We start from the raw sequence: 57,671 nt of genomic DNA on the forward strand, positions 1-57,671 counted from the left end.
GGCACGGCTACATCAGCCAGGGAGCCATCTACACCACCAAGAATGAATTTTTCGGCAACAGCGAAGACGTCAGCTGGGATTTTAACAGCGTCATCGGTGGCGTTAGCTGGGACGCAACGAAAAGACTCCGTTTTTCCGCTCAGGCCATTTACCGTCAGGCGGGTGAAACCTCACCCGACAAAGTCTACACCGATTACGCCATGATCGATTTCAACCTGATTGACAACCTTCAGGGGCAAATGGGCATCAGAGCCGGCCGCATCAAAAACCCTTACGGTTTCTTCACCGACACCCGTGATATTGCTGCCAACAGATCCTCCGTTCTGTTGCCGGAATCGGTTTACTACGATTCCCTGAGAGATGTTTTTCATACCTCGGATTCCATATCACTTTACGGCAGCTGGTACTGGGGACAACACCTGATTCAGGTTGATGCTCTGAGCGGCAAGCCCTTATTCACCGAAGCTTCCGCCAATGAGTTTACAATCCCCTTGGGTATCAAGGGGGATTTTGAAGGGAAAGATGCCAGAATTTTCCGGATAATGACGGAATCTTACGGCGGCAAGCTCAGGCTGGCCTACACCCGCGCCGAAACACTTGTAAAATTCACACCGGATCCTGGCACTCGAGAAATCACGGTGTCTCCTGGCGTCACAATGACTGCACCACTGAATGGATACCCGGGCAAAACCAGGACAAAAATCAACATTTGGTCTATAGAGTTTAACTACGGCCAGTGGCAGTTTACCAGCGAAATTCTGGACTGGAATCTGCGTCGTAAAGACAGCTCACCCAGAGGAGGTACAGAGTACGACAGCCTGGGCATGTACGGATCGATTCACTACCGAATCAACCCGCAACTGCAGGTCTACATTCGACGGGACATTCTCTATCGCAACACTGACGATAAGGATGGTGAAAAATATGCAGCAGCCACTGGCAATCCAGCTCACAACCAGTATGCCTTTGATACGACAGTCGGCGTGAAATTTGAACCGGATGATCACTGGCACCTGGCTTTGGAAGCTCATCATGTCCGGGGCACAGCCTGGTTATCGTATAATGACAACGACCTTTCACAAGCCAGTAAAAAGTGGACCATGATTGCAGCGGAAGTCAGTTACCGTTTTTAGACGACCACACATGGATGGATCTCATTATGTTCTTCAGCCTGAAATGGAAAGCTGTCATTCTCGTTCTCACCATCCTGATTATTTTGTGTGGATTTCTGGCCACCCTGAACAGCAACCAGCTGCATACGCTTTCCAGACAACAGCAACAACAGCAGTTCGAAAAATTGCACCGCGTCATGCAGGGGTTACTGGATCAATCCTACCGTCAAAATTTGCAACTGATCGACCTGATCCCCCTCCTCAGTAATAACCCTCAACAAGGCAGCCAGAAAAGCAGCCTGATACAAACACTGAATCAACAGTGGTCCAGTTTGCAGCTCAATTGGGGCATTGAATCTGCCACACTGTTTGATGAACAGGGCACAGTATTGTGGCAAACACCACAGGCATCCACCCACTCAACGGTCAACCTGTCCTCTCACACATCACCTCACTGGGAAGTGCTTTGTGAAAGCATGTGTTACCAGATCGTAACCGCTCCTGTACTGAATCCTGGGGGCAGCCCCCTTTACCTGTTGTTCGATATCAACATGGCTGACCTGCTGATCGGCTTCAGTGAAATTACCGGTGCCGATATTGGCATTTTGATTCCGCCCAATAACGATCACCAGCCCCTGTCTCAACTGAACAACTGGAACAAGGACCTGCTACAACTGACTCATTTTCGCAAGACATTGCCGATTTTGACTCAGCTGGAACAGTCAAAGACTTTTGATTCGCTACGACACAAAAGCAGCTCGGTTCAAATAGACGAAGAAAGCTATGAAGTCAGCATGATTCCCATTGATCAGGGCTCACCAGAGAACTTTTTTGCCATCATCGTCAACACCAGCGCCAGCGTGCAACTCATGCAATCATCCCGCCGCGCTTTAATCATGGTGGCCATCGCCGGCATTACCATATCCTGTTTTTTGTTACTGGCTTTTCTGTGGAAGCCAATCACACGCCTGCATCGTCAGGCAAAGTTGTTGCCGCTTTTGTCCAGCGGCGAATTTCAAGTGACACTGGATCAGTTGAGAAAAAATCGTTCCAGCCACTGGCTTAAAGATGAAATCGACGTACTCAATGAAACCGAAGAGATGGTCTGTCAACAGCTCACTGAAATGCGACTGGAGATTCATCAGCAAACCAGACATCTTCATAACATCGCCATGTATGACAGCCTCACCAGCCTAGCCAACCGGCGGGCGCTGATGGACCAACTGAAAACAGCGATAAAAGAAACTCAAGCTAACGGCACAAACTGCTCCCTACTGTTTATCGACCTGGATAATTTCAAGCGCATTAATGATTCCATGGGCCACAATGCCGGTGATGAACTGCTAAAAATTGTAGCCCAGCGCCTGCGAACCTGTGTACGCAGTTCAGACTTTATTGCCCGATTGGGAGGTGATGAATTCTGTGTACTGATCACTGAATTAAGCAAACCTCAAGATGACGAAATAGTTGCCAAACATATTTTGAACCAGCTTCAAAATCCGATCAAACTTCGTGCTGCTGAAGTGATTGTCTCTGCCAGCATTGGCGTTGTGTCTGCACCCAAAGATGGAAAAACCAGTGAAGATCTACTGCAAAATGCAGACTTGGCCATGTACACAGCCAAAGCACTCGGCCGTAACAAATACCAGCGTTTTACTCATAACATGACCGATCTCGCTGTCGCCAAAATGGAATTGGAAAATGAATTACGCAAGGCGCTGCAAGAAAACGAGTTTGTGCTTCACTACCAACCGCAATTCGATCTTAACAGCGACAAACTGATTGGTTTTGAGACCCTGATCCGATGGCAGCATCCTGTCCGTGGTCTGCTACTTCCAGATACATTTATCAGCCTGCTGGAAGAAACAGGACAGATCCTGAAACTGGGCCAATGGATTCTGGAAGAGACCTGCCGCCAGGCCAGGGAGTGGGTCATTGCTGGCTTTGATAACATCCGCATCGCCGTAAATATTTCACCCCGACAACTACAGGATCCCGACCTTCCTGAACAGATTCAGAAAGCCCTGCATCACCATCAATTATCTCCACAGTCCCTGGAACTGGAATTGACTGAAACCATGTTGATGGAAGACATTGAACTGACTCAGGAACAACTCTCACAATTGCAGGCACTGGGCATCAGTATCGCCATCGACGACTTTGGAACGGGTTATTCTTCACTGAGTTATCTGAAATCCCTGCCACTGGATATCCTCAAGATTGATCGCACCTTCATCAAGGACTTGCCCGGGGACAGCGACGATCTGGAAATCGTCAGTGCAATCATTGCTATGGCCCACAAACTGAATCTAAAACTAGTGGCCGAGGGCGTTGAGACTGAAGCTCAGAGGGATATTCTGCAGCAGAATAATTGCGACTACGCTCAGGGTTACCTCTATTCCAAACCATTGCCGGCGGAAGACGCCAGAGCCCTGTTGCAGACTCTGTCTTCCGCGAATTAAAGCTGCTCTCCCGAATTACTGCCCCCGCAAAAACAACTTGTCCAGCTCATCCAGTGTTTGCAATGCCCAGGTGGGACGTCCGTGGTTACACTGCCCACTGCGCTCTGTCGCCTCCATATCACGCAACAAAGCGTTCATTTCCGGAATCGTCAGCTTGCGGTTGGCCCGCACAGAACCGTGACAGGCCATGGTACTGAGAATTTCATTGATGTGATGATCGATGCGTTTGCTGGAACCGTACTCCAGCAGATCCGACAGTACATCACGCACCAGTTGCTCAACATTGGCACGGTTTAAAATCACAGGCACTTGGCGGATCAGCAAACTCTCCGGTCCTGCGCGCTGTAATTCAAACCCCAGCGAGCGAAAGACATCATCGTGTTCTTCCGCGCAATCGGCTTCTTTTTGGCTGACGGCAATGGTTTCGGGCACCAGCAACGGCTGCGTCTGAATTCCCTGTTCTGCCACAGCCAGCTTCATACGCTCGTAGGTAATTCGCTCGTGGGCTGCGTGCATATCCACCACAATCAATCCCTGGGCATTTTCAGCCAGAATATAAATGCCTTTCAACTGGGCAATGGCATAGCCCAGCGGTGGGATTTCACTGTCAGTGCGTTCCAGCTCGTCAAAACTGGCCCCTGAAGCCCGCGGCGTGAAAGCTGCCGACGGCATCTCCCGAGAAGAGCCATACAGCTGCTGATACGCAGGCATTTGTTCACTGACACTCTGCGCCGAAACATCACCGTTGCCGCTGTAACCACCAAACATGGACGGCGCCGAGGAACTGCCCGATGCAGGTGAAGGACGAAACGTCATACTTTCCTGCTGCTTGAACTCACCCGCTTCAACACCAGAGACCTGAGTGGTCGGCTGCAACGACAGATCAGTGGACGCCTGCATCTGGTCCCTGGGCCGCACTTCCGCCAGCGCATGATGTAGACTGCGAAACAGGAAGTCGTGCACCATGCGACTGTCGCGGAAGCGCACTTCGTGTTTGGTGGGATGCACGTTTACATCCACAGTTGCCGGATTCAACTCCAGATACAACACAAACGCCGGGTGACGGCCGTGAAACAACACATCCTGATAAGCCTGACGCACCGCATGGGTAACCAGGCGATCTTTAATGGCCCGTCCGTTGACATAAAAATGCTGCAAGTCCGCCTGGCTACGGGAGAAGGTCGGCAAGGCTACCCAGCCCCACAGTTTTAAATCGCCGCGCTCAATATCAATATGCACCGCGTTTTCCATAAACACCGGACCGCACACCTGGGCTACACGCCGCTCCTGCTCGACTTGTGACTGCGCGGCGCGCCAGCTGTGAATCACTCGTCCGTTGTGACGCAGATTAAAGCCCACATCAAAACGGGACAGTGCCAGCTTTTTGATGTTGTCTTCGATGCGATTGAATTCTGTTTTTTCGGTGCGCAAGAATTTGCGTCGGGCGGGGGTGTTAAAAAACAAATCCCGCACTTCTACCGTGGTGCCCTGAGGATGAGCAGCAGGCGCCACATCCGCCTCCATATCGCGCCCTTCAGCCTTGGCACACCAGCCATTGCTCTCTTCACCGGTATTGCTGGTGACCGTAAGACGGGACACCGAACTGATACTCGCCAGCGCCTCACCCCGAAAGCCAAGTGTTGCTACCGCTTCCAGATCATCGAGCTGATAGATTTTACTGGTGGCGTGACGACTGAGTGCCAACGGCAAGTCGTCCTTGTCAATACCGCTGCCGTTATCGCGCACACGCATCAATTTGATACCGCCATTCTCGATATCCACATCGAGACGGGTGGCGCCAGCATCCAGACTGTTTTCCAACACCTCCTTGATGACAGATGCGGGACGTTCAACCACCTCACCGGCAGCAATCTGGTTAGCCAGTCGCGGGCTCAGTAATTTAATCTTTGACATGAAATAAATTGATTTTAGACATAAATAAAGAAACCTTTCGCAGTCTCTCCCGCAAAGGAGAAGCTGCACTTAAGAGGCGGGAATTTTAAGCTTTTGCCCGATCCGGATGGTGCTATTGGTCATCCGGTTGGCCTTTTGTATCTGGCCCACCGTCACATCGTATTGACGGGCAATACCACTGAGGGTGTCGCCGCGAGAAATTACATGTTCGGTTGCCATTCCCTTCGATGAAGCAACAGGCTTACCGCCGTATTTGAGGTAGGCCACATAACTTCCAGCCGGCGGAACCGCATAAAAGTGCTGTTTGATCCCTTTGAAGATGGCTGTCGACAATCTCTGCCGATAGGCGTAACTGTTCAGTTTGTTGGCTTCACCCGGGTTTGAGATAAAACCGGTTTCCACCAGAATGCTCGGCACATCCGGTGATTTCAGCACCGCAAACCCCGCCTGCTCGACCTGATGCTTGTGCAGATGGGCAAAGGTACCCATGGACTTCAGAACCTTGTCACCCACTTGCAGGCTGGAGCCCAGCGTTGCAGTCATGGACAAATCCACCAGCACACCGCGCAACACTTCGTCTTTGTCATCCAGGCTGACACCACCAACACCGCCAATCAAATCCGCCTCGTTTTCCTGTTGAGCCAGAAAACGGGCGGTTTCCGAAGTCGCGCCGCTGCGAGACAGGGCAAACACCGAGGCGCCACTGGCACGAGGATTTTTGAACGCATCGGCGTGAATCGAGACAAACAGGTCAGCTCGCTTCTCACGGGCAATATCCCGACGTTTGCGCAGAGGAATGTAATAGTCTCCGGTGCGCACCAGCTCTGCCCGATAACCGGGTTCCGCATTGATCATGGCCGCCAACTGCTTGCTGATTGCCAGAACCACGTCTTTTTCCCGCAGATGACGACCTTTGATTTTAGGACCGGAGGCTCCGGGGTCCTCGCCGCCATGACCGGCATCAATAGCAATGATAATGTCGCGCTTGCCTTTGTGCGTGCTGACCAGTTTCTCCACGGTTTTTTCGACAGGTTTGTCACGATCAAACAAATCAATCACCAACCGATCGTTTTTGTCGCCGTGTTTGGGCAACACAAAACTCTTCGGCTTGATCGAGGCAGACAGATCCAGAACCACGCGCAGATCTTTACCGTTGCGCTCGGCACTGCGAATGCCACGGATGGGCGTATCTGTTAATGGCAGGTCGGCAAAACTGGTACCCAAACGGGTATTTTCAATATCGATCACCAAGCGGGATGGATTGGAAAGGCTGAACAGTTTGTGCTGCACGGTTGCACTGAGATCGAACACCAGTCGAGTGCTATCCGGTGCACGCCAGAGACGGACACTTTCCACCTGCACAGCGGCACTAATGACCTGCCCGAATGAGGAGCACACCAAAAAGACCAGCAGCATCAACAACCGGTGACTGGAAGTCTGTTGCCCTGCCCCCCTAATGGCACAGCTGTCTTTGTAGACACCTTTATTCACTCTGCCAACCGCCATCATCTCCCGGCCACTGTGTATTGAACGTTGTTATGGATTTCTCACTATCAAAGCCAGCTTAACAGGCTCGCAAACCGTTGTATTAAAAATCACCAGCTCTTAAGGTACCGCCAAACCCGACAGGTTTAAAGGGTCGAAGGCAACTTCACCACAAAGTCATCGGCGCAGTGACGGTTACTTCGCCCATACAACATTCTGCACCAGAGTCTTGCCGCGTTCGGTATGTGGCTCAATGGTGATCCTGCGACCCGGCGCCTCCACCTGCAAGGTCACCACCACATCGGCTGCAGGGAGAAAACCTTCACCCCGACTTGGCCATTCCACCAGACACAGCGACTGGTCGGTGAAATAATCCCGAATCCCCATGTATTCCAGCTCTTCCGGATCACCGAGCCGATACAGGTCAAAGTGATAAACCTGCTGCTCTCCAAACTCGTAGGGCTCAACCAGCGTATAAGTGGGCGACTTAACCGCACCTGAATGCCCAAAGCTGCGCAACACTCCCCGACTGAACGTTGTCTTGCCCGCGCCCAGGTCACCCTGCAGGAAGATCACCGCACCACTCCTGGCCGCCTGTCCGACAGCCAGCCCTGCCGCCACAGTTGCCGCTTCATCCACTAAAAAATGTTCCAAGGTCACGACTCGCTTCCCATAGACGTTTTCACAACAACTCAGGCCAGCTGACTGTTCAGCAATTGACGCAGGAATGGCAATAAATCCGTTGCCAGCAAACCGCGCTGGCCGTTTTCATCCGCGGCCAGATCCGCGGCTGTACCGTGCAGGCACACTGCCAGTTTGGTGGCAGCGCAAGGTTCCAGCCCCTGAGCCAGTAAACCGCCAATCACACCGCTGAGCACATCGCCCATCCCCCCGGAGGCCATACCCGGATTACCCACATTGGCGACACTGAGGCTGCCATCTGCGGCCGCAATCACGGTGCCAGCCCCCTTCAGCAGCACGGTTCCACCAAAGCGTTTTTGCAACTGCTGGGCGGAGGCAAACCGATCCTTTTGAATCTCCGCGGTGGTGCAACCCAGCAGGCGTGCAGCCTCGCCGGGATGCGGCGTCAAAATCCAGTTATCCCGCTGACTGGTATTGGGAATAACCCGGCCCTCAGCCAGCAGATTCAGACCGTCAGCATCCAGCACCATGGGCAAGCCGCTGGTTACCGCCTGCTTCAGCATCTGCTCAGACCAGGGCGTGTGCCCGAGACCTGGCCCCAGCACTAACACGGAAGGACGATCCAGAAACGCCTCCAGCTCCTGCCCCGAAGACACCCCCAGCACCATCAACTCCGGACGACGGGCAATGATGGGCGACACATGTTCTGGTCGCGTGGCGACACTGGTGAGACCTGCCCCCATTCGCGCCGAAGCCTCACCCGCCATTGCCGCCGCGCCGGCAAAGCCGCTGTCACCGCCAATGACCATCACATGGCCAAAATTTCCCTTGTGGGCATCGCCGTCACGATCGGGCAGCTGTTTCAGCAAGCGACTGAGCTGCAAGCGCTCCACATTGGCGATCTGGCTGCGAAACACTTCCGCAGGAACGTTCAGATCGGCAAACAATAACTCTCCTGTCAGCGCCGGACCGCGGCCGGTCAAGAGCCCCTGCTTGAGACCAATAAAACTGACAGTCACATCGGCTTTTACGGCCACCCCCAAAGCCCGACCGGTATCCGCACACAAACCGGAGGGGATATCGACCGCCAGAACCGGCTGGCCTGACTTGTTCAGCCAGTCAATCGCCTGCTGGAAGGGCTCGCGGACTTCTCCCTGCAGGCCCGTCCCCAGCATGGCGTCCACCACCACGCCACTGAAGCCCTGGCTTTCCTGCAGCGGTTGCATGATGACCCCTTCGCGACGGGCAAATTCGTAAGCCGTGCGGGCATCTCCCTGCAGCTTGTCCGGATCGGCCACGTAGATCACCGTGACGGGAATACGACGCTGGGCAGCCAGAGCGGCAATCACATAACCATCACCACCATTGTTGCCGGCACCACAGAGAACCGTGATCTGTTCCGGCTCAGGCCAGCGTTCCAGCAACGCGGTAAACGCTGCGCGCCCTGCACGCTTCATCAAATGAATGCCGGATATGCCGTGCTCTTCAATGGCACAGCGGTCCAGCTCCCGCACCTGCTCAGCACGGTAGAGGTCTTCCGGTAAAACCCGGGTAAAAGGAGCGGTAGCAGTAGTGGATGATCCGTCTGACATTTAGGGCTCTCGAAGTTGCTGTAAATTGCTAAAAACGTTGCTTTGAACAGGCGCATTAAATACTTGCGCTAAATATGGGAGAATTATACACACTTACCGCCCTCCAAGGCTTCAGGCTGAAGGCATTTACACAGGCTTGCGATTCAATGGATTCATCCACCTCAGGGTTTCCCCCTCAGTTTCTCGACACTCTGGCCGACGACATCAAGCGCTGGGGACGAGAAATGGGATTCCAGCAAATCGGCATTGCCGATGCTGACCTCCGCGACGAGGAACCGCGTCTGAAGGCCTGGCTGGAAAAAGGCTATCAGGGCGACATGGCCTGGCTGGCCGAGCACGACAATAAACGATCGAGACCGGAAGAATTACTCCCCGGTACCCAGAGAGTGATCTGCGCACGACTGGATTACCTTCCGGCCGATACCGATCAGATACGCATTCTGAAAGACGGAGAGAAGGCCTACGTCTCCCGATACGCCCTTGGCCGCGATTACCACAAGCTGATTCGCAAACGCCTGAGCCAACTGGCCAAACGGATTGAAGAGGCAGTGGCCGCCGCCACAACAGCTCCAGAAGAAAACAACAGTGGCCTTCAGCAGCGCGCCTTTGTGGACAGCGCCCCGGTTATGGAGCGCCCGCTGGCCGCCAAGGCCGGTTTGGGCTGGGTGGGCAAACACACACTCCTGTTAAACAGTCAGGCCGGCAGCTGGTTCTTTCTCGGCGAGGTGTACACCAGCCTGCCGCTACCGATCGACCAGAACGACGAACAGGATCGCTGCGGTGATTGTCAGGCCTGCCTGAAAGTCTGCCCCACCGATGCATTTCCACGCCCCTATGAACTGGATGCCAGACGCTGTATTTCTTACCTGACCATTGAAAACAAAGGGGCGATTCCCTTAGAGTTCCGGGAACCGATTGGCAACCGGGTCTTTGGTTGCGACGACTGCCAGGCCATTTGTCCGTGGAACAAGTACGCATCCTTCTCCAGCGAAGACAGTTTTACGCCAAGGCACCAACTGGATCGCAGCGATTTGTCCACCTTGTTTCAATGGACCGAGGAAGAGTTTTTAAAAAATACCGAAGGATCAGCCATTCGCCGTATTGGCTACGAACGCTGGCTCCGCAATCTCGCGGTCGGTCTGGGTAATGCCCCTACCAGCGAGGCCATTGTCACAGCCCTGCAACAGAAACTCGATTACCCTTCGGCGTTGGTACAGGAACATGTACAGTGGGCTCTGCAGCAACACGAAATACCCGGTCGCCGTCGGCGCCGTAAAATCAAGGCGCGTCGCGACTGACGCCGCGCCAGCAACACCAATCTGAAGGACACAGCCGTTTATGACACCGCCAGAGCAAACGCCTCAACCCTCGGACACCCAAGCTGCTGAACCCCTGCCCCCGACTCACGTCCGTGAAGCTTTCGGACTGCAGATACTCAAGAACAGCCATCCGGACATCCGTCGCCTGAAACGCGAAGGCGGGGACGCCTCTCTGCACGGCAACAAGTTCTGGAAATCCACATTTTTGCTGATGGATTACCTGTCGGAATGCCCGCCTGACAAAGGCTGTCGTATTCTCGAGCTGGGTTGTGGATGGGGTTTGGGTGGTATCTTCTGCGCCCGGGAGTTTGACGCCCACGTCATAGCCCTCGATGCCGATGACAGTGTTTTCCCCTACCTGGAACACCACGCCGCACTTAACGGAGTCGAGGTGGACACCATCCAAATGCGCTTTGAAGACATTACCGTCGAACATCTCACGCAGTTCGACATGATCATTGGAGCGGACATCTGCTTCTGGGACAGTCTGGTTGCCCCCGTCCAGGATCTGATAGAACGAGCGATGGAAGCCGGCGTTGAAAGGGTACTGCTGACCGATCCCGGCCGCCCCACGTTTCGCAAGGTGGCCGAGCATTACTACAAGACTCTGGACGCAGTTTACAGCGACTGGGATGTGCCGGAACCCCACAACGCCTGGGGGCTGGTGCTGGATGTATACAACACCTGACCTTTAGTTCTGAATAAAGGTCTTGCGGTAGTGCCGCAACTCTTCAATCGAGTCCTTGATATCATCCAGCGCCAGGTGTGCACCGGATTTCTTTACGCCCGCCAGCGCCTCTGGCTTCCAGCGGCGCGCCAGCTCTTTCAGCGTACTCACATCCAGATTGCGATAGTGGAAATAGTCTTCCAGCTTAGGCATATAACGCGCCAGAAAACGGCGGTCCTGACAGATGGAGTTGCCACAAATTGGTGATTTGCCCTTTGGCACCCACTGCTCCAGAAACTCAATAGTGGCCTGCTCCGCCTGCTCGGTGCTGACATCGCTGGCCAGTACCCGAGCGGTCAGGCCCGACTTGCCATGCTGGCGGGTGTTCCACTCATCCATGCCGTTCATGATTTCTTCGGACTGGTGAATCGCGTACACCGGCCCCTCAGCAAGTACATTGAGCTCGGCGTCGGTGACGATGGTGGCGATCTCGATGATCACATCGGAATCCGGCAGCAGCCCGGTCATTTCCAGGTCAATCCAGATCAGCCGGTCATCTTTGTTTTGTTCATTGCTCATAATTGTTAAATCCGCTACTAAAAAACTCTAAATACGCTACTTAAGCCTGTAAATCCTCTACAATGCCAGAAGTTTTTACACGATCGAAATTCTTACTCCACTATAACAGCTAACGACATAGCAGCTAACTACCGGCAATGACTTCATGAGCAAACGTAAACTGACCCGTCGCCAGGCCTGGCGCATCCAGAAAGTTCAGGATGAGCGCGCTGCTCGCGCCGCCAAACGGGCAGAAAAAGCTCAGGAAAAAATCGAGGAGGGGGATCTGGGCCCCGAACAGCATGGTCTGGTCATTGCCCACTACGGCACTCAGGTACTGGTGGAAGCCACCGACGGCGACAATCAGGGGCAGGTGCAACGCTGCCATATGCGAGCGAATCTGGGCTCACTGGTCACCGGTGACAAGGTGGTCTGGCGCAGCGGCGCCCCGCTGGGGGTTATTGTCGCGGTGCTGGAGCGGCACTCCCAACTGAGCCGCCCCGACCCCTACGGCGACATGAAAACCGTGGCCGCCAATATCGACCGCATCCTGATTGTGATCGCCCCCTACCCGGAACCGGTCGGCAATCTTATTGACCGCTATCTGGTGGCCGCAGAAACGCTGGATATCCAACCCATCATCCTGCTCAACAAGATTGACCGCATTGATGACAGCAATCGCGATAACCTGCAGACACTGCAGGAACGCTATCAGGGGCTGGGCTATGAATGGCTCAACGTCTCCACCAAAACCCAGGAAGGGCTGGCCGAGCTGATCGATTATCTCGCCAACTACACCAGTGTCTTTGTCGGGCAATCCGGAGTGGGCAAGTCATCACTGATCAACATGCTGCTGCCAGACGAGAACCTGAAAGTGGGCGAACTGTCCGAGATCAATCAACAGGGCACGCACACCACCACCACCGCTCACCTGTTTCACTTTCCCGCCGGGGGGCATTTGATCGACTCACCGGGCATCCGGGAATTTGGCCTCTGGCATATGGACGAGCAGAGCCTGCTGGAAGGATTTGTGGAATTCCGTCCGTTTCTCGGACACTGCAAGTTTCGCGACTGCGCCCATCAAAGCGAACCCGGCTGCGCGATTCAGGCAGCTCTGGAAAACGGTGACATCAGTCCCATTCGCATGGCCAGTTTCCGTTATATCCTGTCGACACTGGATCAGAATCGTTAAATGACAGAAACCCGAGCCATTTCCAGTACAATAGCCGCTCTGCGGTCAGTACCACTTCCCATTATCTGATAAGACATTCCATGAAAGACAGACTATTTATTGCATTCCAATACCTCGTTCCCCAGCACGCCCTGTCACGCATGGCCGGCTGGCTGGCAAACACGTCGATCAGCTGGATCAAGGATCCGTTTACCCGCTGGTTTGTAAAACGCTACGACATCAATATGAGCGAGGCGGTTGTAACGGACCCCTGCGCATACAGCTCGTTCAACAACTTCTTTACCCGCGCACTGAAGCCGGAAGCCCGCCCCATCTGCGATGAAGACGCCGCCATTGTCTGTCCAGCCGATGGCGCCATCAGTCAGATTGGCGATATTAAGCACGGCCGGATCTTTCAGGCCAAGGGACAGGATTACAGCCTGCTGGAACTGATCGGTGGCGATGCAGAGACCGCCAAGTCTTTCGAGGACGGCAAGTTTGCCGTGGTGTACCTGTCACCCCGCGATTATCACCGGGTGCATATGCCACTGGCTGGCACCTTGAAAAGCATGACTCATGTACCGGGCGACCTGTTCTCGGTCAACGACACCACCGCCGAGAACGTGCCACGCCTGTTTGCCCGCAACGAGCGTGCGGTCTGCCTGTTTGATACAGAAGCCGGCCCGATGGCCGTGATTCTGGTAGGCGCCATGATTGTGGCCAGTATCGAAACCGTGTGGGCTGGACAGGTCACCCCGGAGCCTCGCACCATTCGTACCACCCACTACGACGGCAGCCAGACCTTTAGCTATGCCACGGGCGATGAGATGGGCCGCTTCAAGTTGGGATCGACAGCTATTGTGCTGTTTGGCAAAGACGCCATGGAGTGGAGCGAAGACTTTACTGCCGGCTCTGCCACGCTGATGGGCGAGAAGATGGGCATTGTTCGGTAAACCACGCACAACCCAGGCACCTACAAAAAAAGACGCTCATTGAGCGTCTTTTTTTGTAGGTGGGTCTAAAATAGGAAAGCTTAAACGTCAGTTGGGATCAGACATTAACGTCGCTTTAAAAATGAAAACAGGCTTTTTTTCTCGTCAGTAAACAGATAGTCATCACGGATTTTCAGAATGTCGACATCGAAACTTCCCGGCTCCAGATCCTGGGCAATTTCGATTTTTTCCACTTCATCGAAACGTTTTTTACCACTGTCCACCAGGGCCTGTTTGCGACGGTCATCCTCGGCCAGATCGAGAGTAATGTGCTTGGCCAGCGGCTCTTTAAAGGCGTCCAGCACAATAACCACTTTGGGCTTCAGACGGCGTTCAAAGTTTTGTTCGACCACCACCGCCACTTCGCCGGTGTTCAGCTCTACCAGCGTGCCGGTAGGGTAAAGACCGATGGCACGGATAAATTCTACCACCAGTTCTTCCTGGAATTCTTTGTCCCGTCGCTCGTACAACTTGGCTACAGCGCGGGAAGGTGCCAGTGGGTACATCTCCCCACGTGGATTGGTAACATCATCGTAATAGGTAACGATGCCGGCCACCTTGCCAAGCAGGGGAATCTTGTCTCCGCGCAATTGCTGGGGAAAGCCACTGCCATTGACCCGCTCACAGTGGGTCTTAACCACAGAAATCACTTTCGGTTCGACCTGGGGGGTCTTCCTCAGAATCTCCACACCAATTTCGACAAAGCGCTCGTATTCTTTCTCTTCTTCCGGGGTGCGTTGGGACTTGTTCAGCAGCGACCGTTCGAGTTCGGCCTTTCCCACATCTTTCAGCAAGACGCCCATTGCCAGGACATCCAGATCCTTTTTCGCCATGCCCACATGACGACCAAAGATAATCGCCCACACCGCAGAACGAACCGAGTGGCCGTAGGTATGCTCATCCGCCTCTTTTACCCGGGACAGCTAGGTAAAAGCGTCGGGGTTGCGCAGCACACTGTCCACCATCTGGCTGGCAACCCGCTTGGTCTCCTGCACTGGCACAGCCTCGCCGCTGCCCAGTTGCTGCATAACCTCGCCGATGGACTTGAACACCGCCTGGTGCAGTTCACGGGCGTGCTTGACCTCTTTCTTGAGGGGGGTTTCATTCTTGTAAACGTCACGACGGATCTTGAGAGGGGAAACGTCAATTTTGACTTTACTGGAGCGGGACGGGCGCGCCCCTTTGCGCTGAGGCTCGCTGGTGATGGTTTTCAGGCGGGCGCCGACCGGGCCCGCGCCCTTGGCCACATCGATATAGACATGGCGGCAGTGAGCTTTCAGCTGGCGAATCTCTTCAGCTTCACGGATGTAAAAACCCTGCAGAGGAAACGGCGTCTGAGTCCACGGACGATCGAGTCCAGACACGAACATACCGATCGTGACCTCATTCACGTCCACTTTGACTTGCTTTATGCCCATTGCAACCGCCCCGTCGCCCATCCGGCACGCCCCCTGTTTCACTCAAACCCTAAATAGGCTCGAGTATACAGACCCTGCGCCGGCCGCCATTGTATCCGTTCACACTTTAAATAATGAAATACGCGAAAGACAAGCAAAAAACCGTCAGCGGGCAGCCAGAGTAATCACCCGCCAAACTCACTGACCAACGCGTATTTACCAGAAAACATCCTTATTATAGTAACAAGTTGGGCTAAGCAACATTTTCTTAATAACCGCTCAACCTCTGGGCCTAGCCTTCTGTCTGGTGATATTGAGCCGAAAGCTCGTGCACAGCTTCAAAGAAGGCCCCGGCGTGAGCCGGATTAACCTCCGGAGTGACACCGTGGCCGAGGTTAAAGATATGTCCCGATCCCTGGCCATAGGATTGCAAAATTGTGGCCACTTCTGACCGAATGCGCTCAGGCTGAGCGTAAAGCACGGCAGGATCCATATTCCCCTGCAGAGCGACACGATCCCCAACCCTTGCACGGGCAGCGCCAATATCCGTCGTCCAGTCCAGCCCCAGCGCGGTGGCACCGGTATCCGCCATGGATTCCAGCCACTGGCCTCCGCCCTTGGTGAACAGAATCACCGGCACCTGGCGACCCTCATGCTCCTTGATCAGGCCATCGATAATGCGCTGCATGGGGTTGAGCGAGAACTCAAGATAGGCATTGTGACTGAGGGCACCGCCCCAGGAATCAAAAATCTGCACCGCCTGGGCACCGGCCAGAATCTGTTGATTCAGGTAGTCAGTGATGGACAGCACCAGCTTGTCGAGCAATACATGCAACACTTCCGGCTGATCGTAAAGCATCGCTTTGGTGCGGCGGTAATCTTTGGATGAGCCACCTTCGACCATATAGGTCGCCAGCGTCCAGGGGCTGCCGGTAAAACCGATCAGAGGTACACGGCCATTCAACTCGCGGCGAATGGTGGATACGGCATCCACCACGTATGTCAGGTCCTTTTTCGTATCCAGTACCGGCAAGGCCTCGATTTCGGCAGCGGTTCTGGCCGTTTTTTTGAAGCGTGGCCCTTCACCGGTCTCGAAATACAGCCCCAGTCCCATGGCGTCAGGTATTGTCAGGATATCGGAAAACAGAATCGCCGCATCCAGTTGCGGATAGCGATCCAGTGGCTGGAGGGTCACTTCGCAGGCTTTTTCAGGATTCATGCACAGACTCATGAAATCACCGGCTTCGGCGCGGGTTGCGCGGTATTCAGGCAAGTAACGACCCGCCTGGCGCATCATCCACACGGGAGTCTTATCCACAGGTTGCTTTAACAGTGCACGGAGAAAACGATCATTTTTTAATTCGGTCATGGAGCCTCTGGTAGCCATCGCTACAAATCAGAACTGTGTGTCATTGAAAGTGCGGGCATTGTACGCGAAATGTACGGTCAAGTCCCTCGGCGAAACCTATGAATGCCATGGGTTTACTTCGTTGCGACTTCCAGCCTTGTGATTCAACCGGATACAAAAAACCCCGCATCGGTGCGGGGTTTTTGTGGATCAGCATTGAAAAGCCACCGATCAGACGTCCAGGTAATCCAGGATACCTTCCGCAGCCTCACGGCCTTCCCAAATCGCGGTAACCACCAGATCAGAACCGCGTACCATGTCGCCTCCGGCAAACACTTTCGGGTTGGAGGTCTGGAATTTGAACTCTTGCTTCTCCGGCGCTTCCACACCACCCCAATCGTTCACGTTGATCTGATGATCAGCAAACCAGGGCTCCGGACTTGGACGGAAACCAAAGGCGATCAGCACCACATCGGCCGGCAGAATCTCTTCACTGCCAGGAATCGGTTCAGGACGACGACGGCCGTTTTCATCAGCTTCACCCAACTGGGTGGTCACCACTTTCACACCTTCAACCTTGTCCTCACCGACAATGGCGATGGGCTGGCGGTTGAACAGGAATTCGACGCCCTCTTCACGAGCATTCGCCACTTCGCGCTTGGAGCCGGGCATGTTCTCTTCGTCGCGACGATAGGCACAGGTCACCGATTCCGCCTGCTGGCGAATGGAGGTACGGTTACAGTCCATAGCGGTATCACCACCACCGAGCACCACCACTTTTTGACCTTCAACACTGATAAAGTCAGCGGGGTCTTTTTCAAAGCCCAGGTTGCGGTTGACGTTGGACACCAGGAACGGCAAGGCATCAAACACACCGGGCAGATCTTCACCGGGGAAACCGCCCTTCATGTAGTTGTAGGTCCCCATGCCCATAAACACGGCATCGTATTCACTGAGCAATTCTTCCATGGAGATGTCTTTGCCAATCTCGGTGTTCAGGCGGAATTCGATACCCATCTCGGTAAAGATTTCACGACGGCGAACCAGTACTGATTTTTCCAGCTTGAACTCGGGAATACCAAAGGTCAGCAGGCCGCCAATCTCGGGATAGCGATCAAAAACCACCGGTTTGACACCGTTGCGCACCAGCACGTCGGCACAACCCAGACCGGCAGGTCCGGCGCCGATTACGGCCACTTTTTTGTCGGTCCAGACAACGGACGACATGTCCGGCTTCCAGCCCATGGCAAAGGCGGTATCAGTAATGTACTTTTCTGCGTTACCAATGGTCACGGCACCAAAGCCGTCGTTCAGGGTACAGGCGCCTTCACACAGACGGTCCTGCGGACACACACGACCACAGACTTCCGGCAAGGTGTTGGTCTGATGACTGAGCTCTGCCGCTTCAAAAATATTGCCTTCGGAAATCAGCTTCAGCCAGTTTGGAATGAAGTTGTGTACCGGGCATTTCCACTCACAGTAAGGGTTACCACACTCGAGACAGCGATGAGACTGGTTGGCGACCTGCTCTTCACTGAACGGCTGATAAATTTCGACAAACTCGGTCTTGCGAGTTTCGATCGCTTTTTTGTTGGGATCCTGTCGACCCACATCCAAAAACTGAAAGTTGTTTTTTAAACGGTCAGCCATAAGCTCTATCTCTAAATTGCGTTTGTTGCCGTTAAACCTACGGGCTTAGTGTTGTCTGCGCTGCTGGAGCCAGCAGCGATTAAAGACCGAAACGACGCAGCGGCGACTTACTCGCCGCGCTGCTTGACGTTATCCAGCAGCTGCCCAAGGCCAGCCGCTTTCGGTTTAACCAACCAGAATTTACCAATGTAGTCTTCGAAGTTGTCGAGCAACTCCTGTCCCCAGGCACTTCCGGTTTCCGCAACAAATTCTTCGATGATTCCACGCAGATGATTGCGATGGGATTCCAGCGCCTCACGGTTAATGCGGTGGATTTCAATCAACTCGTGGTTGTACTTGTCAACAAAAGTGTTGTTTTGATCCAGTACATAGGCAAAACCGCCTGTCATACCTGCACCGAAGTTGACGCCAGTTTCGCCAAGAACCGTCACGATACCGCCAGTCATGTATTCACAGCAGTGGTCACCAGCGCCCTCGACAACAACATGGGCACCGGAGTTACGAACACCGCAACGCTCGCCTGCACTGCCCGCAGCAAACAGTTTGCCGCCAGTCGCGCCATACAAACAGGTGTTACCCATGATGCTGGTTTCATTGGATGCAAACTCAGAACCTTGAGGCGGACGCAGGACAATCTTGCCACCTGCCATGCCTTTACCGACGTAATCGTTGGCATCACCTTCCAGGTACAGTTCCAGGCCGCCGGCGTTCCAGACACCGAAACTCTGACCGGCAATACCGGTGAGGTTCAGCTTGATCGGCGCATCAGCCATACCCTGGTTACCGTGACGCTTGGCGATTTCACCACTGATACGCGCACCGATGGAACGATCACAGTTGGTGATATGGAAAGAAAACTCTCCACCGGATTTCGCCTCAATAGCCGGCAGCAACTCTTTCACCATACGCTCGGCACACTCGCCTTTATCGTAAGGCGTGTTGCGCTCTACGCTGCAGATCTGCGGCTTGCTGTCGAGCAATTCATCGGTATACACAATCGGGCTAAGATCCAGCTTGGCCTGCTTGTCGGTAGTTCCCTCGATGCGCTCCAGCAGGTCCACACGACCCACCAGCTCTTCAATCGTGCGAACCCCCAAACGGGCCATCCACTCGCGGGCTTCTTCCGCCACAAACTTGAAGAAGTTGATCGCCATATCGACCGTGCCGATGTAGTGCTCATCACGCAGCTTGTCATTCTGAGTGGCAACACCGGTTGCACAGTTATTCAGGTGACAGATCCGCAGGTATTTACAACCCAGAGCAACCATCGGTGCCGTACCAAAGCCGAAGCTTTCAGCCCCCAGAATCGCAGCCTTCACTACATCCAGACCGGATTTCAGACCACCGTCGGTCTGAACACGAACCTTGTCACGCAAATCGTTGGCACGCAGAGTCTGGTGAGTTTCACTCAGGCCCAACTCCCACGGCGAACCAGCGTAGCGGATAGAGGTCAGCGGACTCGCCGCCGTACCGCCGTCGTAACCGGAAATGGTAATCAGGTCAGCGTAAGCCTTGGCTACACCAGCCGCGATAGTACCCACACCCGGACGGGAAACCAGCTTCACGGACACCAGAGCATCCGGATTCACCTGCTTGAGGTCGTAGATCAGCTGAGCCAGATCCTCAATGGAATAAATATCGTGGTGCGGCGGTGGCGAAATCAGGGTCACACCAGGTACCGAGTAACGCAGACGGGCAATCAGGTTATTCACCTTGCCACCGGGCAGCTGGCCGCCTTCACCGGGCTTGGCACCCTGAGCAACTTTAATCTGCAAAACTTCAGCATTCACCAGATAGTGAGGAGTCACACCAAAACGACCGGACGCAATCTGCTTGATCTTGGAAACCTTGTTGGTACCAAAACGTACAGGGTCTTCACCACCCTCACCGCTGTTGGAGCGCCCACCCAAAGTGTTCATGGCCTGAGCCAGCGCCTCGTGAGCTTCCGGCGACAGGGCACCGAGCGACATGGCCGCGGAGTCAAAGCGACGCACGATGGATTCCATCGGCTCTACTTCACTGACATCGATAGGCTGCAGACCTTCTTTCAGCCCCAACAGATCGCGCAGTGTCGCAGTAGGACGGGAATTGACCAGCTCGGCGTAGTCACGCCACGCCGAGTAATCACCGCTCTTCACCGCTTTTTGCAGTGCCTGAACCACATCGGGGTTAAAGGCGTGGTATTCCTCACCGTGCACGTACTTCAGCAGACCACCCTGAGAAATCGGCTTGCGTTTCTGCCAGGCCGTTTTCGCCAGCGCTTTCTGATCTTTTTCCAGATCCTCAAAACCCGCGCCCTGAATACGACTCGGGGTGCCAGCAAAACAGAGATCGATCACGTCGCTGTTCAGACCAATGGCTTCAAACAGCTGTGCACCGCGGTAAGACGCTACAGTGGAGATCCCCATTTTGGAGAGAATTTTCAGCAGGCCTTTGTTCAGACCTTTGCGATAATTGGTGTACGCCGACGTTGCATCCAGCAGCAACTCACCGGTTTCAATCAGCTCGTTGATCACCTGATAGCTCAGGTACGGATAAACCGCAGTGGCACCGTAACCAATCAGCGCCGCCAGATGGTGCGAATCACGGGCGGTAGCGGTCTCAACAATAATGTTGGCATCGCAACGCAGGCCAGCCTGAGTCAGGCTGTGGTGCACAGCACCGGTGGCCAGCAAACCGTGAATTGGCAGTTTGCCTTCTTCAATCACCTTGTCAGACAGCACCATCAACACCTTGCCGTTGCGAACGGCTTCGGCTGCATCGGCAACCAGATCGCGGATGGCCTGCTCCAGCGTTTTCTCTGCCGGATCGTAACTGAGGTTGAACACCTGAGCTTCATAGCCCGGACGGTCACAATTCAGCACGGCCTGATACTTGGCCGGAGACAGCACAGGCGATGTCAGGATGATGCGGTCGGCATGGGCATCGGTCTCATCATAGACAGACAACTCACGACCCAGACAGGTTTCCAGAGACATCACAATGGCTTCGCGCAACGGGTCGATCGGCGGGTTGGTTACCTGTGCAAACTGCTGGCGGAAATAATCGTAAACACTGCGCTCTTTCGCAGACAGTACTGCCATTGGGGTATCGTCACCCATGGAGCCCACAGCTTCCTGACCGCCTTCGGCCAGAGGACGCAATACCTGATCGCGCTCTTCAAACGACACCTGAAACATTTTCAGGTAGGTCTTCAGATCTTCGCGAGAAATTGGCTCGTCTGCACCTTCAACACCCAGAGTGGTCTCGATGCGCATGGCCTTTTCATTCAACCACTGCTTGTAAGGCTTGCTGCCTTTCAGCAGTTTGTCGACGTCTTCGGTGTGGAACAGCTCGCCGGTTTGTGTATCCACGGACAGGATCTGTCCAGGCCCCAAACGGCCTTTGGCAACCACATCTTCAGGCTTGTAATCGTAGGTGCCCACTTCCGAGGCCACCGTAATGAAATCGTCTTTGGTAATCACCCAGCGAGACGGACGCAGGCCGTTGCGATCCAGGGTACACACCGCGTAGCGACCATCGGTAATGACCAGACCAGCCGGACCATCCCACGGCTCCACGTGCATGGAGTTGTACTCGTAGAATGCGCGCAGATCCGGGTCCATGTGTTCCACATTCTGCCAGGCTGGTGGTACCAGCATACGCACAGCGCGATGCAGCTCCATCCCCCCGGTGAGCAACACTTCCAGCATATTATCCAGGCTGGAGGAGTCAGAACCGGTACGGTTGACCAGAGGTGTGATGGATTCAAGATCCGGCAGCAGCTCGGTCTGGAATTTCGGCGTACGGGCGACAGACCAGTTGCGGTTACCCATAACGGTGTTGATTTCACCGTTGTGCGCCAACATGCGGAACGGCTGCGCCAATGGCCACTGAGGCGAGGTGTTGGTGGAGAAGCGTTGGTGGAATACGCAAATGGCGGTTTCCAGCTCATCGTTGGCCAGATCCAGGAAGAACTTTGGCAGATCCACCGGCATCATCAGGCCTTTATAGGAAATCACCGTGGCGCTGAGAGAGGCAATATAAAAGCTCTTGTCACCCGCCAAGCGCTTCTCGGCAAGACGACGAGCCATAAACAGACGCGCGGTCAATTCCTGCTGGGAGTATTCGGCATCAGCCTCAACAAACAGGTGAGAAAACTGAGGCAGCGAGGCCATGGCGATTGGCCCGAGGCAACTGGTATCGGTCGGAACGGTTCTCCAGCCTACGGCCTTCAAGCCCTGAGCCTGCAACTCTTCCTCTACGATAGAACGCGCGGCTGCCGCGACCTCATCATCGCGGGACAGCATAATAGAACCAATACCGTAGATGTCAGCCAGTTCGACACCCAGTTCGGTCTTGGCGACCGTGCGCAAAAAGCCATCCGGCTTTTGCAACAGCAGGCCACAGCCATCACCGGTTTTACCATCAGCAGCGATACCGCCGCGATGGGTCATACAGGTCAATGACTCAATAGCAGTTGTCAGCAAACGATGGCTGGTCTCACCCTTTAAGTGGGCGATCAAACCAAAACCACAGTTATCTTTAAATTCGTCTATCTGGTAGAGGCCAGTGCTCATAGGCGGTCTCTCAGTAATCCAACAAGAATCTTTATCAAGGGCTCAAACCTTTGTGATCAGGCCTGAGACAAAAAAGCCCCTGTCTAATTGAGGGGCTCCTTGGCAAATGGGCGCAGAATATTACCCGCTTGCGGCCTGGTTGGCAAGTTCAGCAATGGAGCCCTCTTAAAGGCGGCCCCTTAATGTCGCGATAGTGCAGCTAAATGCCGCGATAATCTTTGATCTTTGCATGCACATCCCCGACGCTACGCGGCCAGGGGCCCGCTTTCTTCTGCTCTTCAGGCAGCGATGCCACCCCCTGACGAGCCGCTTCTACGGTGGGGTAGTTCCCGGCCACGACCACATACCACGGCTTTCCCGACCGGGATGACGTAAACAACCGCAATGCGCTCCTGTTCTTCTGCTGCTCCATGTAAGCCTCAACAGCGGGCTCTGAGCTGCTCGCCATCACCTGCAGCACATAGTGAGACGACGCCAACGACATCAGATAGCGCTCATCTGCAGACAGTGTCGACGAGGCTTCTGCCTGCGACGCCTGATCGATTGCAGCCACCGGTTTTTCCACACTGTCGACTGTGCCGCTCTGCGTCTCCGGACCCAGTATAGCAGGGGAGCTTATCTCACCCCCTGCGTCACCGACCTGACTAACAGCCACCCCCGGGGCAGACTGGTCATCAACCGCCGATGAGTCACCGGAAGAATCTGTAGTCAAAGGCACCTTCACCGGTACCACCGTACGCTCCACAACCTGATCACTGGAAACAAGCTGGCCTTCTTCGCCGGCCCCATTTGGGTCATTACCTCCAAACCAGCTGTCTTTATAAAAGAAAGCCATGAGCAATACACCAAACAAGACCACCAGACTGAATATATGTCCAACCGGCAGCCCCAGCCCGCGATCTTGACCAGCCGCCGCAAACTGCGCCTGCATCTTGTCGATCAGCAAATCCCTGGCAGGCTGGTGAGCCATCCCCGGCATTCCGGAAGACTGTACGTAAAGATATTCCAGCTCGCTATCATCAAAAGGCAAGTCATCATTCCAACCCGCAACCTCTAACTTCAGCGCCAGATATTCGGCCATCTCCTCTTCCGACAGCGGTGGCAGCACCACATCGTGCAGAAGGATATCCACCATGGCAAAACTGTCGAGACGGCCGATCAAATCCAGATCGCCAAACATCACCACCTGAAAAGGCAAGTCATCATCCTGACGGGACGACTGCAACAAGCTCACCAGCGCACTCAACACCGCATCACTCAGCAGGTGAGCATCGTCCAGCAACACAAGCAGGGGCTCGTCCTGCGGCTGCACCAGTTGATGCCGGATGGCCGAGATCAACTCTCCGGCACTGGCCTCCTCGGAAACCTCACAATCCAGGGCAAACGCAATTTCACTAAAAACCTGCTCCGGTACGGTCAGCGAATTGGCTGAAATGTCAGCCTGCTTGAAGCGCTCGCTCAACTCTACTGCCAGCTGGTTTTTCAGCGTCGTACGGCCACTGCCCTGCTCGCCAGCCACAACCACAACACTGGCGCTGAAGCGGGACAAATGCACCACCTGCTCCAGCACCTGTTCGCGCTGCGCACCGGCATAAAAAACAAAGTCATCCGGCGAAAGTCCGGCAGTCATTTCAAACGGATCAAATAAAAACTGATAGGCCTCCAGATAATCCGATGATGAAGACGCCACCTTCCCTGCAGTGTTTGCGAACCCCATGACAGCCAGTACTCCTTGCCAGTGACAGATCTGATAGCGCACCTTAAACACCTGGGCGCACCATTTCTACGCATCTTGTCACACTGGTTTATCGCCCGCAAAGTAAAAACGGGCCCGCCACACAACTCGCGAAAGAAACCGATAACAAATTCAGACAAACCTTGGGGAAAAAGCTGTTTTATACGCCAACAAACGACCAAACGCCTGCCCATACTGAATACAGAGCAAGCGCTATGCCATTGTTACAGGCTAGATAACTGATCAGGAAAAGAAACGGCTAACCGCAGCGAGCATTAAGGCCAAGCACTAACACTCGGCCAGCGTTTGTTTGAGATTATCGAGGGAAAAGGTCTTGGTCACCAACGCCTTGCCAATACTCTCGAGCAATACCAGACGCAACTGCCCATCCAGCACTTTTTTATCCACCGCCATCAAACCAAGAAATTCATCTTCAGTCATCGCCTCCGGAGAGGCCACGGGTAAATTGGCCCGCATCAGAAGACGCTGCAGACGCTCTACTTCCGAGAACGCTATATTGCCTTCACGTGCAGAAAGATCCGCGGCCATCAACATACCCGTCGCCACCGCCTCACCATGCAACCAGCTGCCATAACCCTGAGCGGTTTCAATGGCATGACCAAAGGTATGCCCGAGGTTCAGGATTGCCCGAATGCCACCTTCACGTTCGTCCTGCGCCACCACATCCGCCTTGCACTGGCAAGAACGCTCAATGGCATAAGCCAGTGCCTCACTGTCGCAGGCGATCAGTTTTTCAACATTAGTTTCCAGCCAATCGTAAAACGGCTCATCTACGATCAAACCGTATTTGATCACCTCAGCAATACCCGCTGACAACTCTCGTGGCGGAAGCGTTTGCAGCACCTGAGTATCGATAATAACCGCATTGGGCTGATAGAAAGCCCCGATCATATTTTTACCCAGCGGGTGATTAACACCGGTTTTGCCCCCGACAGATGAATCCACCTGAGACAACAAGGTTGTCGGCACCTGAATGAAGTCCACACCACGCTGGTAAGACGCCGCGGCAAATCCAGTCATATCCCCCACAACCCCCCCACCCAGGGCAATCAGAGTGGTGGTGCGGTTATGCCGGTCCTCCAACAGGCGATCAAAAACCAGAGAGAGAGTATCCAGTGTTTTAAACGCCTCACCATCAGGTAAAACCACACAGGATACAGTCAGACCATCCAGCGCCGACTTAACACGATCCAGATACAAAGGCGCAATGGTTTCGTTGGTAACAATGCACACCTGCTGGCCATGAATATGAGGACGCAACCACTGGGGGTCTCCCAAGAGGTTTTCACCAATATAAATCGGGTAGCTACGATCCCCGAGATCGACGTGTAATGTGTGCATAAGAAGCAGAACCAAGCTTGAGAAAGGAAGGGACGGACCCCGTCAAAACTGGCAGTCTACCATAAGCACCGAGCAGGTAGGAGTCAGTGAGAATGACGCTGGTATTGCTGGGCAATCTCTTGGGCGACAGCTTTAGGGCCGCGACGATCAGTCTGAATCACGATATCAGCAACTTCCTGATACAGCGGATCCCGATGGGCAATGAGTTCGCGAATTTTCGCTTGCGGATCAGCCACCTGCAAAAGTGGTCTTTTTTTATCTTTGTAAGTGCGCTCCACCAACTGGTCGACGGAGGCCGTCAGGTAAACGACAATACTGTCACCCTTCAGCAGCTCGCGGTTTTCCTCGCGCACCACAATACCGCCTCCCGTAGCCAGTACCATGGGTTCAGCCACCAGTAGATCTTTCAACACAGCGGTTTCGCGCTGACGAAAACCGTCCTCACCTTCAACATCAAAAATCCAGGGGATGTCAGCTCCCGTGCGGTCTTCAATCACCCGGTCACTGTCAGAAAAAGGCAGATGAAGGATGCCTGCAAGCAATTTACCGATGGTAGACTTGCCCGCCCCCATAGGGCCGACCAGAACAATAGTTTGTGACATCGATTGCTTACCAACATTTAGACTTTAAAACAGGAAGGACGCAATGAAACCATTTTCCATTGCGCCCTTGCAACCAGTATTGAGCAACTACTGGATTGATCAACGGAATAGGCTAATTACTTAGCCGTCGCGTCTGTCAGGATTTTCGGAGTGATAAAGATTAACAGCTCACGCTTGGTCTCACTTCTGACATCCTGACGGAACAGACGCCCCATATAAGGCAGATCACCCAGAAACGGCACTTTGGTCTGTCCAGTAACCTGCTCGGTCTGGAAAATACCGCCCAGCACCACAGTCTGACCGTTGGCCACCAACACTTGTGTTTGCAGCTCAGTCACATCAATGGTGGGAATCCCGCTGGCAGTATCAATTGCACCAACCGAGTCCTGATTCACCTTCAAATCCATAATGATATTGTCATCCGGCGTAATCTGCGGCGTCACATCCAGCTTCAATACCGCCTCTTTAAAAGAGGTAGAAGTTGCACCGCTGGAAGAGGCCTCTTGATAGGGAATCTCTGTACCCGACTCAATGCTGGCTTTTTGCTTGTCACCGGTAATTACTTTAGGTTGGGACACAATTTCAGCATAACCAGAATCTTCCAGTGCAGAAATCTCCATGCTCAGCAACACATTGTCATTGAGGAAGCTCATGGCAAAGCTGCCAGCTGGATTCGCAATCCCGAGATCCACCATCAGGTTTTCTTCCAAATCGGTGGTACCACCACCAAAGAAGAAGTCAGCAGGAGAACCGGGATCACTATCCAGACCATCTTGCGAGCCAGACACTTCGATTAAAGAGTTCCCCGGAGTATCGACACCAATGGCTCCCCATTTAATACCCATTTCCTCGGCAAAGTTGGTATTGGCGATTACAATGCGGGCTTCAATCATCACCTGACGGATAGGAATATCCACCTGCTCAATCAACTTCTTGAACTCGTCAATCTTATCCGCGGTGTCGGTCAAAATAATGGAGTTGGTACGCTCATCCACAATAGCAGAGCCACGCTCAGAGAGAATACTGGCGGTGGAGCCACCATCACCGGAGCCGCCGCGATTACCGCCACCGCCGTTGTTACTTTTACCAAACAACTTAAACAACTCAGTGGCACTCGCATAACGCACACGGATGTATTCCGTACGCAGTGGTGCCAGCTCCTGTAACTGCTTTTGGGTTTCCAGTTCCTGACGCTCACGCTCGGCAATTTCTGCTGCCGGTGCCACCATCATCACATTACCCACCTGACGCTTATCGAGCCCTTTGGTTTTCAGCACCAGATCCAGAGCCTGATCCCAGGGGACATTGTCCAAACGCAGGGTGATATTGCCGGTTACCGTATCACTGGCCACCAGATTGAGTTCGGTAAAATCTGCAATCAACTGCAACACTGAACGCACTTCGATATTCTGGAAGTTCAACGACAGCTTTTCACCGACGTAATCAAAACGGGCTTTCTTCTCGGCAATCTCCTTCTGTGTCAGCGGTTTTACACTGACGACGTAAGTCCCATCCGCCTGATAGGCCAGGTAATCGTAATCGCCAGTCGCGCGAACAGTAAGTTTTACGTCACTCCCTTCAGCCTCAGCGTCGACAAAAGTCACCGGCGTAGCAAAGTCCACAACATCGAGACTGCGGCGCAGGGATTGTGGCAGCTGGGTATTCATGAAGGTGATTTCAACATCATTGGCATGCTGAACAACATCAATATTCACGGATGGATCGGTCAACTGAACGATGACCTTGCCCTCTCCGTTTTCGCCGCGACGAAAATCGATATCATTAATTCCCAATGACGAACCACTGAGACGGGCAGACGTACTTTGAGAAACAGAGTCTTCAACCCGGTCATTACTGGCAAGATAATTACCGGCGGTCTGACTGCCGACTTCAATAACCAGATCATTCCCTTCTGTACGGGTGTTGTAAGCGGTCAACTGGGAGAGGTTCAGAATCAGACGCGTACGGTCTTCGCTGCTCAGCACCACTGCGGACTTGGCGTTATCAAAAGACAAGGGAAACTTGCGCTGGGCCAGACTGTTATCGACACCTTCAAAATCCAACACAATTCTGGCTGGCTGTTCAATGGTATAACCGGTAGGCTGGCCCGGCAGAGCATCGAACCCCAAACGAACTTCAAACCGGTCTCCGGGCAACTCCGCAAAACGAACGTCTTGCAGGGTACTGGCCGAAGCCACTGCGGAGAGGACGGTCAGCATCGTCGCCCCGATCATCGCCGCGGCAGCCCCCACACTTCGCTTAAGATGCATTGTTAACATGATTGTTATTCCTTCTCCGCAATTTTTATAACTTGAGGGCGCTCGACCCATCCATCCGCGCCGTTGGGCACAATTTCAATAATATCTATCTGGCGCTTGGAGGTAGCCACAATACGACCGTAGTTTTTCCCCATATGATTGCCCTGGGTCACCCGATGGATACCCCCTTGGCCATCATTGATCAGCGCCCACAGAATGCCGTTCTGCTCGAGAGTTCCCACCATTTTCAGTGACTCAATATTGAAGCCTTCCAGAAACTCTTTTTCACGGCTGGTATCCGGCTTCACATTAGAGTTCTTGCCCAGAATCAACTGATCGATGTCTTCAACCGGCGGATCAAACGGAGCACGCTCCATCATCGCACTGTAGGTAAAACTCTGATAGGGAACAAACGGCGGAAGCGGTTCGATCTGCCCGGCAGGTCGACGTTTGGTCTCTTCAATAAAATCCTTCAAATCCTGATTGGATGAGCCACTACACGCGGAGAGCGTCATCACAGCCACAGCCAAACCAACGCAGCGGGGCCAATTCAACGAAACCATCATTTGCTGCCCTCACTGTTGTATCTGTAAGTCTTGGCCAAAATGGTCATATCCAGCATGCCATCCACTGAGGATTTTGTAATATTGTAATCGTGCAGGGTCACAATCCGTGGCATGCCGGCAACACCACTGACAAACACACCAAAGTCGTGATATGGGCCCCGCACCTTGATGGAAATGGGTAACTCAACGTAGAACTCACCGCGTTTTTCACTTTGCAGGGTAATGCTTTCAATGGTCAGACCACTTTCCGCACCGCGCTCGTCGATATCCTCTAACAGACCCGGTACTTCAGTATCACTGGGCAACTGGGCAACCAGGGCACCAAAAGATTTCTCCATCTCTTTCATTTGCTCCCGATAAGCTTCCAGATTGGCCGCCTGGAACGCTTTCTGCCGGAAGGTTTCGCGCAACTGCTGCTCTTTTGCCGTCACCTTCTCCAGAACAAGATTTAAATCCTTCACAAACAGGAAGTACCCACCCGCGACAATTGCCGCGATCAAAATAATGCACAGCACCACTTTGCCCGTCGTGGGCCAGACTCCCATACGGGTCCAGTCGATATCATTGATATCGAATTCGTTGAGTTGTTCAACAACGTCTCTAAATGCCATCATGAACCTCGCTACTATTTCCCTGTACGCTTTTTACTGCCACCACTACCCGCGGACTCATCGTCCTTGGGCTTGGTGGTCGCAAAGCTCATGGTGAATTCACTGGCCTGCTCGCCGTACTGAGGAGCCGCTTTAACCGACTTCAGGTTGGGATTGGCAAACCACTCCGAGGCATCCAGATTACGCATAAAGGCGGATACCCTGACATTGGATTCAGTGACCCCGGTGATATCGATGCGATCACCAGTGCGCTTGAGAGTTCTCAAGTAAACGCCTTCGGGAACGTCACGCACCAGCTCGTCAAAATAACGGACAATCACCGGACGCTCGCCCTGCAAGCCCTGAATCACTTTCATTCTCGCCAGCAGTTCGGCACGGCGTTTTTTCAACTTCTGGATTTCTTTGACTCGCTCATCCAGCGCCTTGATCTCCTGGGTAAGCATGTTGTTACGCTCGTTTTGGGAGTCGATGGCACCGTTGATAATGCTGATCCAGATATAGACACAAAGTGCAGTGACCGCAGCGACAACACCCAGGATGACAAGGAATTCCTGCTGTTTCTCGCGGCGGTATTCATCGCGCCAGGGGAGGAGGTTAATATTCGCCATTAATCAAAACTCCTCATCGCCAAACCCACTGCGATCATCAGTGACGGGGCATCATTGGCCAGCGCAGCGGCATTGACTCTCGGCGCAACCGTCATACCCGCAAAAGGATTGGCCACACTCACTTCAGTGCCCAACTTTTCACTGATCAGGTCACACAAACCTTCCAGGGAGGCGACACCACCCGCCAGCACAATGTGATCCACATCGTTATATTGACTGGAGGAAAAGAAGAACTGCAGGGAACGGGTAACCTGCTGTACGACCGCGTCTTTGAATGGCTCCAGGACTTCGTCGATATAGTCGTCGGGTAGACCGCCCTGCTTCTTCGCCAGACCAGCCTCTTCCACAGAAAGACCATAACGACGCTGAATTTCTTCGGTCAGCTGCTTGCCACCAAACAATTGCTCACGGGTATAGACCGTTTTCCTGCCCACCAGAACACTCAGGGTCGTCATGGTGGCACCAATATCCAACACGGCGACCACCTGGTCGTCCTGATCCTCAAGCTGATCAGCAATCAGACTGAACGCCCGCTCCATGGTGTAGGCTTCCACATCCACCACTTTTGGTTTGAGATCGGCCAGTTCCAGGGCAGCAACCCGCAGATCGACATTCTCCCGACGGCAGGCCGCCAGCAACACTTCGACTTGATCAGGATTGGAAGGGGATTCTCCCTGGATCTCGAAATCGATAGCCACTTCTTCGAGAGGGTAAGGAATGTATTGATCGGCCTCCAGAGAGATCTGGGTTTCCAGCACATCTTCGCTCAGGCCGGAAGGCATATCGATCAACTTGGTAATGACCGCAGAGCCGGCCACCGCCACCGCCGCATCTTTCACCTTGGGCCTGGCTTGCTGCACCAGAGCCTTGAGCGTGTCGGCAACGCCTTCCACTTCGTTGATGTTTTTTTCAACCACGGCATTAGGGGGCAGCGCTTTTACCGCGTAACTTTCCACGCGATAGCGATCCCCTTGGCGGCTGAGCTCCAATAACTTGACTGATGTCGAGCTGATGTCGAGCCCCAAAACGGGCTTGGCTTTGCGCTCTAAGAACCCCAAAATTCCCATTTTTCTATCTATTTCCGTAACTTAGGTGCTTTTGATGTTATAGCACTTTAACTTAAGCCTGCAACAAGGCTGGCCATATGTAAACACTTAAAAACCGCTTATAATGCACATCACACACACCCCGGCTACCTAAGCCCTTAATTCTCATAGAAAAAATGACTTATAAAGCAAAATATCTCTCTTGGGCTTTTTGGCTCATCCTGGCCGCGGGCTGTGGAACTTTATCGCTTTTTGCGGGTATTACCCTGTATTTGAGTCCTAAACTCCCCGAAGTGGAGACGCTCAGACAGGTCAAACTGCAAACTCCCTTACGCGTCTATTCTCGCGATGGGCTTCTTATTGGAGAATTCGGCGAAAAACGCCGTAACCCCATCTCAATTGAGAATGTCCCAAAAGCGTTTATAGACGCCATTCTCGCAGCTGAGGATGACAGATTCTACTCCCATCATGGCGTCGATATTAAGGGGCTTTTGCGAGCCGCATCACAATTATTGCAATCAGGACAAATTCAAACTGGCGGCAGTACCATAACAATGCAGGTCGCCAGAAACTTTTTCCTAACACGCAAACAGACCTTCAGTCGCAAATTTAACGAGATCCTTCTGGCACTCCAGATTGAGAAAGAACTCACAAAAGCAGAAATCCTCGAGCTCTATACCAACAAAATCTACCTCGGCAACCGCGCCTATGGTATCGAAGCCGCTGCCCGAGTTTACTATGGCAAGTCCATAGGGGAACTGGATCTGGCACAACTGGCCATGATCGCCGGCCTGCCAAAGGCACCCTCTGCCTACAATCCCATCGCCAACCCCCAGCGTGCCATCATTCGTCGCGACTGGATTCTCGGCCGCATGCTCTCTCTGGGGTACATCGACAAGACACAATACGACGAAGCCATCGCCGCCCCCGTGACCGCCTCCTACCACGGCTCCCGACTGGAGCTGAGCGCCCCCTATATCGCCGAGATGACCCGCAAAGAGGCGGTTGATAAACTCGGGCTTGCCGCCTATACCGACGGTTTTAAAATTTACACAACCATCGATTCCAAACTGCAGGAACACGCCCAACAGGCCGTAATAGACGGCCTGCTTAGCTACGACAAGCGTCACGGCTACCGGGGCCCAGAGGCGAAGCTCCCGCTTTCCATGCCTCGTGAAAACAGCGAAGAGAGCAGCGACACTCTCTTTATCGACCCAGCCCCGGATAACGTGAATGCTCTTGAGCAAGACAGTGACACCGCTCAAACCACCGGTGAAGACTCCCCCATGCTGCCCAAGCCAAATCTCCCACTGCTGGAATGGCAACAGGCACTGAAAGACTTTAAAACCATCGGCGGCCTGACCGCTGCTGTGGTCACCCAGGTGAATCCAGACAGCGTGGACTTTCTCACCGCGGATGGCACACAAGCGAACATCAGTTGGGAGAACGGACTCTCTGATGCCAAACCCTACATTTCGGAAAACCGCTATGGCTTCCCGCCGGAGACAGCCTCGGAAATTGTGGAAGTCGGGGATGTTATTCGGGTTGTGAAAAACCAGGAAGGCGCCTGGCAATTGACCCAGGTTCCGGCCGCTCAAGCCGCCCTGGTCTCCCTGAACCCGTCTGATGGCGCCATCAACGCCCTGGTGGGCGGTTTTGATTTCGCCCAGAGTCACTTCAACCGTGCCACCCAGGCAGAGCGCCAGCCGGGCTCCAACTTCAAACCCTTTGTTTATACCGCAGCCCTGGAAAACGGTTTCACCCCGGCGACCACCATCAACGACGCCCCGATTGTGTTTGACGATCCGTCTCTGGAAAACACCTGGCGACCGGAAAATGCCAGCGGCAAATTCTTCGGGCCGACCCGTTTGCGTCAGGCGCTCTACAAGTCCCGCAACCTGGTCTCCATTCGCATCCTGCGCAGCATCGGGGTCGAGACTGCCATTGACGGCATGGATCGCTTTGGTTTCGATAAGGACAAGCTGCCACACAATCTGTCACTGGCCCTGGGAACCTATTCAATAACCCCACTGCAACTGGCGACCGGCTACGCGGTGCTGGCCAACGGCGGCTACAAGGTGTCCGCCTACCTGATTGACCGCATTGATAATGTGGATGGCGAAACGGTCTTTCAGGCTCTTCCAGCGACGGTTTGCCGGGAGTGTGAAGCCAGGGCCAAAGCAGAGGCCATGGCTGCCGCTGCCACCGCCGAGGACCCGATCAACCCAGAAACAGACCCGAACAGCGTCGCCGCACTGGAAAACGCCATGGCAGCGGAACTCGCTGCCAGCCTGCAGGACAACGACAAGCCTGAAAACAACACCGACGACAGACTTGCCACAACACCAGAGATCGGCACCTCGTTACAGGAAGAAGCATCGACGCCCGAATCGACCGGAGACCAAGACACTGAAGCAGAGCCACAGAGGCCCGTCGCTCCCCGAGTGGTCAGCGAACAAGTGGTCTACCTGATCGACGACATCCTTCGCGATGTTATTCAGAAAGGCACTGGACGCCGCGCCAAAGTTCTGGAGCGGGACGATCTGGCCGGTAAAACAGGTACCACCAACGGCCCCACCGATGCCTGGTTCTCGGGTTACAATCGCAACATTGTCACCACCGCATGGCTGGGCTTTGATCAGAACACCAACCTTGGCCGACACGAATACGGCGGCACTTCAGCACTGCCCATTTGGATTGATTTCATGCGTGTCGCACTGCAAGACATTCCCAAAGAGCCCCGCTCCCTGCCTGACGGCCTGGTATCCATCCGCATCGACCCCAATACCGGCAAGCGGGCGCAACCCAGCCAGACCAATGCGATCTTTGAAACCTTCCGGGTAGAGAATGTGCCGGGCTACGGCCAAAATCAGGCACCGGATCTGAACAGCGGTACCGGTGGCGATCAGGAAACCCTGCCAGAAGATTTATTCTAGAACCTGGGCGACATCCGTCGCCCCGCAAATCACACTCATAAAAAAACCGCCATTCAGGCGGTTTTTTTATACTGGCGTCCTTGCCCATCGCTAACGGTCAGCTATCCACCCACAGATCCCAGCGGGTAGTGAGACGGGTAAGGCAAACGCGCCACGCCACTGTCTACCGCCGCCTGAGCCACAGCTCCGGCAACAGCCCCCAGCAGGCGCTCATCGGTGGGCTTGGGCAGAATATATTCACGCCCGAAGCTCAATTCCCCACCGCCATAAGCTTTGCGCACGTTTTCAGGCACTTCTTCCTTGGCCAGGTTTTTCAGCGCGTGTACGGCTGCCAGCTTCATGTCCAGATTGATTTCTTTTGCCCGCACATCCAGAGTGCCGCGGAACAGGAACGGGAAGCACAGAACGTTGTTCACCTGATTGGGAAAATCCGAACGACCGGTCGCCATAATCAGATCGCTACGCACTTCGTGCGCCAGCTTCGGATTAATCTCCGGATCCGGGTTGGAGCAGGCAAAGACCACCGGGTTGTCAGCCATTTTAGCCAGCTGCTCCGGTGCCAACAGATTTGGCCCCGATACCCCAAGGAACACATCAGCACCCGCAATCGCGTCATCCAGCGTACGGGCATCCGTGTCATTTGCGAATTCTTCTTTGTAGGCATTCAAACCATCACGGCCGGCGTAGATCACACCCCGGCTGTCGAGCATGGTGATATTGGAACGATCCGCTCCGGCACCGATCATTAAAGTACAGCAGGCATGAGCTGCAGCACCGGCGCCAAGACAGACGATCTTTGCCGTTTCAATGCTCTTGCCCTGAATTTCCAGCGCATTCAGCAGTCCAGCCACAGTCACAATGGCTGTGCCGTGCTGATCGTCGTGAAAAATGGGGATCTGGCAGCGCTCAATCAGTGCTTTCTCTATCTGAAAACACTCAGGCGCCTTGATGTCTTCCAGGTTAATTCCGCCCCAGGTATTGGCAATACTGGCCACGGTTTCAATAAACGCTTCGGGGCTTTCGGACTCGACTTCAATATCCACCGAATCAATACCGGCGAAACGCTTAAACAGCAGGCTTTTGCCTTCCATCACGGGCTTGCTGGCCAATGGCCCCAGATTACCCAACCCCAAAATGGCACTACCGTCGGTGATCACCGCCACCGTGTTACCCTTGGTGGTGTACTTGTAGGCATTTTCCGCGTCTTTGGCAATTTCACGGACCGGCTCTGCCACCCCCGGACTGTATGCCAGAGAGAGATCTTCCTGGGTCTCCGCTGACGTCGTTATCTCAACCGATAGTTTTCCAGGCTTTGGAAATGCGTGGTAATCCAAAGCCGCCTTTTTGAATAAATCTGACATTTTCTTGTCCGTTTTCGCTTTGGGCGTCTCTATTGAATTTTGAAGGACTGCAGAATACCGAGCCATCAGTCGGAGGCTCAAGTGCCATTAAGGCTCTTCTGGCCATACAAACCGGCCAAAATGCACACTTAACCAGCAATCGGCCTCAGACAGACAAGCCGGATAAGGGCTGCAATCAATTGCAACTCGATTCTGCACTTCACATTTTTCAGCAGCGTTAACTCTCTGCCATCTCAATAGTGGTGTCTAGTAGAGTTGTGTCTACGGCGAGCCACCACATCGGCTCTTAAACACCCGCCCGGGCTGGATCACAGTCAATGACAGGTCAAAAAAAAGCGCTGCAGATTCACGACCTGAGCGCTCTTTTTCAGAAGCCGACAACGACCTGACGGGGGATAAAGCTCAGCTGACAAGCAGGTTCCTGCCAGCCTGAACCATCAGGCATTGCCGTTTTGGCTTCGACAATTGTGTAGTGTTTTACTACTCGTGATGCCTTATTTGCCAGCGATACGGCTACCAAAACGCTTCTTGAATTTATCTACACGGCCACCGGTGCTCGCTTGCTTTTGCTTACCAGTGTAAAAAGGGTGACAGCTGGAACATACGTCCAGATGCATGTCCTGACCCTTGGTTGAGCCAGTGGTAATTACGTTGCCGCAGCTGCAGGTTGCAGTCATTGGGCTGTATTTAGGATGAATATCTGCTTTCATTGGGTATCGCCTTCATGTCATTCTGTGCCGCCACTCGATCTTGTGCCGAGCACCGCACAACGGTTAGTCTTAGCGGGTAAAAAATAAGACGGCGCATACTACCAGAAACCCCCATCAACGCAAGACAATTGTGCGTTTTTTCGGCAGCCCAGTTACAGATTCACGGAGACCCTCTTTTTCCCCATGCCAGCGCTTGAGATTTACGCCGTTGCCCTGCCCACACCGCTGCGCAGAACCTTTGACTATCTGGCTCCCCAAACCGTCACCCAAGGGCTTCCGGGCATGCGTGTGGCTGTGAATTTCGGCAACCAAAAGCTCGTCGGTGTGATTGTCGACATCAAGGACCACAGCGATTTTGACCTCAACAAACTTAAACCTGTGGAGGCTTTACTGGACTCTACTCCATTAATACCGGAAGAACTATTACAACTTTGCCAATGGGCAGCCCGGTATTACCACCACCCCCTGGGCGAAGTGCTGGCCGCCGCGATTCCCGTGGCCTTGAGGCAGGGAGAGACTGCCGAACTCAGCACCGAAAAAGCCTGGCAACTGACCGAATCAGGAAACGCCTGCTCACCCGACGACCTCAAGCGGGCCCGCAAGCAACAGGCCTTGTTGCAACTTTTAAAGGAAGGCCCTCTGTCTGGTCAGCCATACGTCCTGCACAAGGATCTGCTGCTGCAGGACGTCAACCGCCCCGCGCTCAAAGGCCTGCAGGACAAGGGATTGATTGAACCCCTGGAAATCACTCCGGATCCGATTCGCCCTGAGGCTTTGCTCAAGTCACCTCCACTGCAGCTTAACGAAGAGCAGGCAAACGCGCTCGACCAGATCGAATTTGACCAATACGGTGGCCACCTGCTTTATGGCACTACCGGCAGTGGCAAGACCGAAGTGTATCTGCAGGCCATTGAGAAGGTACTGCGCGCGGGGCGTCAGGCGCTGGTGCTGATTCCGGAAATCGGGCTGACCCCGCAAACCCTGAGCCGCTTCCAGAGCCGGTTTAACCGACCGCTGGCGGTATTGCACTCCAGCCTGAACGACAGCGAGCGCAAGCAAGCCTGGCTGCTGGCCGCTGCAGGTGACGCCGACATCATCATCGGAACCCGCTCAGCCATTTTCACCCCCATGAAACACCCGGGCATTGTAATTCTGGATGAGGAACACGATCCGTCCTTCAAACAACAGGAAGGCTTCCGCTATTCCGCCCGGGATCTGGCCGCCCTGCGCTGTCAACGGCTGGGGATTCCACTGATTCTCGGCAGTGCCACCCCCTCGCTGGAGAGCTTTCATAACGCCCAACAACAGCGCTACCGGTTACTGCCGCTGACACAGAGAGCTGGCGGCGCCCGCCCGCCGACTATCGAACTGATTGACCTCAAGCGCCAGCCGCTGCAGGAAGGCCTGACCCAGGCACTGCTCGACAGCATAGAGCAGCACCTGCTGGCCAGCGGACAAGTGCTGGTATTTATCAACCGACGGGGTTTTGCCCCGACGCTGATGTGTCACGACTGCGGCTGGCTGTCCCAGTGTCAACACTGCGACGCCCGCCTGACCGTGCATCAGAACCCGGCACACCTGCACTGTCACCACTGCGATTATCAGCGCCCGCTGATTCACCAGTGCCCCACCTGCAACAGTCGCGAACTGCACTGCGTGGGTCAGGGCAGCGAGCGCACCGAGACCATACTGCAAAACCGTTTTGCCGACTTCCCTGTATTGCGGGTGGACCGGGACTCCACCCGGCAGAAAAACGCCATGCACAACATCATCGAACAGGTGAACCGGGGCGCCCCCTGCATTCTGGTCGGCACCCAGATGCTGGCCAAGGGGCACCATTTTCCCAATGTTACCCTGGTGGCCATCATCGACGCCGACGGCGGACTGTTCAGCACCGACTTCCGCGGCCCGGAGCGCATGGGCCAGCTGATGCTGCAGGTCGCCGGGCGGGCCGGGCGGGCCGAGCGGCCAGGCACCGTGTTGATTCAGAGCCACCTTTGCGAACACCCCATGCTGCAAACGCTGCTGCATCAGGGTTACAGCGCCTTTGCACAGTTGATCCTGCAAGAGCGTCAGGTTTCCATGCTGCCCCCCTACCGCTATATGGCACTGCTGCGAGCCGAATCCAAACGCTCAGAAAATGCCCACGCCCTGCTGCTGGCCGCCCGCCAGATCGCCGAGCGCCTGAGCCCTTCACATCCGGACCTGCAATATCTGGGGCCCCTGCCGGCGCCGATGGAAAGACGCAACCAACGCTTTCGTCACCAACTGCAACTCCACGCCAGCAGTCGATCCCGACTGCATCAGCTGCTGACGCCACTGATCGCCCAACTGGAACAACACCCCCTCAGTCGCCGCACCCGCTGGTCAATTGATGTCGATCCTCAGGATATGGCCTGATCGACCAAACCAAGGACTGATAGGTGAAATACAGAGCACTGATACGCGAAATTTCGCCGCGTCTGTTGGTGGTCTCGCCCATGTCGAGTACAATTCCGCTGACCATCAGCACCACCCTGCAGCGACCACAAGGCTTTACACACTCCCCCCATGACCCGAGACTTCGCGAAAAAAACGCGCCGCCCTGCCAGCAATAAGCGCAGTTCCGGCAACACTCGATCGAGCAACCGACGTCCTGCCAGCAAACCCAAATCGCAGGTACCGGGGTGGGTCTGGCTGTTCACGGGTACGGTTCTGGGTGCCTTTATCATGTTCCTCGCGTACCTGGCCGGCATTGCGCCACAACCTACCAATCCGCAGCCGATCGCGGCGGAAGACCAGCCAGAGCAAACCAAGCCTCAGGTTCCCAAGCCACGCTTTGACTTTTACCAGCTATTGAAAGAATCCGAGGTGGAGGTCAAGGAACCTACCCCGGCCCAGCGGGAAGCGGCAAAAGAGCAAGCCGAAAACCAGGAATACATACTGCAGGTCGGCTCGTTCCGCAAAGACAGCGACGCCGATCGCCTGCGCGCCCAGCTGATTCTGCTCAATCTGGACGCCCAGGTAGAGAAAGTGACCGTGCGCAGCGGTGAAACCTGGTATCGGGTGCTCGTTGGCCCCTACAGCAACTCCTCAAAAATGGAACGTGCCCGTAGCATCCTGGCATCCAACCGCATCAATTCACTGCTGCTGAAACGCAAGCAAGGCTAGCCGCGCCAAGCTCTCACCCGCGCAAAACGTAAAGCTGTGTAATTGCCCCCATTACGCAGCGTCATACCTTGAAATATCACACCCAGTCCCCACCTTAAGTTTCATTGTCATCCCCAAATTCATCAGAAACTAAGGATTCCCTGTGGAACAATATCGAGGTACTACCATTCTCTCCGTGCGCCGCAACGGCAAGGTTGTGATCGGCGGAGATGGCCAGGTCTCCATGGGCAACACCGTTATGAAGGGCAATGCCCGCAAGGTGCGTCGCCTCTACAAAGATCAGGTACTGGCCGGATTCGCCGGCGGCACAGCCGATGCGTTTACGCTGTTTGAACGCTTTGAGGCAAAACTGGAAGCTCTCAACGGACAACTGGTGCGCGCTGCGGTGGAGCTGGCCAAAGACTGGCGTACCGATCGCGCCCTGCGTCGCCTGGAAGCCCTGTTGGCGGTTGCCGACAAGGACGCCTCCCTGATCATCACCGGTAACGGTGACGTGATACAGCCGGAGCAGGACATTATTGCCATTGGCTCCGGCGGCCCATTTGCCCAGTCCGCCGCCCGCGCGCTGTTTGAAAACACCGAGATGGAAGCCAATGACATCGTCAGCAAAAGCCTGGGCATTGCCGGCGACATTTGTGTGTACACCAACCACAACCACGTCATTGAGGAACTGGAGTACGGCGCTTAATCACACGCCCGTCCCTCCGCTTGGCAATCAGATGATTGATGCCGTTTACTGAAGCCGTATTACTGAAGAAGAGTGCTTATGTCAGACATGACCATGACTCCCCGTGAAATCGTCCACGAACTGGACAAACACATTGTCGGCCAGACCGAAGCCAAGCGCGCGGTGGCCATTGCCCTGCGTAACCGCTGGCGTCGCATGCAGCTGGACGAAGAGCTGCGCAACGAAATCACCCCCAAGAACATCCTCATGATTGGCCCAACCGGCGTCGGTAAAACCGAAATCGCCCGTCGCCTGGCCAAGCTCGCCAACGCTCCCTTTATTAAGGTTGAAGCCACCAAGTTCACCGAAGTGGGCTATGTGGGACGCGATGTAGAGTCCATCATTCGCGATCTGGTGGATGGTTCCATCAAGCTCCACCGTGAAATCGAGATGAAGAAGGTGGAACACCGGGCTGAAGACGCAGCCGAAGAGCGTATTCTCGACGCCCTGCTGCCTCCCGCTCGCGGCGGCGAGCCAACCGCTGCCGAGAAACTGAGCGGCAGCGATAAAGAGTCCAGTACCCGTCAGATGTTCCGCAAAAAGCTGCGCCAAGGCGAGCTGGATGACAAGGAAATTGAAATCGAAGTGGCTGCCCGCCCGGTTGGGGTCGAAATCATGGCGCCTCCCGGCATGGAAGACATGACCAGCCAGCTGCAGAACATGTTCTCCTCCATGTCCTCCAACAAAACCAAAGCCACCAAGCTGACCGTGAAGCAGGCGTTCAAGCAAATTCGCGACGAAGAAGCTGCCAAGCTGGTCAACGAGGAAGAAATGAAAAGCAAGGCCATTGCCGCGGCTGAGCAAAATGGCATTGTGTTTATCGATGAGATCGACAAGGTGGCCAAACGCAGCGAAGGGGCCGGAGCCGACGTTTCCCGCGAGGGCGTACAACGGGATCTGCTGCCGCTGATTGAAGGCTGCACCGTCAGCACCAAGCACGGCATGATCAAAACCGACCACATTCTGTTTATTGCTTCAGGCGCTTTCCATCTGGCCAAACCATCGGACCTGATCCCCGAACTTCAGGGGCGCTTGCCCATTCGTGTCGAGCTGACCGCTCTGTCTCCGGACGACTTCGAGCGCATCCTGACCGAGCCCAATGCCTCACTGACCGAACAGCAGGTCGCCCTGATGCAAACAGAAGGCACCGAACTGGAGTTCACCAAAGACGGTATCCGCCGCATCGCAGAAACCGCCTACGAGGTGAACGAAAGCACCGAGAACATCGGCGCCCGCAGGTTGCACACCATTATGGAGCGCCTGCTGGAAGGCGTCTCGTTCGAAGCCGGTGACGGACACCCGAAAATCACCATCGACGCCAGCTACGTGGATGAGCACCTGGGCGAACTGGCGCAGGATGAAGATCTGAGCCGGTTTATTCTGTAATCCGGTTTGGCAACTTGAATCGAGCCATCTAACAACCTCAGGACATCATCATGGTGACACCCTCAAAAATTCAACTGCACAAAAAGGCACGAACGCTGGATGTGCAATACGGCAGCCAGCTCTTCACGCTGCCGGCAGAATTTTTGCGGGTGCACTCTCCTTCCGCCGAAGTACAGGGCCACGGTCCGGGCCAGGAAGTGCTGCAACACGGCAAAAAACACGTGGCCATTGATAAGATCGAAGCCGTGGGCAACTACGGGTTGCGCATCTATTTCAGCGATGGACACGATTCGGGGATTTTTACCTGGTCGTATCTGCATGAGCTTGGAGAAAATCAGACAGCCATGATGGCCGCCTATGAGGAGGCACTGCACAAGGCCCGGCTTTCGCGCGAGCCCGATACCCAGGTGGTGCAACTGATGCCGGGATCGTCCTGACCACAACCGGCTCCCAATCGTTACCCCGTCAGCAATCTCAACCAGTTCTATCTACGCTTTGACAGTGGCAGAAGGCGCCCGTGCTCATTGCGATGCCGGCAGCGGCGACTCTGACGGGAGATGCTCAATCCTGAAAACGCGAGTGGCGATTCACCGGATTGAGGGTTGCTTCAGGGGAAGGGCTGACCGATTGAATCACAGCACCCGGGTTTTGATGGTCAAACGGTCGTCGAGACGGGCCTCCAACCGGTCACCGGAAACCAGCGGCCCAACACCGGCCGGCGTGCCAGTCATCACCACATCACCGGGTCGCAGGGTAAAATACCGACAGATATACGCCAGAAGATCGGCGACCGGAGTGATCATATCCCGTGAATTGCCGTTCTGTTGCAGCTGATCATTGCGCACCAGCTGCAGGGTAATATCATCCCATGAGAGACCTTCAGCCGAGACAAACGTCGACAGCGGACAACTGCCGTCGAACGCCTTGGCTTTCTCCCAGGGGTGGCCCTGCTCTTTAAGACGACTCTGCAGATCCCGCAGAGTGAGATCAAAACCCAGCCCCACACCGGCAATGGCCGAAAGCACCTTGTCGTCATCCCCCCTGGTCAGCGTCTCGCCGATCAACAGTGTCATTTCGGTTTCTACATGGCAGTCGCCCTGTCCCCGCGGGATCAAAAACGGCTCCTCCATGCGCACCAGTGCGGTGGACGGCTTGATAAACAAAATGGGCTCGGCAGGCACTGCATTGTTCAGTTCACGGGCGTGTTCGGCGTAATTCCGCCCCACACAGACCACCTTGCCCACAGGCAGCTCCATTGCGGAAACCTCCTCTGATGAGCTGCGAAAACGATGACGATAATCCATGTTACTTCCCTCATGACTCCAGTGAGCGGCTCCGGTGTGCCAACCTCAAAACACCCAAAAACCACAGATTTATCACTCGGCAAACGCCGGGCTAGGGTGAAATCGGCGCTTTCCGCCGCTTTTTCCCTATGATTCTTCCGGATAAGCCTATAAAAAGGACGATTTAGCCATCGCCCCGAAAGCCCCCTATGCTATCATAGCGCGCTTATTTTTCCGGCACCTGCCGACCTCCTTGTTCAGCCCCGCCCGGCAACCCTGCCCCGTGCGGCCAAACAAGCCCTGCGAGCCACAACACGTTACACGAGGTGTAAAACCCCTATGGCCAAAACGTCACTGGATAAAAGCAAAATTCGCTTTTTACTACTGGAAGGTGTTCACCAGTCCGCTGTGGACACCCTGGAGCAGTCTGGTTACACAAATGTGGAATACCTGAAAACTGCAGTGCCCGAGGACGAGCTGATCGAAAAGATCAAAGACGCTCACTTCGTCGGCATCCGCTCACGCACCCAGTTGACCCGCCGCGTGTTTGAAAATGCTCCCAAGCTGATCGCTGTCGGCTGTTTCTGTATCGGCACCAATCAGGTGGATCTGACGGCCGCTCAGGAACACGGTGTGGCAGTGTTTAATGCCCCCTACTCCAACACCCGCTCGGTTGCCGAGCTGGTTATCGCCCAGGCCATCCTGCTGCTGCGCGGCATTCCCGAAAAGAATGCCGTCTGTCACCGCGGCGGCTGGCTGAAATCCGCCGCTGGCTCTTTTGAAATCCGCGGCAAAACTCTGGGCATCATCGGCTACGGCTCCATTGGTACTCAGGTGAGTGTACTGGCCGAATCACTGGGCATGAACGTTATCTTCTTTGACGTAGTGACCAAGTTGCCTCTGGGGAACGCGGCTCAGGTGCGCTCCATGGACGAGCTGCTGGGACAAGCCGATGTCATCTCCCTGCACGTGCCCGAAACCGCCTCAACCCAGAACATGATTGGCGCAGCCGAGTTCGCCAAGATGAAGAAGGGGGCGATCTTTATGAACGCCGCTCGCGGAACCGTGGTGGATATCGACGCACTGGCAGGCGCACTGGAATCCGGTCATCTGGCGGGCACCGCCATCGACGTCTTCCCAGTTGAGCCCCGCGGTAACGATGAAGAATTCGTATCGCCTCTGCGCGCTTTCGATAACGCCATCCTGACACCGCACATCGGCGGTTCCACCATGGAAGCGCAGGAAAACATCGGCTTCGAAGTGGCCGAAAAGCTGGTGAAGTACTCCGACAACGGCACCACCACCTCTTCCGTCAACCTGCCGGAAGTGGCGCTGCCTTCGCATCCGGACGCACACCGTCTGCTGCACGTTCACCAAAACGTGCCCGGCATTCTGAGCAAGATCAACCAGGTGCTATCCGATACCGGCATCAACATTGCCGCCCAGTACCTGCAAACCAACGAGAATGTGGGTTATGTTGTGGTTGATGTCGACGCCGAGTACAGCGACGTTGCACTGAAACAGCTGCGCGAAATTGAGGGCACTGTCCGCTGTCGCGTACTGTTCTGATTTGAGTGCTACAACAGCCTCATTGATTTAAAGCCGGGCCTGCCCGGCTTTTTTCCGCCCAAAGGATGACCATGACCACACCTCTGCTTGAAATCCGCAACGCCACGGTCTATCGCGGTGAATCCATCGTGTTCAATAATCTCAACCTGACCATTGAACAGGGCGAGAGCGTGGCCATTCTCGGCCCCAATGGCGCCGGCAAATCCACACTGCTGAAATTGCTGACCCGGGAGATTTATCCGTACGAACAACCCGACAGTTTCGTGAAGATCTTCGGCCGGGACCGAATCAACGTGCAGCAGTTGCGGGAAGAGATTGGACTGGTGTCCTACGATTTTCAGGCCAAATACATGCCCATCACCACCGGCTTTGATGTGGTCCTGTCCGGCTTACTGGGTACCATTGGCCATCTCTACCACCACGACATCACCGAACAGCAAAATCAGCTGACGCTGGACACCATGGCGCGTCTCAACCTGCTGCCACTGAAAGACAAAATGTTTCAGCATATGTCCAGCGGACAACAGCGCCGTCTGATTCTGGCGCGGGCACTGATTCACAACCCCAAAACCGTAATCTTTGACGAGCCCACCAACAGTCTCGATTTGCAGGGTTGCTTTCAGGTATTGAACGATATGCGGCAGCTGGCCGACGAAGGCACGTCAGTCATTATCGCGACCCACCATCTGCATGAAATCATCCCGGACATACACCGGGTCGTGTTTATCCGCGATGGCAAGGTGGCAGCCGATGGACCGAAGGAAGAACTGCTCACCGCCGAGCGCGTCAGTGCGCTCTATGATACGGCGGTGCAGATGGTGAAACAGGACGGTTATTATCAGGCCCTGCCGGCCTGAGCGACAGTCTCCTCGGAGAGACGAGTTCCCTGAGCACGGCGCCTGGAGAACCGCCCCCACCCTAACAGCAATAGCGCGGTGACGATGAAAGACAGATTGATGCTGTTGGCCGCAGGGTTGGTGAGCCAGCCGAACTGGAGGCCATGGCTGAGCACCAGCAACACCAGCGCCACACTGGTCAGACACTGCAATCCAAAGCGAGTGCTCACCTCATCGTCCCGCCATTGGGCCGCCGCCATACACGCCACAGTCAACACCCAGTAGAGCCCCACACTGGCGACACCGGCATACAGATCCACGATGGCCAGGATGACCAGTGCCAGCGGCGCTCCCCACACCAGTGCCGCCCACAGATTGTTAATGGCATCGCGATGCTTGCGTTTATGCAGCCAGATATTAATGCCGGTCACCGAGACAATCGTCAGAGCCAGCCCGGCAATCAGAAACAGAATTTTGGTGGTCAGGCCACCAAAGTGGCCAAAGTGAATGCGGTACACCGAAAAGATAAACTGTTGCCCCGCGGCGCCGTCACTGAACCCCACATGGTCGATGTATTCACCGTCGGCGGTGAATCGATACTGCTCGGCATAAATCAAACGTTCAGGGTGTCTGGCGCCAACCAGCATAAACTGATCGTCTTCACCGGGGTGCTCCACAGTGATGTAAAACGGCGTCGCTTGCGGGGCGATTTGCGGCATCTGCGCCAATGCTTTAGACACCTGCGCCACCGATGCCGACTGTTCCACATGGGGATGGCCCCCATAGAGCTCTTCCAGCATGGCCTCGGAATCGCCATCATAAAAAGCCATGGCAACCAACAGTCCCGTAAATTGCGCCAGACCAAAAAAAGCACCGGTAATGGCTATCATCAAATGGAAGGGAGCTCCCCAGACACTCAGACGATTGTGTATGTCCACCTGCTCCAGACGAGCGCCATCAGCTCTCAAACTGAAGGCGTCACGAAAAAGACCCGGATGCGCAAGTACACCGGAAATGATCAACCCACACAAGAGCGCCCCCAGAATGCTGACAACAATCATGCCCCAGCTGTGTGGCAGGTGGAGATACAGATGCAGGTCCGCTACCAGCTCTGTCCAACCGTGATTGATGCTTTCTCCCAGAGAACCGTCGGCGTTAACAAACCAACCCTGCCCGTCTGCCGAGATGACCGTGCGCGGATTATCTTCAACCGGCAAGCTGATGACAATGTCATGCACCTCACCCATTCGCTGCGCGGCTTCGGCATAGGCCTGTTGTAACTGCTCGGAGGCAAGGGTCACCCCCTCTTCGATATTGGGCTGTTCCCAGCGCTCCCACTCGTGATGGAACACCGCCAGGGTGCCCGACAGACACACCAGATACATCAGGGCACCGACACACAACCCCAGCCAGGAATGGCTTGCCAGTGACTTTTTGACCAGTGAGGCCGATAACAACTGTTTCATAATGACACCAGCAAACCGTTACAGAAAAATCGCCAGAGCACCCAGTGCACCCGCTGCGACACTGATCAGCACCGGCTTAAGCAATCGCTCGGCGGCACAGTACCAGCAGGACAATCCCCCCCAGACCAGAGGGAATAACAGAATCGATACAATAACGGTGTTGGCGCGCTCCATGGGCAACACTCGCAGCACGCCCACACCGACAAATGCGGCTACGACACCGGCCAGCACCACGGCCAAAAACAGCAACCCCGTGTGCTTGCCTAAAGTACGCAACAATGGCCGAGACAAGGGCAGCGACGGCTTGGCTTTCAGTTTCACCCGGGAACTGCCGGCAGAGAGCCCAACCAACAGCCAGGCCACCAGAGACAGGGCAATCAGCGCATAGGTTACGCCAAACTCGACTCCCAGCAGACCACTCCAGGTGACGAGAGAAACCAACAGCCCACCCCAGCCGAATGCGATCAGCAGCGGTGCCGATTGTTTTTGACGCCATGCAGCGTACAAACAGCCGACCCCTCCAGCGCTGAGCAACAAAGACAAAACGGGACTGAAGATATCCATGGGAGCTTTCCTTGACCGGGACACTGCTACAATATACGAATTATAATGAGATAGCTTCTCACTTTCAATTTCATTATAGCCGATCAACCACCGCAATGGATATGAAGCTGGGTCATTCCCACTCCCAAGGGAAGACCCGGCCATCGACATCTGATTACCTCACCCAAATCTCCACGCGCCGGTTTTTGACTTTCTCCTTGCCATCGTTGGAGGCCACCGGCAGGAAGGCACCAAAACCTTCCACGGGGCGGGTATTCACACCCACCCGGTGCAATGCGGTTTTCACCGACACCGCTCGCAGCTTGGACAGCACGAGCGAGCGGCTTTCACTCTGTTTTTCATCACCGAAACCGATCAGAGTCAGAACACGGCCCTGATTTTCTGCTCGCGCCATAAACGCCTGGACGCGGCGAATGTCCTGTCTGGCCTTGTTGTCCAGCACCGAGCTGCCCTCGGCAAAGCGGAAGTTGACCGAGAGTCGGCTCGCCCCCTCGGTCACAGCCAGATAGTCTTTAGGACCGTTCCGCTCGGCATCCGAGGCAATGGCTGTAAGCGCCTGGGAGATAAAGCCGGTCTGCTCAACCTGAAACTGGCCGGCATCGGATTGCACAAAACGAATAAAGTCCTCGATCACCTCAGTTTTCAGACTTGGAGGCGTATACAGGAACAGGCGACGGGACAGCAGGTAATCTTCTGTCGCCACACTGACATGCTCCGGCAACAGCGGTGTTGTCCCCTGATCAAACACCAGCAGCGCGCGGGAATTTCGCACCGATGCCAGCCCCACAAAACCTATCCCCCCCGGATCGCGAGCCACACGGTCAGACAGCTCATCGTTCGATTCAAACCGCTGCGCACTCCCGGACAGGCGGTATATTTTTCTCAACACCAGGCTTTTGAAGGTATCCCAGGTTCCGGAATTTTCATCCCGCGCATAGACATTGATTGCCAGATCCTCAGCCCCCAACTGTTTCCAGTTGGTTATCTGCCCGGAGAACACACCGGCAATCTGATCGAGGCTGAGCCGGGTCAGAGGATTGTCCTTGTTCACAATCACCGCCAGACCGTCAATGGCAATCACATGCTCGGCTTCAAAACCGAGCATGTCCCCGTATGCGGCCATCTGGTCCACTTCCTTTGACTTGATGGGACGAGAGGACATGGACAGGTCAGCATCACCACTTAACAGCGCGCGAAAACCGGTGCTGGAACCGTGAGCGCCAACATCCACAAAGACGTCTCGCCCCTGCACACTGCCAATCACGCGGTACTCGTTTGCTTGCGGGAGATCCTCCACCCTCACGTCAGAAGCCCCGCGGGCTTCCAGATAACTGGTGAGAAAGTTTTTCATCAGACTGGCCCCAACGGTGTTGGACCCCTGAACCTGAAACAAACGGCCACTGACTGAATCCGGGAAGGGTTCCGCCGCGATGGTGGGAGCAGACAACACACTGGCCAGACACAAGACCTTCAGCGTCAACACTGTCAGACAGCTCAACCGGGCGACAACTTTTTGAATTAATAACTGCACAGCAAAATACTCACGTTGGCGTGTAAAAAACGTGACAAGATTAAGACGGTTTTGTGACAGTTAAATGACCAAGGAATTAAGATTTGGTGTTTTTATAACAACTGAGCCAACCGCAATGGCGACACCGACAACCGACAGACGAAAAAAAAGATGGCCATCAAGACCATCTTTTTTATAAGAGCGGCAAAGCAGCTGCGATTACTTCTTCGCGCGCTTGCGCTCGTTTTCAGTCAGCAGTTTTTTACGCAGACGAATACTCTCAGGAGTCACTTCCACCAGCTCATCGTCTTCAATGAACTCCAGAGCCTGCTCCAGAGTGTGACGAATAGGCGGCACCAGAGTCAGAGCTTCGTCCGTACCGGAGGCACGTACGTTGGTCAGCTGCTTACCTTTGGTCGGGTTAACCACCAGGTCATTGGAGCGGGAGTGAATACCGATAATCTGGCCTTCGTACACCTCGACCGCATGGCCAAGGAACAGACGACCACGATCCTGCAGGTTAAACAGACCGTAAGCCAGGGTCTTGCCTTTCACCATACTCACCAGCACGCCGTTCTGACGACTCACCACTTCACCCTGTTTGACCGGGCCGTAGTGATCAAAAATACTGGTCATGATGCCGGAACCGGAAGTCAGGGTCAGGAACAGACCACGGAAGCCGATCAGGCCACGGGAAGGTGCCATAAACTCCAGACGTACACGGCCTTTGCCATCCGGCTCCATGTTGGTCAGCTCGGCTTTACGCAAGCCCAGCTCTTCCATGATGGAACCCTGGTGCTGCTCTTCCACATCGATCACAACCGTTTCGAACGGCTCCTGGATCTCACCGTCGATTTCTTTCTGAACCACCTCTGGACGAGAGATGCTCATTTCAAAACCTTCACGACGCATGGTTTCAATCAATACCGACAAGTGCAGCTCACCACGACCCGAGACAATAAATTTGTCCGCCGTGTCACCGGGCTGAACACGCAGGGCCACGTTGTGGATCAGCTCCTGATCCAGACGGTCCTTGATGTTGCGCGAGGTGACGAACTTGCCTTCTTTACCGGCAAACGGTGAATCGTTCACGATAAAGGTCATGCTCACGGTCGGCTCGTCCACGCTCAGCGCCGGCAGGGCTTCCACGTTCAGCGGGTCACACAAGGTGTCGGAAATGCTCAGTCCGTCGATACCGTTGATACATACGATATCACCAGCGGTCGCCAGATCAGTCTCGACCTGCTCCAGACCCAGATAGCCTTTCACGTTCAGTACCTTGCCTTTGCGCTCTTTGCCATCGGCAGACTTGACCACAACCTGCTGGTTAGGCTTGAGGGTACCGCGGGTAATACGACCAACACCGATAACGCCCACATAGCTGTCGTAGGCCAGCGCAGAAATCTGCATCTGGAAAGAACCTTCCGGATCAACGTCCGGTGCAGGCACTTTATCGACAATCATTTCGTACAGCGGAGTCATGTCTTCCGCCATGTCCTCTGGATCGTGGCCAGCAATACCATTAATGGCAGAGGCGTAGATCACCGGGAAATCCAGCTGCTCGTCAGTCGCACCCAGAGCATCAAACAGTTCAAACACCTGATCCATAACCCAGTCAGGACGCGCACCAGGACGGTCAATTTTGTTGATAACAACGATTGGCTTCAGGCCCTGCTCAAACGCTTTGGAGGTTACGAAGCGGGTCTGTGGCATGGGGCCGTCAACGGCATCAACCAGCAGCAATACGGAGTCAACCATGGACAGTACGCGCTCTACTTCGCCGCCGAAGTCGGCGTGTCCCGGGGTGTCCACGATGTTGATACGGTAGTCGTTCCAGCTGATGGCGGTGTTTTTCGCCAGAATGGTGATGCCACGCTCTTTTTCCTGGTCGTTAGAGTCCATGATGCGCTCGGCACCGGCGTCTTTGCGGTCCAGGGTACCGGACTGACTCAGGAGTTTATCAACCAGGGTAGTCTTACCATGGTCAACGTGGGCAATAATGGCGATATTACGGAGTTTCTCGATCACAACGGGAGTCTCAATGCGGGCCTTCGACCCGTCTAGAGGGGCTGGCCAAGGAAAAAAGGTGCGGCATTATACCTGTGAACAGGCGACGATAAAATAACCAGCGGAAAATAAAACCGGCCAGCGGGCAATAAAGCTCAGGCAATCGGAACGCTTCTTTTTAGTGCATCAGAGCCCCCCACCCGGAAAACACCAAGGGGACCGTAACGCCTCAGACAGACAGAGACACATCAAAACCGGGCGAGGTCAGGAAATGCATGACGTTATCCGCCGGCATGGGCCTGGCCAGCAGATACCCCTGCCCTTCATCACAGCCATGCTGCAACAGGATCTCAAACTGCTCCTGCTCCTCGACACCCTCCGCCACGGTCTGCAGCGACAACTTGTGACACAACTCCAGCACCGACAGCACAATCGCCCGGGATTCTTCATGATCCTGCAACCGCTGCACAAAACTGCGGTCAATTTTTACCGTATCGATGGGCAGACTGCGCAGGAACGTCAACGACGAGTACCCTGTGCCAAAATCATCCAGACTGATCTTCACCCCCGCTGTGCGAAGGGCATAGAGGTGCTGCCGAACCAGCACTTCATCGATCAGAATACTGGTTTCGGTCAGCTCCACTTCGAGGCGAGTCAGCGGGACATCAAACTGCTCTGCCAGTGAGATCAGATGCTCGGCAAAGTTTTCCTGAGCCATCTGGCGGGCGGAAATATTGATGGCAATGCGAATGCCTTTCGGCAAGCTATCCCGCCACTCGTGGATCTGATGCAGGGTTTCCGCCATCATCCAGTGGCCAATGTCGTGGATCAGCTGGGACTCTTCCGCCAGAGGAATAAAGTCTGCCGGTGAGATCAGCCCCTTGGTTGGACTGTGCCAGCGAATGAGTGCTTCGAATCCGGTAATTTTCAGCGTTTTCAGATCCACCTTCGGCTGGTAGTGCACTTCGAATTCATTGCGCTGCAAGCCTCCGGCAATGCTCTGCTCCATCTCCAGACGCTCGTGCACCTGGGCATTGATGCTCTCGGTAAACAGATAGTATTTGTTTTTACCCAGACCTTTGGCCTCGTACATCGCCATATCCGCATGCCGCAGCAGCGTGTCGGCATCTTCGCCATCGCCAGGAAACAGCGCCACACCAACACTGGCGCCAACCGTCACCACGCTACCGTCAATCATCAGCGGCTCGTTGATGTCCACGATCAGACGCTCGGCCACCAGGGCGGCTTCACGGGCGTCATGCACATTGTTGAGAATGGCGTTGAACTCATCTCCCCCCCGGCGACTGATCACCTGCTCCAGGCCGGCCTCCTGACTGCCGTCGGCCAGTACATCACTGCTGCGAAGGCGACGCTGCAGACGCTTGCCCACCTGAACCAGCAACTCATCACCGGCCGCGTGCCCCAGGCGATCATTCACCTTTTTGAAATCATCCAGATCAATAAACAGCACCGCCAGCTGCTTGCCACTGCGACTGACCTCTTCAATCATGCTGCTGAGGGTGGCTCGCAAGGTGGTGCGATTGGGCAATTCGGTCAGCGGATCAAAATACGCCAACTGGGCGATTTGCCGGCCGGAGTCTTCCAGCTGCTGCCCCATCACCCGAAACGCATCCGCCAGTTCCCCCAGTTCATCCTCACCGGTGATTTCGATATCCGGCCGATACTCACCCCGTGAGATTTTACGGGTCGCCTGAATCAGCATTTCGATCGGTTTCAGGATCACCCCGAACACACGCAGGTAAAAAAACAATCCGGATAACGCAATGACCAATGCCGCCGCTGGCAGCAGGACCGCCAGCAGCGAGAGACTGTTGTTGGTAATCGCCCGCTGGTCGATCAGCGAGCCCAGCCAAAGATCGTGGGCCACACGTTGCATACTCAGACGGTAGGGAACACCGGCGTCGGTCATATCCACAAAGTGAGGATTGCCGACATCGTCCCCGTCAGAATCGCCGGCCGCCATGACCTCTCCTACAGAGATCGATTCAACCTCCGCTGACTGAAAACCGGCATCGGCGAGATTAAAGGCTTTGGCCATTCCTTCAGGAAGAGACAAGAAAGGAATTTCCCGGGACTTCACCAGCAAATCGCCTTCATTGTCACTAAAAAACAAATGCGTGACGGAACCGTCGCTCTCATCCACCATTCGCTTGAATGTATCGAGCCCGCTGACCGCAGCGATATAGCCCAGCACTGCCCCCGGTTCTGTACGTGAGTAGACCGGAGCAATGGATACCAGCCTGCGCTCCCCACTGGAATCGGTCTGAAAACGGCGAATAAGCCCGACCTCTGACACATAGCGGCTGCCCAGCAGCGCCTGCACGTCAAGGCGAGTCGTCATGGCCGGAGCATAAGCGGGTGAATGGAGAATGTAGTCCCCCAACTGATCAAACAGAATCACCTGCCCAACACCGTTATTGAGCCGCTGGAAATTGTCAAAGCTCGATTGCATGGTGTTCAGACCGACACTGCTATCGGCATCGACCCCGCGCTCCACCTGGGAAATCAACGCAGTGTTTTCCGACAACTGCTTGAGCGATGCGGAAATCCGCACCAGCTCGGCACGAGCACCAATAATCAGCTGACTGGCTATACTGCGCTGGTAGCTCTGCGCCTCGCCCTGTAATTTGCTTTCGAACAGCCAAAAGGTGGCCCCGCCCAGCACCCCCACAGAGAGCAGCAGCAAACCCAATAATGTCACCAGCAATTTGGCTCTTAAGCCCATATAGCCGCTCTTAATTCCATGCCGCCATTAAATCCATGTTCTATGCTAATCGATTCAGCAATGTATCTATATCCTTAGATACAATATGCGCCATTGGCAAATTTTCACGCCATCAGCGCATCATTTAGTAGGCGACTCTGGCGTTACTCTTCCGGGCGGTAGACACCCAGATTATGGTATCCGGCGTCCATCAGGTTGGCTGCATGTAACTGACTCATAACGCCTTTTTCGCAATAGAGCAGGTAGGTGCGGGATTTATCCAGCCCGGCAAACTCAGTGCTGAGCCTGTAAAAAGGAATTTTCAGAATTTCAACATCTTCGAGATTCAGCGGACGCAGCTCCTCCTCATCCGGATGGCGCACATCAATCACCACCTGAGCCGCCGGCACCTCGTGCTGCACCGCTACCTGAACCTCCTGATCCAGATCTTCTACCACCTTGTCGATGTGCACAGTGCGGCGCTCATTGATGGCCGCCTCCAGTACGGCAAAATCGAAGTTGCTCTCTTCATGTGCCACCCGCTCCTCCTGAGCGCGAGTGGTCGGCTTGCGGGAAATCACACCGCAGTACTCCGGCATGGCGGCGGCAAACTCCTCGGTGCCAATACGACGCGCCACATCGATGATTTCGCCCTTATCCATGGCAATCAGGGGGCGCAACACCAGAGTATCGGTCACACTGTCGATCACAGACAGGTTGGTCAGTGTCTGGCTCGACACCTGACCGATGGCTTCACCGGTAACCAGCGCCTGAATCTCCATCTCTTCAGCAACTTTGGTAGCCGCACGCAACATCATGCGCTTGAGCACAACGCCCATCTGCGAGTTGTCCACTTTTTGCAGAATTTCAGACACCACATCCTCAAACGGCACGGTGACGAACATCACCCGGTGGGAGGCGCCAAACTTCTTCCACAAGTAGTAGGCTACTTCTTTCACCCCCACCTCATGGGCGCGGCCGCCGAGGTTAAAAAAACAGTAATGGGTGCGAATGCCCCGCTTGATGGTGAGGTAGCTGGAAACGGTGGAATCAAAACCGCCCGAAACCAGCGACAACACAGGCTCCTGACTGCCCAGGGGAAAACCGCCCAACCCCTGAGTCTGGCGCTCAATGACGTGTAACTGATCGCGCTTGATTTCCAGCCGCACGGTAACTTCCGGATTCTTCAGCTTCACCCCCTTGGCCTGGGTGTGCTGATTCAGCCCACCCCCCACATAGCGTTCCACTTCCGTGGACGTGAAATCGTGGTCGCCGTTGCGCTTCACCCGAACACAAAACGTCTTATCCTCGAGCGCATCCGCCCAGATACCCTTGGTCTTCTGGAAGATGTCCTCGAGATCTCCCAGGGGGTAGGTCTGAACCTGAGAGAAGTAGGCAATTCCCGGCGTATGCGACAGAATCTCTGCCACCTGGGCAATGGCCGCCGGCTCTTCTGTCTCGGCAAAGACATCAATCTTGTCCCAGTCACGGGTCACCTGAAGCGGAAAATTCAGCTCCCGAAACAGCTCTTTCAGGTTTTCGCGCAGATGCTTGATAAACCGCTTGCGCACCGGCGGACTTTTGATGGTGATTTCTGGGAAGAGCTTGACGATAAAATGCATGGATTTGACCCATTATTGCCTGTGATTGAAACCCGCACGCCGCATAAGACGTGAAAGCAGGTCTTAAGAACCTGTGTAAGCACTTGAGTTGTACTTGAGGAATCTTAGCGCTGTTCATAAAGCGGAAACCTATCGTGGAAACCGCCGGGGCGCGCGATTATAAATCAACCACCGCCAGCAAACACCCGCCGGGCGCCATTTGCTCCAAATAACGGCTCAAGTTTCACTCAATTCCACCACCACAAACCATGATCAGGACGACACGCACCACATGAGAGCACAGCAAAAATACATGCACCACAATGATGCATATCAATTATTGACATTCCTTACCATATCGACGGAAAAAGCCTGAAATAGCGACTTAAACCGCTTATTTTCGTGCTGGCATACAATTTGCCCTGTTATCGATCACTCTCTCTTGCGTCGCGACAACAAAACGTGAAGAATGCGTGACTGACTTCCCGCATAGCTCACAGCAAGTCGGGCGCAAGGAAGGCTTTATTTCAACACTTTAGTAAATTCGTAGATAAAATTCGTATTGCTAGGGTCAAATTTGTCTTGGCTAGGCCATTTTGGAGGCATCCACATGTCAGAGAACACTCTGAATCTGATCAAAGAAAGCGAAGCGCGTTGGGTTGATCTGCGTTTCACAGACACCAAAGGTAAAGAACAACACGTCACCATCCCTGCCCGCACTGTTGATGAAGAATTCTTTGAAAACGGACAAATGTTCGACGGTTCTTCTATCTCTGGCTGGAAAGGCATTAACGAGTCCGACATGATTCTGATGCCAGATGACTCTGCATCTGTGCTGGACCCTTTCACTGACGAACCAACTGTTATCGTCCGCTGTGACATTGTTGAGCCTGCTACCATGCAAGGCTACGAGCGTGACCCTCGCTCTGTTGCCAAGCGCGCAGAAGACTACCTGAAGTCTACCGGACTGGGCGACACCGCTTTCTTTGGTCCAGAGCCTGAGTTTTTCATCTTTGACGACATCAAATGGGGCCAGGACATGTCCGGCTCTTTCGTTAAAATCAACTCTGAAGAAGCTGCCTGGGCAACTGCTGCTGACTTTGCCGATGGCAACATGGGTCACCGTCCACGCGTAAAAGGCGGTTACTTCCCGGTTCCTCCAGTCGACAGCCTGCACGACATCCGCTCTGCCATGTGTAACGCCATGGAGCAAATGGGTCTGGACGTTGAAGTACACCACCACGAAGTGGCCAACGCCGGTCAGTGTGAAATCGGTGTATCTTTCAACACCCTGGTGAAGAAAGCTGACGAAGTTCAAATCCTGAAGTACTGTGTACACAACGTTGCTCACGCTTACGGCAAGACTGCTACCTTTATGCCTAAGCCAATGGTTGGCGACAACGGTTCCGGCATGCACGTTCACCAGTCTTTCTGGAAAGACGGCACCAACCAGTTCGCTGGCGACGGCTACGCTGGCCTGTCCGAGACTGCCCTGTACTACATCGGTGGTGTGATCAAGCACGCTAAAGCGCTGAACGCGTTCACCAACCCAGGTACCAACTCTTACAAGCGTCTGATCCCTGGCTTCGAAGCTCCTGTTATGCTGGCTTACTCTGCCCGTAACCGCTCTGCTTCTCTGCGTATTCCTTACGTTTCTTCTCCTAAGGCTGTACGTGTTGAGGCTCGCTTCCCTGACCCAATCGCCAACCCATACCTGTGTTTCGCAGCACTGCTGATGGCTGGCCTGGACGGCGTCAAGAACAAGATCCACCCTGGCGATGCAGCGGATAAAGATCTGTACGACCTGCCTGCTGAAGAAGCTGCCGAGATCCCACAAGTATGTGGCTCTCTGCGCGAAGCTCTGAGCAGCCTGGATGCAGACCGTGAGTTCCTGACTGCCGGCGGTGTATTCACCGACGACATGATCGACGCTTACATCGAGCTGAAGATGGAAGACGTTTACCGCGTTGAGCACACCACTCACCCGGTAGAATTCGACCTGTACTACTCTGTATAAGTACTGATCGATCTTTCAGAAAAAGGCCGCTTTTGCGGCCTTTTTTTGCTTGTGGGAACTATGATTCTGCCGGGTGAGCGCTGTGCATGGCACACCGCCTGCATCTGGCCCGGTAGAATTCGACCTGTACTACTCTGTATAAGTACTGATCGATCTTTCAGAAAAGG

The 57,671-nt window shown here is 54.5% G+C and carries 42 protein-coding genes (1 of these 42 running past the window's edge); 15 read left to right on the forward strand and 27 right to left on the reverse strand.

Translation table 11 applies throughout. The features are described from left to right. Both KOI40_RS00830 and KOI40_RS00835 read left to right on the forward strand, forming a co-directional pair. Window positions 1–1,133 carry the 3' portion of a hypothetical protein gene (locus tag KOI40_RS00830; protein WP_216095516.1) on the forward strand. The gene continues 100 nt to the left of window position 1, outside the view, so 1,133 of the gene's 1,233 nt are visible here — the last part of the coding sequence; its start codon lies off the left edge, out of view; its stop codon occupies window positions 1,131–1,133. A gap of 26 nt (window positions 1,134–1,159) precedes the next feature. Next, window positions 1,160–3,574, forward strand: coding sequence for a bifunctional diguanylate cyclase/phosphodiesterase (locus KOI40_RS00835; protein ID WP_216095517.1), 2,415 nt, complete (start codon window positions 1,160–1,162; stop codon window positions 3,572–3,574). Between the two features lie 15 nt (window positions 3,575–3,589). Here the strand turns inward: KOI40_RS00835 and mutL are convergent, their stop codons facing one another. The 4 genes from mutL to KOI40_RS00855 form a co-directional block, all read right to left on the reverse strand. Then, entirely contained in the window at window positions 3,590–5,488 is a 1,899-nt protein-coding gene (gene mutL / locus KOI40_RS00840) for a DNA mismatch repair endonuclease MutL (protein WP_216095518.1), read from the reverse strand. A 69-nt stretch (window positions 5,489–5,557) separates the two neighbouring features. After that, entirely contained in the window at window positions 5,558–6,904 is a 1,347-nt protein-coding gene (locus tag KOI40_RS00845; protein ID WP_216096011.1) for an N-acetylmuramoyl-L-alanine amidase, read from the reverse strand. 264 nt (window positions 6,905–7,168) lie between these two features. Continuing rightward, window positions 7,169–7,627, reverse strand: a complete 459-nt coding sequence (gene tsaE / locus KOI40_RS00850) for a tRNA (adenosine(37)-N6)-threonylcarbamoyltransferase complex ATPase subunit type 1 TsaE (RefSeq protein WP_255568205.1) — start codon at window positions 7,625–7,627, stop codon at window positions 7,169–7,171. Between the two features lie 38 nt (window positions 7,628–7,665). Further along, the gene (locus KOI40_RS00855; protein ID WP_216095520.1) at window positions 7,666–9,207 is read right to left on the reverse strand and encodes an NAD(P)H-hydrate dehydratase; all 1,542 of its coding nucleotides are present in this window, start codon (window positions 9,205–9,207) and stop codon (window positions 7,666–7,668) included. Window positions 9,208–9,353: 146 nt separating this feature from the next. Between KOI40_RS00855 and queG the strand changes: the two genes are divergently transcribed. After that, window positions 9,354–10,505, forward strand: a complete 1,152-nt coding sequence (gene queG / locus KOI40_RS00860) for a tRNA epoxyqueuosine(34) reductase QueG (protein WP_216095521.1) — start codon at window positions 9,354–9,356, stop codon at window positions 10,503–10,505. A gap of 40 nt (window positions 10,506–10,545) precedes the next feature. Next, window positions 10,546–11,214: a class I SAM-dependent methyltransferase gene (locus KOI40_RS00865; RefSeq protein ID WP_216095522.1), complete on the forward strand. Its 669-nt coding sequence runs from the start codon at window positions 10,546–10,548 to the stop codon at window positions 11,212–11,214. 3 nt (window positions 11,215–11,217) lie between these two features. Here KOI40_RS00865 and orn read toward each other — a convergent pair whose 3' ends face one another. Further along, window positions 11,218–11,772 (reverse strand): oligoribonuclease, encoded by a 555-nt coding sequence (orn, locus tag KOI40_RS00870; protein ID WP_216095523.1) that lies wholly within the window; start codon window positions 11,770–11,772, stop codon window positions 11,218–11,220. Window positions 11,773–11,917: 145 nt separating this feature from the next. Here orn and rsgA point away from each other — a divergent pair, with 145 nt between their 5' ends. Beyond that, window positions 11,918–12,943: a small ribosomal subunit biogenesis GTPase RsgA gene (gene rsgA / locus KOI40_RS00875; RefSeq protein ID WP_216095524.1), complete on the forward strand. Its 1,026-nt coding sequence runs from the start codon at window positions 11,918–11,920 to the stop codon at window positions 12,941–12,943. Window positions 12,944–13,023: 80 nt separating this feature from the next. Further along, window positions 13,024–13,875 (forward strand): archaetidylserine decarboxylase, encoded by an 852-nt coding sequence (asd, locus tag KOI40_RS00880; protein WP_216095525.1) that lies wholly within the window; start codon window positions 13,024–13,026, stop codon window positions 13,873–13,875. A 104-nt stretch (window positions 13,876–13,979) separates the two neighbouring features. Here asd and KOI40_RS18790 read toward each other — a convergent pair whose 3' ends face one another. From KOI40_RS18790 to KOI40_RS00945, 13 genes are all read right to left on the reverse strand, one after another. Next, window positions 13,980–14,837 (reverse strand): HD-GYP domain-containing protein, encoded by an 858-nt coding sequence (locus KOI40_RS18790; protein WP_255568206.1) that lies wholly within the window; start codon window positions 14,835–14,837, stop codon window positions 13,980–13,982. Then, window positions 14,838–15,332, reverse strand: a complete 495-nt coding sequence (locus tag KOI40_RS18795; RefSeq protein WP_216095527.1) for a DUF3391 domain-containing protein — start codon at window positions 15,330–15,332, stop codon at window positions 14,838–14,840. 271 nt (window positions 15,333–15,603) lie between these two features. Next, window positions 15,604–16,680, reverse strand: a complete 1,077-nt coding sequence (gene hemE, locus KOI40_RS00895) for a uroporphyrinogen decarboxylase (RefSeq protein ID WP_216095528.1) — start codon at window positions 16,678–16,680, stop codon at window positions 15,604–15,606. Between the two features lie 210 nt (window positions 16,681–16,890). Beyond that, the gene (locus KOI40_RS00900; protein ID WP_216095529.1) at window positions 16,891–18,309 is read right to left on the reverse strand and encodes an FAD-dependent oxidoreductase; all 1,419 of its coding nucleotides are present in this window, start codon (window positions 18,307–18,309) and stop codon (window positions 16,891–16,893) included. A gap of 107 nt (window positions 18,310–18,416) precedes the next feature. Beyond that, window positions 18,417–22,868, reverse strand: a complete 4,452-nt coding sequence (gene gltB / locus KOI40_RS00905) for a glutamate synthase large subunit (RefSeq protein ID WP_216095530.1) — start codon at window positions 22,866–22,868, stop codon at window positions 18,417–18,419. A gap of 199 nt (window positions 22,869–23,067) precedes the next feature. Next, on the reverse strand, window positions 23,068–24,585 hold the full coding sequence (locus KOI40_RS00910; RefSeq protein ID WP_216095531.1) for an AAA family ATPase: 1,518 nt from the start codon (window positions 24,583–24,585) through the stop codon (window positions 23,068–23,070). Window positions 24,586–24,891: 306 nt separating this feature from the next. Beyond that, window positions 24,892–25,965 (reverse strand): 3-dehydroquinate synthase, encoded by a 1,074-nt coding sequence (aroB, locus tag KOI40_RS00915; RefSeq protein ID WP_216095532.1) that lies wholly within the window; start codon window positions 25,963–25,965, stop codon window positions 24,892–24,894. 83 nt (window positions 25,966–26,048) lie between these two features. Continuing rightward, window positions 26,049–26,567, reverse strand: a complete 519-nt coding sequence (gene aroK, locus KOI40_RS00920; protein WP_216095533.1) for a shikimate kinase AroK — start codon at window positions 26,565–26,567, stop codon at window positions 26,049–26,051. A 116-nt stretch (window positions 26,568–26,683) separates the two neighbouring features. Continuing rightward, window positions 26,684–28,837, reverse strand: coding sequence for a type IV pilus secretin PilQ (locus tag KOI40_RS00925; protein WP_439653221.1), 2,154 nt, complete (start codon window positions 28,835–28,837; stop codon window positions 26,684–26,686). Between the two features lie 14 nt (window positions 28,838–28,851). Further along, a complete protein-coding gene (locus tag KOI40_RS00930; RefSeq protein ID WP_233709859.1) occupies window positions 28,852–29,391 on the reverse strand; it encodes a pilus assembly protein PilP in 540 nt (179 codons plus the stop codon). Further along, window positions 29,388–30,005, reverse strand: a complete 618-nt coding sequence (locus KOI40_RS00935; protein WP_233709860.1) for a type IV pilus inner membrane component PilO — start codon at window positions 30,003–30,005, stop codon at window positions 29,388–29,390. Before KOI40_RS00935 ends, KOI40_RS00930 begins: the two co-directional genes overlap by 4 nt. Before the next feature lie 11 nt (window positions 30,006–30,016). Further along, on the reverse strand, window positions 30,017–30,610 hold the full coding sequence (locus tag KOI40_RS00940) for a PilN domain-containing protein (RefSeq protein WP_216095534.1): 594 nt from the start codon (window positions 30,608–30,610) through the stop codon (window positions 30,017–30,019). Beyond that, a complete protein-coding gene (locus KOI40_RS00945) occupies window positions 30,610–31,677 on the reverse strand; it encodes a pilus assembly protein PilM (RefSeq protein WP_233709861.1) in 1,068 nt (355 codons plus the stop codon). Before KOI40_RS00945 ends, KOI40_RS00940 begins: the two co-directional genes overlap by 1 nt. A gap of 155 nt (window positions 31,678–31,832) precedes the next feature. Between KOI40_RS00945 and KOI40_RS00950 the strand changes: the two genes are divergently transcribed. Beyond that, window positions 31,833–34,592: a penicillin-binding protein 1A gene (locus KOI40_RS00950; RefSeq protein WP_216095535.1), complete on the forward strand. Its 2,760-nt coding sequence runs from the start codon at window positions 31,833–31,835 to the stop codon at window positions 34,590–34,592. Window positions 34,593–34,693: 101 nt separating this feature from the next. Here KOI40_RS00950 and KOI40_RS00955 read toward each other — a convergent pair whose 3' ends face one another. Beyond that, the gene (locus tag KOI40_RS00955; protein WP_216095536.1) at window positions 34,694–35,953 is read right to left on the reverse strand and encodes a malic enzyme-like NAD(P)-binding protein; all 1,260 of its coding nucleotides are present in this window, start codon (window positions 35,951–35,953) and stop codon (window positions 34,694–34,696) included. 494 nt (window positions 35,954–36,447) lie between these two features. Further along, on the reverse strand, window positions 36,448–36,663 hold the full coding sequence (rpmE, locus tag KOI40_RS00960; protein ID WP_216095537.1) for a 50S ribosomal protein L31: 216 nt from the start codon (window positions 36,661–36,663) through the stop codon (window positions 36,448–36,450). A 183-nt stretch (window positions 36,664–36,846) separates the two neighbouring features. Between rpmE and KOI40_RS00965 the strand changes: the two genes are divergently transcribed. From KOI40_RS00965 to KOI40_RS00985, 5 genes are all read left to right on the forward strand, one after another. Then, complete coding sequence (locus KOI40_RS00965; protein ID WP_216095539.1) at window positions 36,847–39,063, forward strand: primosomal protein N'; 2,217 nt, start codon at window positions 36,847–36,849, stop codon at window positions 39,061–39,063. 150 nt (window positions 39,064–39,213) lie between these two features. Continuing rightward, window positions 39,214–39,813, forward strand: coding sequence for an SPOR domain-containing protein (locus KOI40_RS00970; protein ID WP_216095540.1), 600 nt, complete (start codon window positions 39,214–39,216; stop codon window positions 39,811–39,813). A gap of 142 nt (window positions 39,814–39,955) precedes the next feature. Further along, the gene (hslV, locus tag KOI40_RS00975) at window positions 39,956–40,501 is read left to right on the forward strand and encodes an ATP-dependent protease subunit HslV (RefSeq protein WP_216095541.1); all 546 of its coding nucleotides are present in this window, start codon (window positions 39,956–39,958) and stop codon (window positions 40,499–40,501) included. An 87-nt stretch (window positions 40,502–40,588) separates the two neighbouring features. Then, a complete protein-coding gene (hslU, locus tag KOI40_RS00980; protein WP_439653222.1) occupies window positions 40,589–41,926 on the forward strand; it encodes an ATP-dependent protease ATPase subunit HslU in 1,338 nt (445 codons plus the stop codon). Between the two features lie 50 nt (window positions 41,927–41,976). After that, entirely contained in the window at window positions 41,977–42,363 is a 387-nt protein-coding gene (locus tag KOI40_RS00985) for a gamma-butyrobetaine hydroxylase family protein (RefSeq protein WP_216095543.1), read from the forward strand. Window positions 42,364–42,558: 195 nt separating this feature from the next. Here KOI40_RS00985 and KOI40_RS00990 read toward each other — a convergent pair whose 3' ends face one another. Beyond that, the gene (locus tag KOI40_RS00990) at window positions 42,559–43,230 is read right to left on the reverse strand and encodes a fumarylacetoacetate hydrolase family protein (RefSeq protein WP_216095544.1); all 672 of its coding nucleotides are present in this window, start codon (window positions 43,228–43,230) and stop codon (window positions 42,559–42,561) included. A 318-nt stretch (window positions 43,231–43,548) separates the two neighbouring features. On the opposite strand from KOI40_RS00990, the gene serA reads away from it, so the two are divergent. Together serA and KOI40_RS01000 are read left to right on the forward strand one after the other, a co-directional pair. Further along, window positions 43,549–44,778 carry a phosphoglycerate dehydrogenase gene (serA, locus tag KOI40_RS00995; RefSeq protein ID WP_216095545.1) on the forward strand — a complete coding sequence of 410 codons (1,230 nt, stop codon included), beginning with the start codon at window positions 43,549–43,551 and terminating at the stop codon, window positions 44,776–44,778. Window positions 44,779–44,849: 71 nt separating this feature from the next. Continuing rightward, the gene (locus tag KOI40_RS01000; RefSeq protein WP_216095546.1) at window positions 44,850–45,635 is read left to right on the forward strand and encodes an ABC transporter ATP-binding protein; all 786 of its coding nucleotides are present in this window, start codon (window positions 44,850–44,852) and stop codon (window positions 45,633–45,635) included. Here the strand turns inward: KOI40_RS01000 and KOI40_RS01005 are convergent. From KOI40_RS01005 to thiI, 6 genes are all read right to left on the reverse strand, one after another. Next, on the reverse strand, window positions 45,617–47,080 hold the full coding sequence (locus KOI40_RS01005; RefSeq protein WP_216095547.1) for a PepSY-associated TM helix domain-containing protein: 1,464 nt from the start codon (window positions 47,078–47,080) through the stop codon (window positions 45,617–45,619). The two genes, KOI40_RS01000 and KOI40_RS01005, sit on opposite strands and share 19 nt — an antisense overlap. A gap of 18 nt (window positions 47,081–47,098) precedes the next feature. Then, entirely contained in the window at window positions 47,099–47,644 is a 546-nt protein-coding gene (locus KOI40_RS01010; protein WP_216095548.1) for a hypothetical protein, read from the reverse strand. Between the two features lie 154 nt (window positions 47,645–47,798). Continuing rightward, a complete protein-coding gene (locus tag KOI40_RS01015) occupies window positions 47,799–49,175 on the reverse strand; it encodes a substrate-binding domain-containing protein (protein ID WP_216095549.1) in 1,377 nt (458 codons plus the stop codon). 198 nt (window positions 49,176–49,373) lie between these two features. Next, window positions 49,374–51,182, reverse strand: coding sequence for a translational GTPase TypA (gene typA, locus KOI40_RS01020; protein WP_216095550.1), 1,809 nt, complete (start codon window positions 51,180–51,182; stop codon window positions 49,374–49,376). A gap of 208 nt (window positions 51,183–51,390) precedes the next feature. Beyond that, complete coding sequence (locus KOI40_RS01025) at window positions 51,391–53,907, reverse strand: EAL domain-containing protein (RefSeq protein WP_216095551.1); 2,517 nt, start codon at window positions 53,905–53,907, stop codon at window positions 51,391–51,393. A 143-nt stretch (window positions 53,908–54,050) separates the two neighbouring features. Beyond that, window positions 54,051–55,508, reverse strand: a complete 1,458-nt coding sequence (thiI, locus tag KOI40_RS01030) for a tRNA uracil 4-sulfurtransferase ThiI (protein ID WP_216095552.1) — start codon at window positions 55,506–55,508, stop codon at window positions 54,051–54,053. Between the two features lie 589 nt (window positions 55,509–56,097). Here thiI and glnA point away from each other — a divergent pair. Further along, window positions 56,098–57,504, forward strand: coding sequence for a glutamate--ammonia ligase (glnA, locus tag KOI40_RS01035; RefSeq protein ID WP_216095554.1), 1,407 nt, complete (start codon window positions 56,098–56,100; stop codon window positions 57,502–57,504). Window positions 57,505–57,671: the final 167 nt, after the last annotated feature.

The sequence above is a fragment of the Pseudomaricurvus albidus genome, from assembly GCF_018863235.1.
Lineage (GTDB): Bacteria > Pseudomonadota > Gammaproteobacteria > Pseudomonadales > Cellvibrionaceae > Pseudomaricurvus > Pseudomaricurvus albidus.

Coding starts and splice junctions, on each gene's coding strand:
- KOI40_RS01010 (WP_216095548.1), bottom strand. CDS start 47,644: ATGGATATCTTCAGTCCCGTTTTGTCTTTGTTGCTCAGCGCTGGAGGG.
- KOI40_RS00910 (WP_216095531.1), bottom strand. CDS start 24,585: ATGGGGTTCGCAAACACTGCAGGGAAGGTGGCGTCTTCATCATCGGAT.
- KOI40_RS00925 (WP_439653221.1), bottom strand. CDS start 28,837: ATGCATCTTAAGCGAAGTGTGGGGGCTGCCGCGGCGATGATCGGGGCG.
- rpmE (WP_216095537.1), bottom strand. CDS start 36,663: ATGAAAGCAGATATTCATCCTAAATACAGCCCAATGACTGCAACCTGC.
- aroK (WP_216095533.1), bottom strand. CDS start 26,567: ATGTCACAAACTATTGTTCTGGTCGGCCCTATGGGGGCGGGCAAGTCT.
- KOI40_RS00970 (WP_216095540.1), top strand. CDS start 39,214: ATGACCCGAGACTTCGCGAAAAAAACGCGCCGCCCTGCCAGCAATAAG.
- KOI40_RS01025 (WP_216095551.1), bottom strand. CDS start 53,907: ATGGGCTTAAGAGCCAAATTGCTGGTGACATTATTGGGTTTGCTGCTG.
- KOI40_RS00900 (WP_216095529.1), bottom strand. CDS start 18,309: ATGGCTGACCGTTTAAAAAACAACTTTCAGTTTTTGGATGTGGGTCGA.
- mutL (WP_216095518.1), bottom strand. CDS start 5,488: ATGTCAAAGATTAAATTACTGAGCCCGCGACTGGCTAACCAGATTGCT.
- KOI40_RS18795 (WP_216095527.1), bottom strand. CDS start 15,332: ATGGGCATAAAGCAAGTCAAAGTGGACGTGAATGAGGTCACGATCGGT.
- KOI40_RS00855 (WP_216095520.1), bottom strand. CDS start 9,207: ATGTCAGACGGATCATCCACTACTGCTACCGCTCCTTTTACCCGGGTT.
- orn (WP_216095523.1), bottom strand. CDS start 11,772: ATGAGCAATGAACAAAACAAAGATGACCGGCTGATCTGGATTGACCTG.
- KOI40_RS00865 (WP_216095522.1), top strand. CDS start 10,546: ATGACACCGCCAGAGCAAACGCCTCAACCCTCGGACACCCAAGCTGCT.
- asd (WP_216095525.1), top strand. CDS start 13,024: ATGAAAGACAGACTATTTATTGCATTCCAATACCTCGTTCCCCAGCAC.
- KOI40_RS00950 (WP_216095535.1), top strand. CDS start 31,833: ATGACTTATAAAGCAAAATATCTCTCTTGGGCTTTTTGGCTCATCCTG.
- KOI40_RS00965 (WP_216095539.1), top strand. CDS start 36,847: ATGCCAGCGCTTGAGATTTACGCCGTTGCCCTGCCCACACCGCTGCGC.
- gltB (WP_216095530.1), bottom strand. CDS start 22,868: ATGAGCACTGGCCTCTACCAGATAGACGAATTTAAAGATAACTGTGGT.
- hemE (WP_216095528.1), bottom strand. CDS start 16,680: ATGACCGAATTAAAAAATGATCGTTTTCTCCGTGCACTGTTAAAGCAA.
- KOI40_RS01005 (WP_216095547.1), bottom strand. CDS start 47,080: ATGAAACAGTTGTTATCGGCCTCACTGGTCAAAAAGTCACTGGCAAGC.
- KOI40_RS00835 (WP_216095517.1), top strand. CDS start 1,160: ATGTTCTTCAGCCTGAAATGGAAAGCTGTCATTCTCGTTCTCACCATC.
- KOI40_RS00845 (WP_216096011.1), bottom strand. CDS start 6,904: ATGCTGCTGGTCTTTTTGGTGTGCTCCTCATTCGGGCAGGTCATTAGT.
- KOI40_RS00935 (WP_233709860.1), bottom strand. CDS start 30,005: ATGATGGCATTTAGAGACGTTGTTGAACAACTCAACGAATTCGATATC.
- KOI40_RS01000 (WP_216095546.1), top strand. CDS start 44,850: ATGACCACACCTCTGCTTGAAATCCGCAACGCCACGGTCTATCGCGGT.
- thiI (WP_216095552.1), bottom strand. CDS start 55,508: ATGCATTTTATCGTCAAGCTCTTCCCAGAAATCACCATCAAAAGTCCG.
- aroB (WP_216095532.1), bottom strand. CDS start 25,965: ATGCACACATTACACGTCGATCTCGGGGATCGTAGCTACCCGATTTAT.
- hslU (WP_439653222.1), top strand. CDS start 40,589: ATGACCATGACTCCCCGTGAAATCGTCCACGAACTGGACAAACACATT.
- queG (WP_216095521.1), top strand. CDS start 9,354: ATGGATTCATCCACCTCAGGGTTTCCCCCTCAGTTTCTCGACACTCTG.
- KOI40_RS00940 (WP_216095534.1), bottom strand. CDS start 30,610: ATGGCGAATATTAACCTCCTCCCCTGGCGCGATGAATACCGCCGCGAG.
- KOI40_RS00990 (WP_216095544.1), bottom strand. CDS start 43,230: ATGGATTATCGTCATCGTTTTCGCAGCTCATCAGAGGAGGTTTCCGCA.
- rsgA (WP_216095524.1), top strand. CDS start 11,918: ATGAGCAAACGTAAACTGACCCGTCGCCAGGCCTGGCGCATCCAGAAA.
- glnA (WP_216095554.1), top strand. CDS start 56,098: ATGTCAGAGAACACTCTGAATCTGATCAAAGAAAGCGAAGCGCGTTGG.
- KOI40_RS00945 (WP_233709861.1), bottom strand. CDS start 31,677: ATGGGAATTTTGGGGTTCTTAGAGCGCAAAGCCAAGCCCGTTTTGGGG.
- KOI40_RS00985 (WP_216095543.1), top strand. CDS start 41,977: ATGGTGACACCCTCAAAAATTCAACTGCACAAAAAGGCACGAACGCTG.
- serA (WP_216095545.1), top strand. CDS start 43,549: ATGGCCAAAACGTCACTGGATAAAAGCAAAATTCGCTTTTTACTACTG.
- KOI40_RS00955 (WP_216095536.1), bottom strand. CDS start 35,953: ATGTCAGATTTATTCAAAAAGGCGGCTTTGGATTACCACGCATTTCCA.
- KOI40_RS00930 (WP_233709859.1), bottom strand. CDS start 29,391: ATGATGGTTTCGTTGAATTGGCCCCGCTGCGTTGGTTTGGCTGTGGCT.